The sequence below is a fragment of the Roseateles sp. genome (assembly GCF_052436255.1).
GTDB lineage: Bacteria > Pseudomonadota > Gammaproteobacteria > Burkholderiales > Burkholderiaceae_C > Pelomonas.
This window is the reverse complement of sequence record NZ_JBQVNP010000003.1, coordinates 55,471-105,643: the sequence shown is the minus strand read 5'-3', so window position 1 is coordinate 105,643 and position 50,173 is coordinate 55,471. Positions and strand designations below refer to the sequence as shown.

General features: G+C 66.9%; 42 protein-coding genes and 1 pseudogene (1 of these 43 cut by a window edge). 17 read left to right on the top strand and 26 right to left on the bottom strand.

Going from position 1 to position 50,173, the window contains the following annotated elements:
• A partial coding sequence (locus ACT6S0_RS01615) for an LLM class flavin-dependent oxidoreductase (RefSeq protein WP_444762167.1) occupies positions 1–765 on the top strand: 765 nt, incomplete at its 5' end.
• 624 nt (positions 766–1,389) lie between these two features.
• The gene (locus ACT6S0_RS01610) at positions 1,390–2,685 is read left to right on the top strand and encodes an NAD(P)/FAD-dependent oxidoreductase (RefSeq protein WP_444762166.1); all 1,296 of its coding nucleotides are present in this window, start codon (positions 1,390–1,392) and stop codon (positions 2,683–2,685) included.
• Here the strand turns inward: ACT6S0_RS01610 and ACT6S0_RS01605 are convergent, their stop codons facing one another.
• The 7 genes from ACT6S0_RS01605 to cyoA are packed head-to-tail and all read right to left on the bottom strand — an operon-like array spanning position 2,686 to position 9,400.
• Positions 2,686–3,249, bottom strand: coding sequence for a response regulator transcription factor (locus ACT6S0_RS01605; RefSeq protein WP_444762165.1), 564 nt, complete (start codon positions 3,247–3,249; stop codon positions 2,686–2,688). It lies immediately after the preceding gene.
• Positions 3,233–4,585 carry an ATP-binding protein gene (locus tag ACT6S0_RS01600; protein WP_444762164.1) on the bottom strand — a complete coding sequence of 451 codons (1,353 nt, stop codon included), beginning with the start codon at positions 4,583–4,585 and terminating at the stop codon, positions 3,233–3,235. The genes ACT6S0_RS01605 and ACT6S0_RS01600 overlap by 17 nt, the downstream gene beginning before the upstream one ends.
• The gene (locus ACT6S0_RS01595) at positions 4,582–5,280 is read right to left on the bottom strand and encodes an SURF1 family protein (RefSeq protein WP_444762163.1); all 699 of its coding nucleotides are present in this window, start codon (positions 5,278–5,280) and stop codon (positions 4,582–4,584) included. The genes ACT6S0_RS01600 and ACT6S0_RS01595 overlap by 4 nt, the downstream gene beginning before the upstream one ends.
• Positions 5,280–5,669, bottom strand: a complete 390-nt coding sequence (gene cyoD, locus ACT6S0_RS01590; RefSeq protein ID WP_444762162.1) for a cytochrome o ubiquinol oxidase subunit IV — start codon at positions 5,667–5,669, stop codon at positions 5,280–5,282. Before cyoD ends, ACT6S0_RS01595 begins: the two co-directional genes overlap by 1 nt.
• Positions 5,669–6,292 (bottom strand): cytochrome o ubiquinol oxidase subunit III, encoded by a 624-nt coding sequence (cyoC, locus tag ACT6S0_RS01585; RefSeq protein WP_444762161.1) that lies wholly within the window; start codon positions 6,290–6,292, stop codon positions 5,669–5,671. Before cyoC ends, cyoD begins: the two co-directional genes overlap by 1 nt.
• Positions 6,293–6,300: 8 nt before the next feature.
• The gene (cyoB, locus tag ACT6S0_RS01580; protein ID WP_444762160.1) at positions 6,301–8,313 is read right to left on the bottom strand and encodes a cytochrome o ubiquinol oxidase subunit I; all 2,013 of its coding nucleotides are present in this window, start codon (positions 8,311–8,313) and stop codon (positions 6,301–6,303) included.
• A 10-nt stretch (positions 8,314–8,323) separates the two neighbouring features.
• Complete coding sequence (cyoA, locus tag ACT6S0_RS01575; RefSeq protein WP_444762159.1) at positions 8,324–9,400, bottom strand: ubiquinol oxidase subunit II; 1,077 nt, start codon at positions 9,398–9,400, stop codon at positions 8,324–8,326.
• Positions 9,401–9,512: 112 nt separating this feature from the next.
• On the opposite strand from cyoA, the gene ACT6S0_RS01570 reads away from it, so the two are divergent.
• Both ACT6S0_RS01570 and ACT6S0_RS01565 read left to right on the top strand, forming a co-directional pair.
• A complete protein-coding gene (locus ACT6S0_RS01570; RefSeq protein WP_444762168.1) occupies positions 9,513–10,844 on the top strand; it encodes an MFS transporter in 1,332 nt (443 codons plus the stop codon).
• A gap of 62 nt (positions 10,845–10,906) precedes the next feature.
• Positions 10,907–11,584 carry a glutathione S-transferase family protein gene (locus ACT6S0_RS01565; protein ID WP_444762158.1) on the top strand — a complete coding sequence of 226 codons (678 nt, stop codon included), beginning with the start codon at positions 10,907–10,909 and terminating at the stop codon, positions 11,582–11,584.
• 22 nt (positions 11,585–11,606) lie between these two features.
• Here ACT6S0_RS01565 and ACT6S0_RS01560 read toward each other — a convergent pair whose 3' ends face one another.
• The 3 genes from ACT6S0_RS01560 to ACT6S0_RS01550 all read right to left on the bottom strand — a co-directional run bounded on the left by ACT6S0_RS01560 (position 11,607) and on the right by ACT6S0_RS01550 (position 19,085).
• Complete coding sequence (locus tag ACT6S0_RS01560; RefSeq protein WP_444762157.1) at positions 11,607–13,151, bottom strand: methyl-accepting chemotaxis protein; 1,545 nt, start codon at positions 13,149–13,151, stop codon at positions 11,607–11,609.
• 154 nt (positions 13,152–13,305) lie between these two features.
• A complete protein-coding gene (purL, locus tag ACT6S0_RS01555; protein WP_444762156.1) occupies positions 13,306–17,259 on the bottom strand; it encodes a phosphoribosylformylglycinamidine synthase in 3,954 nt (1,317 codons plus the stop codon).
• Positions 17,260–17,489: 230 nt separating this feature from the next.
• Positions 17,490–19,085 (bottom strand): methyl-accepting chemotaxis protein, encoded by a 1,596-nt coding sequence (locus ACT6S0_RS01550; RefSeq protein WP_444762155.1) that lies wholly within the window; start codon positions 19,083–19,085, stop codon positions 17,490–17,492.
• On the opposite strand from ACT6S0_RS01550, the gene ACT6S0_RS01545 reads away from it, so the two are divergent.
• The 5 genes from ACT6S0_RS01545 (at position 19,006) to ACT6S0_RS01525 (ending at position 24,413) form a co-directional block, all read left to right on the top strand.
• Complete coding sequence (locus ACT6S0_RS01545; protein ID WP_444762169.1) at positions 19,006–19,302, top strand: hypothetical protein; 297 nt, start codon at positions 19,006–19,008, stop codon at positions 19,300–19,302. The genes ACT6S0_RS01550 and ACT6S0_RS01545 overlap by 80 nt on opposite strands.
• A 98-nt stretch (positions 19,303–19,400) precedes the next feature.
• Positions 19,401–20,027 carry a response regulator gene (locus ACT6S0_RS01540; RefSeq protein WP_444762154.1) on the top strand — a complete coding sequence of 209 codons (627 nt, stop codon included), beginning with the start codon at positions 19,401–19,403 and terminating at the stop codon, positions 20,025–20,027.
• A 167-nt stretch (positions 20,028–20,194) separates the two neighbouring features.
• Entirely contained in the window at positions 20,195–20,725 is a 531-nt protein-coding gene (locus ACT6S0_RS01535) for a gluconokinase (RefSeq protein ID WP_444762153.1), read from the top strand.
• Entirely contained in the window at positions 20,722–22,077 is a 1,356-nt protein-coding gene (locus ACT6S0_RS01530) for an MFS transporter (protein WP_444762152.1), read from the top strand. Before ACT6S0_RS01535 ends, ACT6S0_RS01530 begins: the two co-directional genes overlap by 4 nt.
• 5 nt (positions 22,078–22,082) lie before the next feature.
• The gene (locus tag ACT6S0_RS01525) at positions 22,083–24,413 is read left to right on the top strand and encodes a GH36-type glycosyl hydrolase domain-containing protein (RefSeq protein ID WP_444762151.1); all 2,331 of its coding nucleotides are present in this window, start codon (positions 22,083–22,085) and stop codon (positions 24,411–24,413) included.
• Here the strand turns inward: ACT6S0_RS01525 and ACT6S0_RS01520 are convergent.
• Positions 24,405–25,451, bottom strand: a complete 1,047-nt coding sequence (locus tag ACT6S0_RS01520) for a LacI family DNA-binding transcriptional regulator (protein ID WP_444762150.1) — start codon at positions 25,449–25,451, stop codon at positions 24,405–24,407. The two genes, ACT6S0_RS01525 and ACT6S0_RS01520, sit on opposite strands and share 9 nt — an antisense overlap.
• A gap of 196 nt (positions 25,452–25,647) precedes the next feature.
• On the opposite strand from ACT6S0_RS01520, the gene ACT6S0_RS01515 reads away from it, so the two are divergent.
• On the top strand, positions 25,648–28,623 hold the full coding sequence (locus ACT6S0_RS01515) for a TonB-dependent receptor domain-containing protein (protein ID WP_444762149.1): 2,976 nt from the start codon (positions 25,648–25,650) through the stop codon (positions 28,621–28,623).
• 1 nt (position 28,624) lies between these two features.
• Here the strand turns inward: ACT6S0_RS01515 and ACT6S0_RS01510 are convergent, their stop codons facing one another.
• The 9 genes and pseudogenes from ACT6S0_RS01510 to ACT6S0_RS01470 form a co-directional block, all read right to left on the bottom strand.
• Positions 28,625–29,935 (bottom strand): TRZ/ATZ family hydrolase, encoded by a 1,311-nt coding sequence (locus ACT6S0_RS01510; protein ID WP_444762148.1) that lies wholly within the window; start codon positions 29,933–29,935, stop codon positions 28,625–28,627.
• 19 nt (positions 29,936–29,954) lie between these two features.
• Complete coding sequence (locus ACT6S0_RS01505) at positions 29,955–30,878, bottom strand: ribokinase (RefSeq protein WP_444762147.1); 924 nt, start codon at positions 30,876–30,878, stop codon at positions 29,955–29,957.
• Positions 30,879–30,941: 63 nt separating this feature from the next.
• Positions 30,942–32,252, bottom strand: a pseudogene (gene gltA / locus ACT6S0_RS01500) (citrate synthase).
• Between the two features lie 35 nt (positions 32,253–32,287).
• A complete protein-coding gene (locus ACT6S0_RS01495; protein WP_444762146.1) occupies positions 32,288–32,539 on the bottom strand; it encodes an FAD assembly factor SdhE in 252 nt (83 codons plus the stop codon).
• 24 nt (positions 32,540–32,563) lie between these two features.
• Entirely contained in the window at positions 32,564–33,265 is a 702-nt protein-coding gene (locus tag ACT6S0_RS01490; protein WP_056274139.1) for a succinate dehydrogenase iron-sulfur subunit, read from the bottom strand.
• A 29-nt stretch (positions 33,266–33,294) separates the two neighbouring features.
• The gene (gene sdhA / locus ACT6S0_RS01485) at positions 33,295–35,082 is read right to left on the bottom strand and encodes a succinate dehydrogenase flavoprotein subunit (protein WP_444762145.1); all 1,788 of its coding nucleotides are present in this window, start codon (positions 35,080–35,082) and stop codon (positions 33,295–33,297) included.
• Entirely contained in the window at positions 35,082–35,441 is a 360-nt protein-coding gene (gene sdhD, locus ACT6S0_RS01480; protein ID WP_444762144.1) for a succinate dehydrogenase, hydrophobic membrane anchor protein, read from the bottom strand. The genes sdhA and sdhD overlap by 1 nt, the downstream gene beginning before the upstream one ends.
• Positions 35,442–35,460: 19 nt before the next feature.
• Positions 35,461–35,889, bottom strand: a complete 429-nt coding sequence (gene sdhC, locus ACT6S0_RS01475; RefSeq protein ID WP_444762143.1) for a succinate dehydrogenase, cytochrome b556 subunit — start codon at positions 35,887–35,889, stop codon at positions 35,461–35,463.
• Between the two features lie 90 nt (positions 35,890–35,979).
• Complete coding sequence (locus ACT6S0_RS01470) at positions 35,980–36,696, bottom strand: GntR family transcriptional regulator (RefSeq protein WP_444762142.1); 717 nt, start codon at positions 36,694–36,696, stop codon at positions 35,980–35,982.
• Between the two features lie 103 nt (positions 36,697–36,799).
• Here ACT6S0_RS01470 and ACT6S0_RS01465 point away from each other — a divergent pair, with 103 nt between their 5' ends.
• Positions 36,800–37,786, top strand: a complete 987-nt coding sequence (locus tag ACT6S0_RS01465; RefSeq protein ID WP_444762141.1) for a malate dehydrogenase — start codon at positions 36,800–36,802, stop codon at positions 37,784–37,786.
• A gap of 61 nt (positions 37,787–37,847) precedes the next feature.
• Here ACT6S0_RS01465 and ACT6S0_RS01460 read toward each other — a convergent pair whose 3' ends face one another.
• Positions 37,848–39,413, bottom strand: a complete 1,566-nt coding sequence (locus ACT6S0_RS01460) for a methyl-accepting chemotaxis protein (RefSeq protein ID WP_444762140.1) — start codon at positions 39,411–39,413, stop codon at positions 37,848–37,850.
• Between the two features lie 138 nt (positions 39,414–39,551).
• Between ACT6S0_RS01460 and ACT6S0_RS01455 the strand changes: the two genes are divergently transcribed.
• The 5 genes from ACT6S0_RS01455 (at position 39,552) to acnB (ending at position 44,657) form a co-directional block, all read left to right on the top strand.
• On the top strand, positions 39,552–40,553 hold the full coding sequence (locus ACT6S0_RS01455; RefSeq protein WP_444762139.1) for an HpcH/HpaI aldolase/citrate lyase family protein: 1,002 nt from the start codon (positions 39,552–39,554) through the stop codon (positions 40,551–40,553).
• A 124-nt stretch (positions 40,554–40,677) separates the two neighbouring features.
• Positions 40,678–41,250: a hypothetical protein gene (locus ACT6S0_RS01450; protein ID WP_444762138.1), complete on the top strand. Its 573-nt coding sequence runs from the start codon at positions 40,678–40,680 to the stop codon at positions 41,248–41,250.
• Positions 41,251–41,355: 105 nt separating this feature from the next.
• Positions 41,356–41,616, top strand: coding sequence for an AbrB/MazE/SpoVT family DNA-binding domain-containing protein (locus ACT6S0_RS01445; RefSeq protein WP_444762137.1), 261 nt, complete (start codon positions 41,356–41,358; stop codon positions 41,614–41,616).
• A complete protein-coding gene (locus ACT6S0_RS01440) occupies positions 41,613–42,032 on the top strand; it encodes a type II toxin-antitoxin system VapC family toxin (protein ID WP_444762136.1) in 420 nt (139 codons plus the stop codon). The genes ACT6S0_RS01445 and ACT6S0_RS01440 overlap by 4 nt, the downstream gene beginning before the upstream one ends.
• A gap of 33 nt (positions 42,033–42,065) precedes the next feature.
• On the top strand, positions 42,066–44,657 hold the full coding sequence (gene acnB, locus ACT6S0_RS01435; RefSeq protein ID WP_444762135.1) for a bifunctional aconitate hydratase 2/2-methylisocitrate dehydratase: 2,592 nt from the start codon (positions 42,066–42,068) through the stop codon (positions 44,655–44,657).
• Between the two features lie 579 nt (positions 44,658–45,236).
• On the opposite strand, the gene ACT6S0_RS01430 is transcribed toward acnB, so the two are convergent.
• The 5 genes from ACT6S0_RS01430 to ACT6S0_RS01410 all read right to left on the bottom strand — a co-directional run bounded on the left by ACT6S0_RS01430 (position 45,237) and on the right by ACT6S0_RS01410 (position 49,922).
• On the bottom strand, positions 45,237–45,497 hold the full coding sequence (locus tag ACT6S0_RS01430; protein WP_444762134.1) for a flagellar basal body rod protein: 261 nt from the start codon (positions 45,495–45,497) through the stop codon (positions 45,237–45,239).
• Between the two features lie 127 nt (positions 45,498–45,624).
• On the bottom strand, positions 45,625–46,557 hold the full coding sequence (locus ACT6S0_RS01425) for a GGDEF domain-containing protein (RefSeq protein ID WP_444762133.1): 933 nt from the start codon (positions 46,555–46,557) through the stop codon (positions 45,625–45,627).
• Between the two features lie 106 nt (positions 46,558–46,663).
• Positions 46,664–48,097 carry an exodeoxyribonuclease I gene (gene sbcB / locus ACT6S0_RS01420; protein WP_444762132.1) on the bottom strand — a complete coding sequence of 478 codons (1,434 nt, stop codon included), beginning with the start codon at positions 48,095–48,097 and terminating at the stop codon, positions 46,664–46,666.
• 41 nt (positions 48,098–48,138) lie between these two features.
• Positions 48,139–48,648, bottom strand: coding sequence for a hypothetical protein (locus ACT6S0_RS01415; RefSeq protein ID WP_444762131.1), 510 nt, complete (start codon positions 48,646–48,648; stop codon positions 48,139–48,141).
• 140 nt (positions 48,649–48,788) lie between these two features.
• Positions 48,789–49,922, bottom strand: a complete 1,134-nt coding sequence (locus ACT6S0_RS01410) for a beta-ketoacyl-ACP synthase III (protein ID WP_444762130.1) — start codon at positions 49,920–49,922, stop codon at positions 48,789–48,791.
• A gap of 91 nt (positions 49,923–50,013) precedes the next feature.
• Between ACT6S0_RS01410 and ACT6S0_RS01405 the strand changes: the two genes are divergently transcribed.
• On the top strand, positions 50,014–50,173 hold the 5' end (the start) of the coding sequence (locus tag ACT6S0_RS01405) for a DUF3422 family protein (RefSeq protein WP_444762129.1). The gene runs 1,151 nt beyond the window's last position; only the first 160 of its 1,311 coding nucleotides appear in the window; it begins with the start codon at positions 50,014–50,016; its stop codon lies off the right edge, out of view.

Genomic DNA, 50,173 nt, shown 5'->3' with positions numbered 1-50,173 from the left:
GGGGCGGGCGGCATCATGCTGCCCAACCATGCGCCGCTGACGATCGCGGAGCAGTTCGGCACGCTGGCTGAACTCTTCCCCGGCCGCATCGACCTGGGGCTTGGCCGCGCACCCGGTACGGACCGACCGACGATGCGCGCGCTGCGGCGCAGCCTGGAAAGCAGCGGTGAAGACAGCTTCCCCAACGACGTGCTCGAGCTGCAAGGCTATCTCGCGCCGGAGGCCGACAACGCGGTCGTGCGCGCCGTGCCGGGCCAGGGCACCGAAGTGCCGATCTGGCTGCTGGGCTCCAGCCTCTACAGCGCCCAGCTCTCGGCCTATCTCGGCCTACCGTTCGCGTTCGCGTCGCACTTCGCACCCGAGATGCTGATGCAAGCGCTGCAGATCTACCGCTCCACCTACAAGCCCAGCGCCCGCCACCCCAAGCCGCATGCGATGGTGGGCCTGAATATCATCGTCGCGCCCACCGACGAGGAGGCACAGTTCCTCTTCACGTCTTCCCAGCAGCGTTTTCTCGGCATGGTGCGCGGCCGGCGCGGCAAGCTGCCGCCGCCGGTGGCGAGCATGACCGGGTTGTGGTCGCCCGCCGAGGCGACGCAGGTGGAGCGCATGCTGCGCGAGTCCATCGTCGGCTCGCCGCAGACCGTGCGAGCGGGCCTGGCCGAGACGCGTGAGCGCACGCAGGCGGACGAGTTCATCGTCGCCTGCGCGGTGCATGACCATGCGCTGAGGCGGCGGTCGTACGAGTTGCTGGCGGGGCTTTGAGCCGACAGGCACTTTCGCAGTCGAGTTGGGGACTTGGCCGCGCCTCTCCCAGCCGTTGGGTTTGACGCCGGCTGCGAGACGGCAGGCCTCCCCTGAACATCACGCACACCGCCAAGAGCGTTAGCAAAAACGAAACCGCTACGGTCAGCTGATGCCCCACCAGGTGCTTGTAAGGGGTGAAATGCCAGTACTGCAACAGGATCCAGAGAGCGGCGCTGGCGATGCCAAACGGTATTACAGCTCTTGAATTACCAACTGGCGAAATCCAAACGGCAGGTATGGAGATGACTGCTGCTGCCAGCACAGCAAATGGAACGTCCTTGGCAAAGGACACCCACAGCGGCCATATGCAGGCGTAATCGCCGCCGGGGCCAAAGCGGCCACTTTTACCTGCTGGACAGCAGGTATAGCTGATGTAGCGGCTGAACGAGTACCAAAGATATCCGGCCAGCACCCAAGAGCAGAGATAGACAAGCACAGCAAGAACCCATCTTGTGCTCTTGAATAACCAGCCATAGCGAACAGACACCAATTGCCTCCTCGCTGCCCAACTGCGCAGCCCCGACGCAAAGGTCCGTGCTTAAGCCGCTCCCACTATATTGGGCCGCCGGCCCAATTAAGCGCATGCAAACGGACACCTACTACGCCGCCACGGCGCCCCGCCTGACATTTGCACCCCTCACCGGCTCGATCTGCGACGTGGAGGTGGCCGTGCTGGGCGGTGGCTTCGCCGGCCTAGCCACGGCACGCGGGCTGCAGGAGCGCGGCATCACCAGCGTGGCGGTGCTGGAGACGCAGACCATCGGCCATGGCGCATCCGGCCGCAACGGCGGCTTCGTGTTCGGCGGCTACAGCCGCGATGCGGCGGACCTGGTGCGCGACCTGGGGCTGCCGCAGGCGCGCGAGGTCTACGCCTGCAGTCGCGACGCCGTGGCACTGATCCGCTCGCGCATCGAGCGGCATGCCATCGACTGCGAGCGGACGAAGGGCGGCGCCCTGCTTCTGAACTGGTTCCGGCACAGCGCCCGCGCCGAACGCCAGCTGCGCGACCAGGCCCGCTGGCTGCGCGAGAACTTCGGCGTGGTCTGGGACGAGATCCAACCCGCGCAGGTGCGGCAGTGGCTGGACACTGACCGTTATGGCGGCGCCCTGCTGGAGCGCGATGCCTTCCATTTCCATCCGCTCAAGTACGCGCTGGGGCTCGCGCGCGTCTTCGAGCAGGCGGGTGGCCAGGTGCACGAGCACAGCCCGGTGACGGCCATCGATCGGTCCGCCGCCGGCGGGTTCCTGCTGCGCACCGCCCAAGGCGCCTCGATCCGCGCGGCCCAGGTGGTCGTGGCGGGTGGCGCCTATCTGCAGACGCTGCTGCCGGCCCTGACCGGGGCGCGCCTGCCCATCGCCACCTATGTCATCGCCACCGAACCCTTGCCGGCAGAACTGCGTCCGATACACACGACGGCCGCGCTCTACGACAACCGTTTTGCCTTCGACTACTACCGGGCACTGGTCGACCAGCGGCTGCTCTGGGGCGGCCGCATCTCAATCCGGCAGCGCGAGCCGGCCCGCATCGCCGAGCTGTTGAAGGCGGACATGCTCAAGGTTTTTCCCCAGCTCGCGGCCGTCCGCATCGAGCATGCCTGGGGTGGCCTGATGAGCTACGCACGGCACAAGATGCCGCAGATCGGCCAGCTGTTTCCTGGGCTCTGGTTCGCGCAGGCTTTCGGCGGCCACGGCGTGGCGCCCACGACCGCCGCCGGCGAATGGCTGGCCGAGGCCATCAGCGGCCGCGCGGACCTGCCGGCTGCGTTGCAGCGTTATGGGCTGACGCCGGTGTTCGGCCGGGCGGGGCTGCTGGCGGCGCAGGCCAGCTACAGCTGGGCTGAACTGCGCGATGTGCTCAGGGAGCGGCTGCCCGGTTGATCACTTGATGCGCTGCTTTTCCAGCTTGCGCGCCAGCGTGCGGCGGTGCATGCCCAGGCGGCGTGCGGTCTCGCTGATGTTGAAGTCGGTCTCGGCCAGCACCTCGTGGATGCGCTCCCACTCCAGCGTCTTGATGGAGGCGGTATGGCGCTCCGTCACCTCGACCTCGGCGTCACCCTGCCTGCGCGCGAAGGCGGCCTCGATGTCATCGGTGTTGGCCGGCTTGGCCAAGTAGTGGCAGGCGCCGAGCTTGATGGCCTCCACGGCCGTGGCGATGCTGGCGTAGCCGGTCAGCACGACGATGAGCACCTCGGGGTCCCATCCGTGCAGGTATTGCACGCAGCTCAGGCCCGAAGCACCGCCGGCGAGCTTGAGGTCGACGACGGCGTGACCAAGTTCCTCGTCCTCGGGCAGCGCGTCCAGCAGTGCCTTCATGTCGTCCAGCGCCGTGGCGCGCACGACCCGCCAGCCACGGCGCTCGAAGGAGCGGGTCAGCGTGCGTGCAAAGCTGTCGTCGTCCTCGACGATCAACAGAAATCGGTTCGCTTCAGCGGCGGGCGGCATCGGGCGGGGATTGTCGCGGCTGCAATGAAGCCAGCGGCAGTGTCAGGGTGACGGCCGCGCCGCCCTCGGCCCGGTTGCGCGCCTCCAGGTGGCCGCCCAGCGCGCGCGCGACATTGACCGACAGGAACAGCCCCATGCCGCGGCCCGGCTGGCCCTTGCTGCTTTGATACGGGTTGCCAAAACGCTCCAGCATCTCGGCGCTGAAGCCGGGGCCGTCGTCCAGCACGCCCAGGGACAAGGTGTCGGCGTCGGGGCAGGCGGCGACGAGGGTCAGCCGCGCGCCCGGGGCGGCCTCGGCGGCGTTGTCGAGCAGGTTCGCAACGACCTGCTGCAAGGCGGTGTCCGAGATGATCTCGACCGGGGGCAGGCTGTCGCGCCGCAAAGCCAGCTCGGCCTGCGGGTGCGACGCGCGCCAGTCGGCGGCCAGGCGGTCGACGAAGGCCTGCAGGCTGGTGACCTGCGGCGCCTCGCCGCGCATCTCGCCGGCGGACATCAGGATGCCGGTCACGATGGCCTTGCAGCGCTGGATCTGGCGCTGCATCTCCTCGATCTCCTCGCGCAGCTCCGGCTCGGCGGCGAAGGGCGCCATGTGGGCCCAGTCGCCGAGGATGACGCTGAGCGTGGCCAGCGGCGTGCCAAGCTCGTGCGCCGCCCCGCTGGCCAGCAGGCCCATGCGCACGATGTGCACCTGCTCGGCGGCGCGCTGGCGCAGGGCGGCCAGCTCGGCGTCGCGCTGGCGCAGGTTGCGGTTGATGCGCACGATGAAGACGCTGAGCAGGCTGATATTGAGCAGGAAGCACAGCAACAGGCCGCCGAGATAGTGGGGCGACAGCGTCGTCGGCGTTGACGGGTCCAGCAGCAGCGGGCGGTGCCACTGCGTCAACAGCACGAAGCCGCTCAGCGCGCTCAGCACGATGACCAGCAGATAGCTCGGCCGCAGCAACACCGAGGCGACGGCGACCTGCAGCAGATAGAGGTAAATGAAGGGGTTGTCGCTGCCGCCGGCGAGATACAGCTGGCCGGTCAGCACGCCGACGTCGACCAGCAGGGCGATGCACAGCTCGACCTGCGACACCGGTTGCGCGAGCCGGTTGCGCCACTGGCTGAACAGGTTGAAGACGACGAGCACACCGAGCAGGCTGAGCATCTCGGCCAGCGGCAGCGCGATGCCCAGGCCGGCATGCACGACGAGCACGGTGGCGAGTTGCCCGGCCACGGCAAGCCAACGCAGCTCGATGAGCTGGCGCAGGTTGGCGCGGCCGGCGCGGCGCTCGGGGGCGACGGCGCCGGCTTCGACACCGTACTCGGCGATGAGCGGCTGGTGGATGGTTTTCAAGGCGCGTGGGCCCGGCGCTCCTCGCGCATCAGATAGCCGGCCGCTGCGGCGGCCATGGCCGCGAGCGCCAGCCAGGTGGCGGCGTAGACGGCGTGATTGTTGGCGAAACGGATGACCGTCAGGCCCGGCCGCGGATACCGCTGCGGCTGGGCGGCGTCGGCGGACTCGTCGACAAAGTACGGGGCTGCGCGGTCGGCCACACCCAGCTGGGACGCGATGCCGGCCACGTCGCGCGAATACCAGCGCCCTTCCGCAGGCACGTTCTTGCGCAGCGGCCCCCCGCCGGGCTCGGTCAGGCGCAGCAGGCCGGTCAGCTCCACCGTGCCGTCAGGCGCGGCATGCTGCTCGGGCGCACGCCGGTCGGGAGGCACGAAGCCGCGGTTGACGAGGATGGCCCGGCCGTCAGCCAGCCGCAGCGGGGCGAGCACCCAATAGCCGCCGCCCAGCTCGGTGTTGGCCTGCACCAGCGTCTCGCGCGGCTCGAACCGGCCGCGCACCCGCACACGGCGGTATTCGTCGGCCTGGGAGGCCACCAACGGCGGCGCCACAGGTTCAGCATTCAACCGCTGCTCGACGCGGGCAATCAGGTTCTGCTTCCAGCCCAGGCGCTGCCACTGCCACGCCGCCAGCGCGAGCAAGCCGATGCTGGACAGCGCCGTGGCAACGATCAGCGCGATGCGGGCAGCGCGGCTCATCACATGTTGCGCATCGCCGCGGGGTCGGGCATCGGCATCATGTTGGTGTTCATGTGATGCATGACCCAGACCGAGCCCGCCAGCATGATGACGACCAGCGCCGCCGTGAACAGCAGCGCCAGCATGGACCAGCCCTGCTCCACCTTGGCGTTCATGTGCAGGAAATAGACCATGTGCACGACCATCTGCACGGCCGCGAAGCCGAGGATGACGAAGCCAGTCACCTGCGGGCTGGGCAGCACCTTGGCCATGACGAGCCAGAAGGGAATGGCGGTCAGGATGACGGACAGGATGAAGCCGGTCGCGTAGCCCTTGTAGCTGACGTGGAAGTCGGCTTCGCCGTCGAGGTGGTCATCGCCGTGATGACCATGGTCGTGGTTGGCCGCCATCACAGCACTCCCATCAGGTAGACGAAGGTGAAGACGCCAATCCAGACGACGTCCAGGAAGTGCCAGAACATCGACAGGCACATCAGGCGGCGGCGGTTGGCGGCCGTGAGGCCGAGCTTGTTGACCTGCACCATCAACGTGACCAGCCAGATGCAGCCGAAGGTGACGTGCAGGCCGTGGGTGCCGACCAGCGTGAAGAAGCTGGACAGGAAGGCGCTGCGCTGCGGGCCGGCGCCCTGGGCGATGAGGTGGTGGAACTCGTACAGCTCGATGGCCAGGAAGCCCAGGCCGAGCACGCCCGTGACGGCCAGCCAGGCCAGCACCTGGCTCTTCTTGCGCGCCTGCATCGCGATCATCGCGAAGCCGTAGGTGATGGACGAGAACAGCAGCAGGGCCGTGTTGATGGCCACCAGTTGCAGGTCGAACAGGTCAGCGCCCGACGGGCCAGCCGCGTAGGAGCGGCCCAGCACGGCGTAGACGGCGAACAGCACCGCGAAGATGAGGCAGTCGCTCATCAGGTAGAGCCAGAAGCCCAGCATGGTGCTGTTGGGCGGATGGTGGGCGCCGCCGTGGTCGTAGTAGACCGGCGCGCCGTTCACGTGGGTGGCAACAGTGGCAGTCATGGTCTTGCTCAGGCGGCCGGCTGGGCCGCGGCCAGTGCACGGGTGCGGGCGTCCTCGGTGAGGGTCACGGCGTCGGCCTTGATGTGGTAGTCGCGGTCGTAGTTGAAGGTGTGGACGATGGCGGCGATGACGGTGGCCGCGAAGGTCAGGCCGGCGATCCACCACATATGCCAGATCAGCGCGAAGCCCAGCGCCGTGGCCAGCATGGAGATGACGAAGCCGGCGCCGGTGTTGCGGGGCATGTGGATGTCGACGAAGCCCCTGACCGGGCGCTCGGCGCCGCGTTGCTTCATGTCGTGCCAGGCGTCCATTTCGTGGGCGATGGGCGTGAAGGCGAAGTTGTAGTCCGGCGGTGGCGAGGACGTGGACCACTCCAGCGTGCGGCCGCCCCAGATGTCGCCGGTGGTGTCGCGCAGCTGGTGGCGGCGCAGGATGCTGACACCGATCTGCACCAGGAAGGCCGCAATACCGACCGCGATGATGCCCGCGCCCACGGCCGCAATGACGAACCAGATCTGCAGCGAAGGGTCGTCGAAGTGGCTGACGCGGCGCGTGACACCCATCAGGCCGAGCACATACAGCGGCGTGAAGGCGACCCAGAAGCCGATGAACCAGCACCAGAAGGAGACCTTGCCCCAGAAGGCGTCCAGCCGGAAGCCGAAGGCCTTGGGGAACCAGTAGTTGATGCCCGCGAAGATGCCGAATACGACGCCACCGATGATGACGTTGTGGAAGTGGGCGATCAGGAACAGGCTGTTGTGCAGCACGAAGTCGGCCGCCGGCACGGCCAGCAGCACGCCTGTCATGCCGCCCACCGTGAAGGTGACCATGAAGCCCACCGTCCACAGCATCGGCACCTCGAACTGGATGCGGCCGCGGTACATCGTGAACAGCCAGTTGAAGATCTTGGCGCCCGTCGGGATCGAGATGATCATCGTCGTGATGCCGAAGAAGCTGTTGACGCTGGCGCCCGAGCCCATCGTGAAGAAGTGGTGCAGCCAGACGAGGTAGGACAGGATGGTGATGACGACCGTGGCATAGACCATGGACGCATAACCGAACAGCTTCTTGCGGCTGAAGGTGGACACCACTTCCGAGAAGATACCGAAGATGGGCAGGATCAGGATGTAGACCTCCGGGTGGCCCCAGATCCAGATCAGGTTCACGTAGAGCATGGCGTTGCCGCCGAGGTCGTTGGTGAAGAAGTTGGTGCCGAGGTAGCGGTCGGCCGTCAGCAGGGTCAGCGTGGCGGCCAGCACCGGGAAGCTGGCGACGATGAGCACGTTGGTGCACAGCGAGGTCCACGTGAAGATGGGCATCTTCATCATGGTCATGCCGGGCGCGCGCATCTTGATGATGGTGGCGATCAGGTTGATGCCCGACAGCGTGGTGCCGATGCCGGCGATCTGCAGTGACCACAGGTAGTAGTCCACCCCGGGGTCAGGGCTGGCCAGGATGCCCGACAGCGGCGGGAAGGCCAGCCAGCCGGTCTTGGCGAACTCGCCGACGAACAGCGAGATCATGACCAGGATGGCGCCGCCGGCCGTCATCCAGAAGCTGAAGTTGTTGAGGAAGGGGAAGGCCACGTCGCGCGCGCCGATCTGCAGCGGCACGACATAGTTCATGAGGCCCGTCACGAAGGGCATCGCGACGAAGAAGATCATGATGACGCCATGCGCCGTGAAGATCTGGTCGTAGTGATGCGGCGGCAGGAAGCCGGCGTTGTCGCCGAAGGCCATGGCCTGGTGCAGGCGCATCATGATGGCGTCGGCAAAGCCGCGCAGCAGCATGACGATGCCCAGCAGCATGTACATGATGCCGATCTTCTTGTGGTCGATGCTGGTGATCCAGTCGTTCCACAGGTGGCCCCAGAGGCGGAACTTGCTGATCAGCGCGAAGACGAACAGGCCGCCAAGCACGACGGCGATGAAGGTCGCGATGAGGATGGGCTCGTGGATCGGCAGGGCATGCAGGCCCAGCCGGCCCAGGACCGGGTGGAGCTCTTCTGGGTAGACGGTCATCGGGCTTCTCTCAGTTCTTCGGTGCAACGCCGTTGACGGCGGCGATCTCGATGGGCAGGCCCTGCGGATTGGTGGGCGTGCACAGGGCCGCGACGACGATGCGCTCACGCTTGCCGCCGTCGGCGTCCTGCCACGGGCTCTTCATCGTGCTGGCCAGGCCGCCCTTGCCGGCGCCGCCAGCCGCGTCGATGGCCATCATCTGGCTGACGCACATCTTGTTGCCATCGACGCAGCGGTCGACGATGGCGCCCCAGAGCCCCGGCTCCACCTCGGCGAAGCGGCGCACCGGCTCCCTGGCCGACGGCAGCTCCAGCTGCAGGTAGTCGGCGCGCGTCAGCGTGGCGCCACCGGCCTTGCTGGTCTCGACCCAGCGCGCGAAATCTTCATTCGACAGGCCGTGGAACTTGAAGCGCATGTCCGAGAAGCCCGCGCCGCTGTAGTGCGCCGACAGGCCGTCATAGACGCCGGCCTTGTTGATGACGGCATGCAGCTGCGTCTCCATGCCGGGCATCGTGTAGATCATGCCGGCCAGCGCTGGCACGTAGAAGGTGTTCATCACGCTCGTCGACGTGAGGCGGAAGTGAATGGGGCGGTCCACCGGCGCGGCCATCTCGTTGACGGTGGCGATACCCTGCTCGGGATAGATGAAGAGCCACTTCCAGTCCATCGAGACGGCGTAGACCTGCAGCGGCCTGACGCCCGGGATCAGCGGCTTGTCCGCGGCGATGCGGTCCAGCGGGCGGAAGGGGTCAAGCTTGTGGGTGCTGATCCAGGTGATGGCGCCGAGCGCGATGATGATCAGCAGCGGTGCGCCCCAGATGACAAGTTCCAGGCGCGTGGAATGGTCCCAGTCCGGCGCATAGGTCGCCTCGGCGTTGGACTGCCGGTAGCGCCAGGCAAACAGCAGCGTCAAGGCAATCACCGGCACGATGATCAGCAGCATCAGCAGCGTCGACGTGACAATGAGCTGGGCCTGCTGCTGCGCGATGTCGCCGTGCGGCTTCATCACGATCCAATCGCAGCCGGACAAAGCGAAGCTGGCTGACAAGACCAGGGCGCTGTTGCGGAGAGACTTGTTGGGGTACATCCTGAGTGGCGCGCAAGGGTTAACTATCTTGCAGGCGCCGACAGAATGTAAGTTGATTGAGCCAAATCAACGATTGGACATTTTGTCCCAGGCACAGACGGAGACGGCCGACATGGCAAGCGCAAGCAGTACCTTCCAGACCCCTCAATCGGGACCGCTGACCACCCGCAGCGACGAGGACCTGGCCCCCGGCGACATCGCCGTCGGCGTCATCATCGGCCGGGCCTCCGAGTATTTCGACTTCTTCGTCTTCGGCATCGCCGCGGTGCTGGTCTTTCCGCAGGTCTTCTTCCCCTTCACCGACCCGCTGACCGGCACGCTCTACGCTTTCATGGTGTTCGCGCTGGCATTCGTCGTCCGGCCGATCGGCACCCTGGTCGGCATGGAGATCCAGCGCCGCTTCGGCCGCTCCGCCAAGCTGACCACCGCCCTCTTCCTGCTCGGCTGCTCGACCGTCGCGATGGGCCTGCTGCCCGGCTTTGCCGAGGCCGGCAGCACGGCCATCGTGCTGCTGGCGCTGTGCCGCGTCGGCCAGGGCCTGGCGCTGGGCGGCTCCTGGGACGGCCTGCCTTCGCTGCTGGCGTTGAACGCCCCGCCGGACCGCCGCGGCTGGTACGCCATGCTGGGCCAGCTCGGCGCGCCGCTGGGCTTCTTCGTCGCGTCCGGCGTGTTCCTGTATGTCTACGGCAGCCTCGACAGCAAGGACTTCCTGTCCTGGGGCTGGCGCTTCCCCTTCTTCACGGCGTTCGCGATCAACGTGGTGGCGCTGTTCGCCCGGCTGCGCCTGGTGGTCACGCACGAATACGAGAAGCGCATGGAAGAGCAGGAGCTCGACCCGGCCCCCCTGCGCGAGCTGTTGTCGGCGCAAGGCCAGCACATCGTCATCGGCGCCTTCGCGGCCTTGGCCAGCTATGCCCTCTTCCACCTGGTGACCGTGTTCCCGCTCTCCTGGGTGGTGTTGTTCGGCACCGAGAACGTCGAAGACTTCATGAAGATGGAGCTGCTGGGCGCCGCCTTTGCCGCCGTGGCCATGCTGGTTTCGGGCCTGATCGCCGACCGCATCGGCCGGCGCAACTTCCTGGGATCACTGGCCGTGGCCATTGGCGTGTTCGCGCTGTTTGCGCCCTGGATGCTGGACGGTGGCAAGCCGGGCCAGGCCGCCTTCATCCTGATCGGCTTCGTGCTGCTGGGCCTGTCCTATGGTCAATCGGCGGGCTCGGTCACCTCCAACTTCCTGCCCCGCTTCCGCTACACCGGCGCGGCCCTGACGGCCGACATGGCCTGGCTGTTCGGGGCGGCGTTTGCACCGGTCATTGCGCTGTACCTGTCCGCCCGCTTCGGCCTGGCCTCGGTCAGCGTCTACCTGCTGTCCGGCGTGGTCTGCACGCTGGTGGCGTTGCGGGTGAACAAGCGGCTGCGCACGGCGGCGGTGGTGCAGGACTGACGAGCCAGCCTGACCTGACACGGCGGGCTTCGGCCCGCTCTCTTTTTTCGTCCGGAGGCTCGATGTCCCTGACCCTGCACTACCACCCGCTGTCGTCCTACTGCTGGAAGCTGCTGATCGCGCTGGCGGAGAACGGTACGCCGTTCGAAACCAGGCTCGTCAACCTCGGCGACCCGGCCGAGCGCGCGGCATATGCGGCGCTGTGGCCGACCGCCAAGATCCCGCTGCTGGTGGACGGCGAGCAGGTCGTGCCCGAAACCTCCATCCAGATCGAATACCTGGACCGCCGCCACCCGGGCCGCGTGCGGCTGCTGCCCGACGACTTCGACGCGCAACTGCAGGTGCGCCTGTGGGACCGTCTGTTCGACAGCCATGTGATGGACCCGATGCAGCGCTACGTCGCCCAGTTGCTGCGCCCCGAGGCCGGGCGGGATGCGCGGGCGATGTCGGCCGCCGTCGATGCGCTGGGCATGGCCTACGACATGATCGAAGGCCGCATGGGCGAGCACGCCTGGGCGGCGGGCCAGCACTTCAGCATGGCCGATTGCGCAGCCGCGCCGGCACTGTTCTACGCCGCCACCGTCCGCCCGTTCACGACCGAGCACGCGCGCCTGAGCGCCTATTTCGGGCGCCTGCTGACCCGGCCCTCGGTCTGGCAGGCCATCGTGCAGGCGCAGCCCTGGTTCGCCTACTACCCGTTGCGCCAGGCCCTGCCCGCGCGCTTTCTCGCCGACACCTGACGCGCGGGCCGCGCCTGCGGGCTCACATGCGGAAGACGCCCACCGCCTCCACCAGCCGGCTGGCCTGGTGCTTGAGGCTCTCGGCAGCGGCCGCGCTTTCTTCCACCAGCGCGGCGTTCTGCTGGGTGACCTGGTCGAGCTGACCGACCGCCTCGCTGACCTGGCCGATGCCGGTGGTCTGCTCGACCGTGGCATTGCTGATCTCGCTGATCAGGTCGGCCACACGGCGCACCTGGTCGACGATGTCGCCCATCGATGCCCCCGCGTCGCTGACGAGCTGGCCGCCCGCCTCGACGCGCTCGACGCTTTCGCCGATGAGCGTCTTGATCTCCCGGGCCGCTTCGGCACTGCGCTGAGCCAGCAGGCGCACCTCGCCCGCCACCACCGCAAAGCCGCGGCCCTGCTCGCCAGCACGGGCGGCCTCCACGGCGGCATTCAGCGCCAGGATGTTGGTCTGGAAGGCGATGCCGTCGATGACGCCGATGATGTCGCTGATGCGGCGGCTGGATTTGCTGATCTCGTCCATGGTGTGAACCACACGGCCGACCACCTCGCCGCCACGGGTGGCCGCCTCGCGCGCTGCGCCGGCCAGGCTGTTGGCCTCGCGGGCAGTGTCGGCAGTCAGCCGCACCGTGCTGGCCAGTTCCTCCATCGAGGCGGCCGTCTGCTGCAGGTTGCTGGCCTGCTCCTCGGTGCGCTGGCTCAGGTCGGCATTGCCGGTGGCGATCTGGCTGGACCCCGTGGCGATGGAGTCGCTGCTGGCGCGCACGGTACTGACCACCGTCACCAGGCTCTGGTTCATGTCGCGCAGGGCCGCCAGCAACTGACCGGGTTCATCGGTGCTATCGACCTCGATGCGTGAGCCGAGATCGCCGGTGGCCACGGTGCGGGCCACGTCGACGGCGCGCTGGATGGGCCGGGTGATGGAGCGCGTGACCCACAGGCCCAACAGGCCAGCGGCCACCACCGCCAAGGCGCTGCCCAGCACCATCACCCAGAAGTTCATCGACCGCACCGCGGCCGCCTCGGTGGCGCGGCTCACCAGCAGGTCGCGCTCGGTCTTGTCGAATTCGGCGTGCAGGGCTCGGAATCCGTCCATCGCCGCCTTGTCGCGGCCTTCCGAGAACGCCGTGAGCAGGTCCTCCGGCGTCTTGCTGCCGGCGCTGACCTGCTGGCGCAGCGCGATCAGTTCGTTGGACACCCGCTTGAACTCCTGCTGCTGACTCTGCATGTCCTCGAGCCGGCGCTGCTGAGCCGGATTGTCGGCAGTCATGCGCCTGGCCTCGGCCCAGGACTTGTCGAACGCAGTCAGGCCGACCTGGTAGGGCGCCAGGAAGCTGTCAGAGCCGGATAACAGGAAGCCGCGCGCGCCGGTCTGAATGTTGAGCATGGCCTGCAACAAGTCGTTGCCGGACCCGATCACCTCGTAGGTGTGCACATTCAGGGCCTCGGCTTGCTGCAGCTTGCTGCCGCTGCGCAGGCCCATGGCTACGACGACGAGGAAGACGGCGATCACCGCAGCAAACGCCAAAGCCAGGCGGCGACCAATGAGGAGGTTGGCGAACATCGAGCACTCCGTTGAACTGTGTCCGGCCGCGTCGCGCCGACATGGCGCTCAGCCGCTGGACGGAACGGCGCTCAATGTAGCCTCAACGGCCGAATTTCATGCGCTTGTCCTGGACAAAAGCAGGACACCGCCAAAAAGTGCACGTCTGCTGGGTTCAGCCCAGCGCCTTCCTCGCGTTCTGGAACATTCGCAGCCACGGGCTGTGCAATGCGCGGTCACCCGACGTCCAGCTCATCTGCACGTTGCGGAACACGCGCTCCGGGTGGGGCATCAGCGCGGTGAAACGGCCATCCGGCGTCGTCACCGACGTCAACCCGCCGGGGCTGCCGTTCGGATTGAACGGATAGGCCTCGGTCGCCTGCCCGTGATGGTCGACGAAGCGCATCGCCGGGATGACGCGGGCCGCGTCGCCCTGCCGAGAGAAGTTCGCAAAACCCTCGCCATGCGCGACCGCGATGGGCAGACGGCTGCCGGCCATGCCATGGAAGAAGACGCTGGGGGACGCCAGCACCTCCACCAGCGACAGGCGTGCCTCGAACTGCTCGCTCTGGTTGCGCGTGAAGCGCGGCCAGGCGCCGGCGCCGGGAATGATGGGCGCGAGCGCGGCAAGCATCTGGCAGCCGTTGCAGACGCCCAGGGCCAGCGTGTCCTGGCGGGCGAAGAAGGCGCGGAACTGTTCGGCCAGCACCGGGCTGAACATGATGGAGCGCGCCCAGCCTTCGCCGGCGCCCAGCGTGTCGCCGTAGCTGAAGCCGCCGCAGGCCACAAACGCCGCGAAGCCGTCCAACTTGACGGCGCCGGACTGCAGGTCACTCATGTGCACGTCGAAGCTGTCGAAGCCGCCGAGCGCCATCGCGTAAGCCATCTCGACATGGGAATTGACGCCCTGCTCGCGCAGGATGGCGACCTTGGGCCTGGCGCCGGTGCTGATCAAGGGCGCCTCGGGGGTGAAGCTCAGGTGGACGTGCAGGCCGGGGTCGTCCGCCTTGCCCGCTGCCGCGTGCTCGGCATCGGCGCAGGCCGGGTTGTCGCGCAGCTGGGCGATGCGCCAGCTCACCTCGTCCCAGGTCTGCTGCAGCGCCGTCAGGTCGGCGTTGAAGACCTTTTTCGCATCACGCCAGACTTCCATCTGCCGCGCCGCGTTCGGCTTGGCGACCACGTGCGAATGCCGTGACAGGCCATGGGCGCGCAGCACCTGCATGACAGCGTCGCGGTCGGCCGCGCGCACCTGGATCAGCGCGCCCAGTTCCTCATTGAACAGCGCGCGCAGCGTCAGCTCCTCCCGGCGGGCGCTGACCTGGGCGGCCCAGTTCTTGGAGTCGCCCATGTCCGCGCGGCTGTCGCTGATGCCGTCGCCCTCGGTGACCAGCATGTCCACGTTCAGGCTCAAGCCCTGCTGGCCGGCAAAGGCCATCTCGCAGGCCGCCGCCCACAGGCCGCCGTCGCTGCGGTCGTGATAGGCCAGCAGCTTGCCGGCGGCACGCAGCTCGTTGATGGCACTGACCAGCGAGACCAGCTGTTGCGGCTCATCCAGGTCGGGGACGTCGCGGCCGAACTGGTTCAACGTCTGCGCCAGGATGGAGCCCGCCATGCGGTGCTTGCCTTGTCCCAGGTCAATGAGGATGAGCGCCGAGTCCTCGCGCTGCAGCTGCGGGGTCAAGGTGCCGCGCACGTCGGCCACGCTGGCGAAGGCCGTGACGATCAGCGACACCGGCGCGGTCACCTGCTTGTCGTCCCACTTGGTGCGCATCGACAAGGAATCCTTGCCGACCGGGATCGAGATACCCAGCGCCGGGCACAGCTCCATGCCGACGGCCTTGACCGTGTCGAACAGCGCGGCGTCCTCACCCGCTTCGCCACAGGCAGCCATCCAGTTGGCGCTGAGCTTGACGCGCGGCAGTTCGATGGGCGCGGCCAGCAGGTTGGTGATGGCCTCAGCCACCGCCATGCGCCCCGAGGCCGGTGCATTCACCGACGCCAGCGGCGTTCGCTCGCCCATGCTCATCGCCTCGCCGGCAAAGCCGTCGAAGTCGGCCAGCGTGACGGCGCAATCCGCCACCGGCACCTGCCAGGGACCGACCATCTGGTCGCGGTGATTGAGGCCGCCGACGGTGCGGTCGCCGATAGTGACCAAAAAGCGTTTGCTCGCCACGGTCGGATGGCGCAGCACGTCGAGGGCGGCCTGCTCCAGCTTCACGCCGCTCAGGTCCAGCGCGCCGCCGTCGCGGGCCACGCGCGTCACGTCGCGCTGCATCTTGGGCGGCTTGCCGAGCAACACATCCATGGGCATGTCGATGGCGTGGTCCTCACCGTCCACCAGCTTCAAATCACGGGCTTCGGTGACCACGCCGACGACGGCGAATGGGCAGCGCTCGCGCTCGCACATGGCCGCAAAGCGGGGCAGGCTGTCCGGCGCGATGGCCAGCACATAGCGCTCCTGGCTCTCGTTGCACCAGATCTCCTTGGGTGCCAGGCCCGACTCCTCCAATGGCACCTTGCGCAGGTCGAAGCGCGCGCCGCGGCCGGCGTCGTTCACCAGTTCGGGGAAGGCGTTCGAGATGCCACCCGCGCCGACGTCGTGGATGGCGAGCACCGGGTTCTCGGCGCCGAGGCCCCAGCAGTGGTTGATGACCTCCTGCGCACGCCGCTCGATCTCGGGGTTGCCGCGCTGCACGGAGTCGAAGTCCAGGTCGGCCGTGTTGGTGCCCGCCGCCATCGAGCTGGCCGCGCTGCCGCCCATGCCGATGCGCATGCCCGGGCCGCCGAGCTGGATCAGCAGCGAGCCAGCGGGGAACTCGATCTTCCTGGTCAGGTCCGAGCGGATCTGGCCCAGGCCGCCGGCAATCATGATGGGCTTGTGATAGCCGCGGCGCACGCCGTCCACCGTCTGCTCATAGACGCGGAAATAGCCCGCCAGATTGGGCCGGCCGAACTCGTTGTTGAAGGCGGCGCCACCGAGCGGGCCCTCGATCATGATCTGCAGCGCCGACGCGATGTGGGCGGGCTTGCCGACCGGGTCCCGTTCCCAGGATTCGGCCAAGCCGGGCAGATGCAGGTTGGACACCGAGAAGCCCGTCAGGCCGGCCTTGGGCTTGGAGCCGCGGCCCGTGGCACCCTCGTCGCGGATCTCGCCACCCGCGCCGGTGGAGGCGCCCGGAAACGGCGAGATGGCGGTCGGGTGGTTGTGCGTCTCCACCTTCATCAACACCTCGGCCTGCTCGGCGCGGGCCGTGTAGGCCGAGCCCGGCGCGTCGGCGGCCATCCAGCGCTGGATGGCATGGCCTTGCATGACGGCGGCGTTGTCCGAATAGGCGATGACCGTGTGCTGCGGGTTGAGCTTCTCGGTGTTGCGGATCATGCCGAACAGGGAGAGCGGCTGCGCCTGGCCGTCGACGATGAAGCTGGCGTTGAAGATCTTGTGCCGGCAGTGCTCGCTGTTGGCCTGGGCGAACATCATCAGCTCGACGTCGCTGGGGTTGCGGCCGAGCTTGCGGAAATTGGTGTCGAGATAGTCGATCTCGTCGCTTGAGAGCGCCAGGCCGAACTCGACGTTGGCTTTCTCCAGCGCCGCACGCCCCTGGCCCAGCACGTCGACATGCGCCAGCGGCTCGGCAGTGCGCTCGTCGAACAGATGGGTGGTGTCCTCGCGCCTGAAGCAGACCGACTCGGTCATGCGGTCGTGCATCAGCGCGGCGCAGGCGTTCAGTTCGTCGGGGCTGAGCGGCCTGGCAGCACCGAGCAGCCCGCTCTTGGTGGCAACGCGGTATTCGATGACGCGCTCGACGCGCTTGAGCGCCAGGCCGCAGTTGCGGGCGATGTCGGTCGCCTTGGACGCCCAGGGGCTGACGGTGCCCAGGCGCGGCGTCACGACGACGAGGTCGCCCTCGCTCGTGGCCAGGGCCGGTTCGCCATAGGTCAGCAGCGCGGCGAAGCGTTCGCGGGCCTGCGCATCCAGGGGCGAGTCCGTCCACACCCAATGCACCGCGCATGCGCTGATGCCGGTAATGCGGGCACTGACCGCTTGCAGCCGGCCCAGCAGGGCCTGGGCGCGGAAGTCGGACAGGGCGTTGCCGCCCTCGAAATGGGTCAGATGCGGGGTCAGGGCCATGGGATCCGGGGGAGGCTGGGCGCGGCGCGGGGCACGCGGTTCTCGGGAGGCGCCGTCCCCGGAGCAAGGGACGGCGTGCGGACGCCCGGGATTCTACTGAGCCCTCCGCAACGAGGAGCGGCAACGCCGCGCCTCACCGCCAACGGACCAACTTGCAGGGCTCAGTTCAATCCGAGACCGACACGAGGCTCTTGGGCGACAGCTGGCCGCCCAGACGGCAGACTGAACCCTCAGGCGTTGCTGGCCGGGCGGACGGGCGGGCTGGCGCGATCGCGCCTCGTCTCGGCCTGGCTGAGCGTGAACACGTTCACCGCCTCGACGAGCTTGGCTGCCTGTTGCTTCAGGCTATCGGCCGCCGCCGAGCTCTCCTCCACCAGCGCCGCATTCTGCTGCGTCACCTGGTCGAGCTGGGTCACGGCGTCGCCGACCTGACTGATGCCCTGCGTCTGCTCCTGGGTCGCCGAGCTGATCTCGCTGATCAGGTCGTTGACCCGCCTGACCTGCGCCACGATATCGCTCATCGTGCGCCCGGCCTCACCGACTTGCTGGCTGCCGGCCTGCACCTTCTCGACGCTGTCCGTGATCAGGCCCATGATCTCCTTGGCCGCCGACGCCGAGCGTTGCGCCAGGCTTCGCACTTCGCTGGCCACGACCGCGAAGCCGCGTCCCTGTTCGCCGGCCCGGGCTGCTTCCACCGCAGCGTTCAGGGCCAGGATGTTGGTCTGGAACGCGATGCCGTCGATCACGCCGATGATGTCGACGATCTTCTTGCTGGATGCCGTGATGGCTTCCATCGTGCCGACCACCTGGCCGACCACCACACCGCCTTGGGCGGCCACGGCACTGGCCGAACTGGCCAGCGCTGTCGCCTGACGCGCGATGTCGGCATTGTTCTTCACGGTCGACGTGAGCTGCTCCATCGATGCCGCGGTCTCTTCGAGGTTGGCGGCTTGTTCTTCGGTGCGCTGGCTCAGGTCGGCGTTGCCGGTGGCGATCTGGCTCGACCCGGCGGCAATGCTCTCGCTGCTTTGGCGCACCTGCCCGACGATCTGCGCGAGGCTGTCGCGCATGGCCTTCATGCCCGCCAGCAAGCTGGAGCGGTCACCGGCGCGCAGTTGCACGTCGACGGCCAGGTTGCCTGCGGCGATTTCGCGCGCCACTTCGGCGGCGTAGTCGGGCTCACCACCGAGCTGGCCCGTGATGGAGCGCGTCAGCCACCAGGCCACGCCAGCCCCCACCATGCCACCTGCCAGGCCAAGGATGAGCATCATCGTGTGCGCGAACTCGATGTCCGAGTGGATGCCGGCGCCATCAACCTCGACCAGCTTCTTCTGGAACGCCGACAGCGCCGTGACATGGCCCAGCAGGACGTCAAGCGCCGGCATCGTTTCAGCGAACAAGAGTTTCGTCGCCTCGTCGTGCTTGTCGCTGGCCACGAGCTTGTCGACGGCGCCGAACGACGCGGCATACACAGCACGCGTTTCCTTGACCTTGGCGAGCAGCGCTTTGCCTTCGGGCGAATAGACCAGCTTCTCAAGCACCTCGATGGAATCGGTGACTTGCTTCCTGTTCTCTTCGATGCGCTGACGGATCGTGTCGCGGTGGGCCTGGTCGCGCGCCACCACCAGCTCCAGCGTGCGACGCCCGTTGGCCAGCGTGAAGGCGTTGACGTTGGCCGCAGCGTCCGCCTTGACCCAGTCCTTCAAGATGATCTTGTCGCTGGCTTCGCCCACACTGTCCAAACGCATGATCGCCACGCTGATCATGATCGTCATCAACAGCAGCACCGTGGCAAAACCAAGGCTGAGCCGAGTGCCCAGTTTCATGCGGCTTGAGGTATTCATGATTGCCCATCCCGTTGAGTTGAAGCCGCCTCGGCTGCATCTGAAGGTCACGCCGTGGACGCTTGTCACCTTTGGCATGAATGTCATGTTAGTCACGACAAGTCGATTAGGCATTTGGCGGCACGACAACGCAAAGGAACTTCGTCACGAAGCCGCGGGATGGGCCGGGCCTTTGCCCCCTGGTCATGCGGCGAAATAGCGCAACCGCTCGCCTTTTCCCCGGGCTCGCTCGATGGGCCGGCAATCCGTCAATATGTCCTTTGGCGCTGGCGGCATTTGTGAGGCAATGGCAACATCATGTCCAACGTGACAAATATGACGCCCGTGACAAGCCAGGATCTGAGTGGCGAGCCGGCTGCGGTCGATGTGCTGACGTCGCGCGCCGCCGCGCTGCGCTGCGGAGTCAGCTTTCGCACCGTCATCCGCTGGATCGAACGCGGTACGCTGGGCGCGTACCGACTGCCCGGGCGGGGCGACTACCGCATCGCCAGGACCGAGTTGCAACGCTTCATGAAGGAGTACGGCATCCCGGACCCGGATGCGCCTGTGGACAGCCGCAAGCGGGTGCTGGTGGTCGATGACGAGCCTGCCATGGCAGCCGCGATCAAGCGGGTGCTGGCGCGGGCCGGCTACGAAACGGCCGTCGCTAGCGATGGCTTCCTGGCCGGCTCGCTGCTGCACACCTTCAAGCCGGGCTTGATGACGCTGGACCTGCAGATGCCCGGGATCGACGGCTTCGGCGTGCTGCGCTTGCTGCGCGAAACCCCGACGTTGGCTGCGCTGAAGGTGCTGGTGATTTCGGGCGAAAGCGAGGTGCGGCTGCGCCAGGCGCTGGCCGAAGGCGCGAATGAGACGCTGCCGAAGCCGTTCGCCAACGAGCATTTGCTGCAGGCGGTTCAACGGCTGGTGGGCGCACCACCCTGAGCCTCTCCTGCCGGCGTTAGCGTGATGCTTGCGCCCCGCCGTGCGGGCGCGGGCTGCGGGCTGCGGGCTGCGGGCTGCGGGGAAGTACGGATCAAAGCCCGGCGCGTTGGCACTAGGATAGCGCTATCCAATCTGGCTTGAAAAGGCTGAGTGAGCTTGCCCTCTCCATGACCCACATTGCGCCCGTCTCTCTCGTCGTCATGGGCGTCGCCGGCTGCGGCAAGTCCACGCTCGCGGCCGCTGTGGCCAAGCACCTGAACCGGGACTGGCTGGAGGGCGACCTCTTTCACAGCAACGCCAGCCGCCGCAAGATGGCCCAGGGCGAGGCGCTGACCGACGCCGACCGCGCCAGCTGGCTCGCCAGCCTCTGCGAGCAACTGCGGCGCCAGCCCGGCTTGCTGGTGACCTGCTCGGCGCTCAAGCGCGCCTACCGCAACCAGCTTCGCCACGCATCGCCCGGCGTTCGCTTCGCCTTTCTGGACATCACCAAGACCGAGGCCAGCCGGCGAGTATCGACGCGCGGCTCACACTTCTTCGCCGCCAGTCTCGTCGACAGCCAGTTCCAGACGCTGGAGTCCCCCGTGGGCGAGGAAGGCGTGATTCATCTCGACGGCCACAAGCCGCTGGTTGAACTCACCGCCGAGGTATTCGAATGGCTGGCCTCGCGCCCGCCGGCAAGCCCAACGTTGACGCCATGAAGCAACCCCCTCTGACCAAGCGCGAGATCGTCGGCTACGGCCTGGGCGACATGGGGTTCAACTTCTACTGGACCAACATCTCGACCTTCCTGCTGATCTTCTACACGGACGTGTTCGGCATTACCGCTGCCGCGGCAGCGACGATGCTGTTCGTCGTGAAGATCTTCAATGCCTTCACCGACCCCATGATCGGCGCCTTCGCCGACCGCACGCAGACGCGTTGGGGCAAGTTCCGCCCCTACCTGCTCTTCATGCCGCTGCCGCTGGCGGTCGTGGGCGTACTGACCTATTCCACGCCCGACTTCGGCCCCACCGGCAAGCTGGTCTGGGCCTATGTGACCTATCTGCTGTTGATGACGGTCTACACCAGCGTCAATCTGCCCTACAGCGCGCTGTCCGGCGTGATCACCGGCGACGCACGGGAGCGCAACGCGATCAACGCGTCGCGCTTTGTCGCCGGCTTCGCAGGCGGCACCATCGTCACATTCCTGTCGCCCAAGCTGGTGGCCTGGTTCGGCGCCGGCGACGCGGCGCTGGGCTGGACGCTGACGATGGTGTTCTGGGGCATAGCCGCCGCGCTGATCTTCGCCTTCACCTTCAGCGCGACCCGCGAGCGCGTGCAGCCGGTACAGGCCGAGCCATCCACTGTGCGCCAGGATCTGGCGGACCTGCGCGCCAACCTGCCGTGGATCCTGCTGTTCTTCCTGGCGCTGATCATCATGCTGAGCATCACGCTGCGCATGACCAGCGCGGCCTACTACTTCAAGTACGTGGTCAACCGCCCTGACCTGCTGGCCACCTTCATGCCGGCCTATCTGCTCGCAGCCGCCGCAGGCACGGCATGCACGCCGCTGCTCACGCGCTTCATCGACAAGCGCAAGCTGCTGATCGTGTTGATGCTCGTCTCCACCGTGCTGTCGGCAGCCTTCCTGTTCGTGGACGCCGACCAGATCTGGCTGATGTATGCGCTGCAGATCGCGCTGGGCCTGGCGCTGGGGCCGAAGTCGCCGCTGAACTTCTCCATGCTGGCCGACTCGGCGGACTTCAACGAATGGCGCAACGGCCGCCGCGCCACCGCCATGACCTTCGCGGCCAGCTCCTTCGCGCAGAAGCTCGGCACGGCGGTAGCCGTGGCCGTCATCGGCGCGCTGTTCTCGGTGCTGGGCTATGTGCCCAACGTGGCGCAGTCGGCCGAATCCCAGGCCGGCATCGTCTGGCTGATGTCGGTGATCCCGGCCGCTTTCACGCTCATCGCTGCCGTCCTGATGATGTTCTACACGCTGGACAACCCGACCATGGCGCGCATCCAGGCCGATCTGGCCGCGCGCAAATCCTCTACTTCACCGGCCTGACGCCCATGCTTCGTCACATCCACGGCGGCGAGCGCTGCGAGCTCACCAGCCCGACCGTCCTGCCCAAGGCCGGCGGCTTCCTCTGGAACCGCCGCATGATGATCCAGGTGACCTGCCGCGGCCATGCCACCGCGCAGTTCATGCAGCCCGAACCGGCCAAGTACGCGCACGCGCCCAACCTGGAGGCCAAGACCTTCATGCAGCCGGAGCAGGCCTACTACGCTCATCACCCCGGGCGCTTCGTCTACGTGAAGGACGAGGACACGGACGAGCTGTTCTCGGCGCCTTACGAGCCGGTGCGGGCGGCGCTCGACAGCTTCAGCTTCGTCGTCGGCAAGCATGACCTGAGCTGGACCGTCGAGCACCTCGGCCTGCGCGTGGAAATGACGTTGGGCCTGCCGACCGAGGATGTCGTCGAGCTGTGGGAGCTGTGCATAACCAACCTCTCCAGCCGGCCACGTCGGATCAGCGTCGTGCCCTATTTCCCCATCGGCTACATGTCGTGGATGAACCAGTCGGCCGAATACCGAAGCGACCTTGGCGGCATCGTGGCCAGCAGCGTCACGCCCTATCAGAAGGTGGCCGACTACTTCAAGAACCTGGCTCTCAAGGACAAGACCTATTTCCTCTGCGAGCGCCCGCCCCACGCCTGGGAGGCCAGCCAGAGCGCGTTCGAAGGCGAAGGCGGCCTGCACCGCCCCAGCGCCTTGCAAGTGGAGCAGTTGGCAGGCGGCGATGCGCGTTACGAGACACCCGCCGCCACCGTGCAGTACCGGCTGGAACTGGCGCCAAGCGAAAGCGATACATACCGATTCCTGTTCGGCCCGGCACTGGACGACGCCGAGATTGCCAGCGTGCGTGAGACCTACCTCAGCGAAACCGGCTTCGCCCGCGCCCGTACGGCCTACGCCGCCTACATCGACGGCGGCCGCGGTTGCCTGCGCATCACCACGCCCGACGCCGACTTCGACCGTTTCGTCAACCACTGGCTGCCGCGCCAGGTTTTCTATCACGGCGACGTCAACCGGCTCAGCACCGACCCGCAGACGCGCAACTTCCTGCAGGACAACCTCGGCATGGCCTATATCGCGCCGAGCGTCACGCGCGCGGCGCTGCTCCATGCCTTGGGCCAGCAAGAGGCCAATGGCTCGATGCCCGACGGCATCCTGCTGATCGAAGGCGCGGAGCTGAAGTACATCAACCAGGTGCCGCACACCGACCATTGCGTCTGGCTACCGGTGTGCCTCCAGGCCTACCTGGACGAAACCGGCGACTTCGCGTTGCTCGATGAAGCCGTCAACGACCGGACCGTCGCGCAGCGGCTGGATGCGGCGATGGCCTGGTTGCATCAGGACCGCGACGCGCGCGGCCTGAGCTTCATTGCCCAGGGCGACTGGTGCGACCCGATGAACATGGTCGGCTACAAGGGCCGCGGGGTGTCGGGCTGGCTGACTGTCGCGGCGGCCTATGCGATGAAGCTGTGGGCCGGCATCAGCGCCGATGCCGGGCGCGCCGAGGCGGCCGTCCGCTGGCGCGCTGCCGCGCAGCAGTTGAACGACGCCGCCAACCGCCACATGTGGGACGGCGACTGGTTCGCCCGCGGCATCACCGACGACGATGTCGTCTTCGGCGTCAGCAGCGACCTCGAGGGCCGCATCTATCTCAACCCGCAGTCCTGGGCCATGCTCAGCGGCGCTGCGAGCGCTGAGCAGCGCGCCAGGATGTTCGCCGCCATCGACGAACAGCTCGACACGCCGCACGGCATCGCCATGTTCGCCCCACCCTACTCCGGCATGCGCGATGACGTCGGCCGCGTCACGCAGAAGCATCCGGGCTCGGCCGAGAACGGTGCCGTCTACAACCACGCGGCCAGCTTCTACATCCATGCGCTCTACGACGCCGGGGAGGGCGACCGCGCCTGGCAGGCGCTGCGCCGCATGATCCCGGGGCCGGACGATGCCGACCTGCGGCAGCGCGGCCAGTTGCCGGTCTTCATCCCGAACTACTACCGTGGCGCGCACCGGCAGTACCCGCGCACCGCCGGGCGCTCCAGCCAGCTCTTCAACACGGGCACGGCGGCGTGGGCCTACCGCAGCGTCATCGAAGGGCTCTGCGGGCTGCGCGGGCATGCGCAAGGGCTGCTGGTGAACCCGCAATTGCCCGCTGGCTGGAACCGGCTTGACGCGCAACGAGAGTTCCGTGGCGCCCGCTTCACGCTGCAGGTACGCCGCACCGGCAGGGCTCGCGTGCTGCTGGACGGCCAGGTGCTGGCCGACGGCCTGGTGCGCCACATCGAAGCCGGCCGCGAATACCGGCTGGAAGTCGAGTTAGGCTGAAGCCCGCTTCACGACCCGGAAGCCCAAGTCCAGGTTGGGCTGGTCCACCGGCTGGCCGCGCATCAGCTTCATCAGCATCTGCGCCGCCTGCTCGCCGATCTGGCGCCGCGGCGTGGCCACGGTCGTCAGCGGCGGCACCATCTGGTCGCTGCCGGGCAGGTCGTTGAAACCCGCCACCGCGACGCGGCCCGGCACCGCAAGCCCCAGGCGCAGTGCGGCAAGCAAGGCACCCTGGGCAAGGTCATCGTTGCAGAAGAAGATGGCGTCGGTGTCCGGCGCCTCGCGCAGCACCCGCTCCAGCATGGCGCCGCCCAGGGCCATGGAAGAAGGCTCGGCGCTCACGACCTTGCGCACCTGCGTGGCCATGCCGGCCTGTGTCAGCGCGTCTTGGTAGCCCTCGCCGCGCTCCAGCGTGCGGGGGTCGAGCTGGGCGGCGACGTAGGCGATGCGCCGGCGGCCCGAATCGAGCAGATGCTGGGTGATGGCCCTGCCAGCTTGCCGTTGGGAGAAGCCCACGCTGTAGCTGCCCGGCTCGGTCGCAACTTCCATCACGTGGACGCAGGGCACACCGCTGCCGTCGATCAGCGCCGCCGCCGGCGGGCTGCGGTCGCGGCCCGTGACGATCAGCCCGGCCGGACGGTGCGCCAGGAAGCTGCGCAGCACCGCCTCCTCTTCGCCCGCGTCGTAATGGGTCACGCCGATCAGCGTCTGGTAGCCGGCTGGCACCAGGCTGTTCTGCACGGCATCCAGCAACTCAACGAACAGCGTGTTGCTCAGCTTGGGGATGAGTACGGCGACATGCGAGCTGCGGCTGGACGCCAGCGCGCGAGCAGCCGGGTCGGGCACGTAACCGAGCGCGGTGGCGGCGGCCTGCACACGTTCGCAAAGCTCCTGGGCCACCGCACGCTCGCCACGAAGGGCGCGCGAGACAGTGATGGGGCTGACGCCCGCCGCCTCCGCCACGTCTGCCAAGGTGACCCGGCCGGTGGCCCGCGTACTTCGAAGGGGCGCGGCTGAAGCAGGCTTGCGAGGGGGCATGGCTACATGTTATCCCGCATACCGAAGGGGTCATCCGACCCTTAGGATAGCGCAATCCCAATCAGGCCCGTCTCGATGCTGGACGGTTCAAGAGGGTCGACGGCGGCGCTTGCCAACGATGAAAGGGGCCAACCCCCCTTTTTTTGGACGATCAGGATAGCGCTATCCAACTGATAGAAGAAACCAGGAAACTTGCATGCGTACCCCCGGCCACCGATCCTTGATCCACCTCGCCGTGCTCGCCAGCTGCGCCAGCCTGTCGATGACGGCCCGCAGCCAGGAAGCCGCACCGGCTGGGCCGTCCGCGCAAGCTGCCCCTGCCGCAGAGGCGCCATCAGACGCTGCCGCCGCCGGCTCCAATGTGCTCAGCCCGGTCGTCGTGTCCGGCTCGCGCATCTCCGCGCGCGGCTTCACCCAGCCCACGCCGACAACGCGCATGGTGGCTGCCGACCTGGAGAAGACTGCCAAGCCCAACCTCTTCAATGCCATCGCGGAACTGCCCGCGCTGCAGGGCAGCACCGGTCGCACCACCAGCACCAACAGCACCAGCAGCGGCATCCAGGGCCTGAGCTCGCTAAGCCTGCGCGGCCTCGGGCCCATCCGCACGCTGACGCTGCTGGACGGCCAGCGTGTCGTTGGCGCCAACGTGACCGGCGTGACCGACGTGAGCCAGTTCCCGCAGCTACTGGTCAAGCGGGTGGACGTGGTGACCGGTGGCGCGTCGGCGTCCTACGGCTCGGACGCCGTCGGCGGCGTCGTCAACTTCATCACCGACACGCGCTTCACCGGCATCAAGGCCAATGTCGAGGGTGGCCAGACCAACTACGGCGATGACAGGAACGCGACGCTGCAGGCCGCCTGGGGCCGCGGCTTTCTGGATGGTCGCGCGCACCTGACGGCCAGCGCGGAGTACAGCCGCGAGAAGGGCGTGCCCTCGCCGCGCTTTGGAGGCGCCGGCGCCAATGGCCGCGACTGGTTCAAGAACCCGGCCTTCCAGGTTCGCCCCATTGCACAGACCAACGACGGCAAGCCGCAATACATCTCCATCGAGAACGCCCAGCAGTTCCAGTATGCCAAGTACGGCCTCATCACCAACGGCCCGCTGCAGGGCACCGCATTCGGCAAGGGCGGCGTGCCGTTCCAATTCAACTACGGCTCCAACGGCATGCCCACGGGCACCGGTGCCGTCACCGGTTGCATCACGCCCTTCTGCATCGGCGGCGATTTGAGCGGCACCGTCGGCGGTGGTACCACGTTGGGCATGAACATGACGCGCCAGGTGGCCTACACGCGCGGCAGCTTCGAACTCAACGACGACCACGAAGTCTTCTTCACAGCGAACTACGGCAAGGTCGATTCGCTCTTCACGCCGAACCCCGGCGCGGCCAAGAACGCCAACTTGACCATTCAGTGCAGCAACCCCTTCCTGCCGGCATCCGTTCAAGCGGGCTGCGTCGCCAACAACGTCACCAGCTTTCAGTACGGCGTGGCCAACGCGATCTTCCCCAAAGACATCGAGGTCAACCCCGTGCGCACGCAACTCCGCGGGGTGGTAGGTGCCAACGGCAGGTTCGACGCCTTCGGCAAGCCCTGGACCTATGACGCTTACGCCGCCCACGCGCAGAACACCATCGACATCCGCGTGGCCAACATGACGCTGAACGCGCGCTACAACGCCGCCATCGACGCCATCCGCGCGCCCAACGGCAGCATCACCTGCCGCAACCCGGCCGCCGTGGCGTCGGGCTGCGTGCCGCTGAACGTCATCGGCGAAGTGCCCATCGACCCCGCCGCCTGGGCCTACATCGCACCCGCCAACGGCCCGCACCAGCACTCGCGCCAACGCCAGTCCGTGGCCGCCTTCAACATCAACGGCGAGCCGTTCTCGCTGTGGGCCGGCCCCGTGGCCGTGGCCTTCGGTGCCGAAGCGCGTCGCGAGCAGTACTACGTGATCGGCGACCCCTATGGCAACGGCGTCTTCCCCGAAACGCCCAACACGCCCCAGTACCCCGCCGACCCGCTGCTCAATACTGCCATCGGCAACAACTGGTACGCCGGCAACTACCACAACGCCAAGGGCGCCTACCACGTGAAGGAAGCCTTCCTGGAGCTGAACTTGCCGCTGTTCAAGTCCGCCACGCTGGGCGAAGCCAGCTTCAACATCGCGGGCCGACAGACCGACTACAGCACCTCCGGCAACGTCGACAGCTGGAAGCTCGGCGCGACCTGGAAGACCGGCATCGACGGCCTGCGCTTGCGCGCGGTCACGTCCAAGGACGTGCGTGCGCCCAACCTCAGCGAGCTGTACGCCGCGCCGCTGGTCGTCAACAACACGGTGAACCACCAGGGCACGACGCTGACCGTCCAGCAGCGCACCGTCGGCAACACGCAGCTGCGCCCGGAGATTGGCCGCAACACCACGCTGGGCATCGTGCTGGCGCAGCCCAAGTGGGCGCCGGGTTTCAGCGCGTCGGTGGACTACTTCGACATCAAGGTCGACGACGTCATCTCCTCGCTGACCGCGCAGCAGGAGGTGGACCTGTGCAACGCCGGCAACCAGGAGATCTGCGCGGCGATGGACCTCGTCAGCGCCACCAAATACGTGACGCTGCAGGCTTTCAACCTCGCGTCGATGCGCAACAAGGGCTTCGACCTGGAAGGCCTCTACCGGTTCAACCTGGCCGGCCTGGGCCTGCCCGGCAGCGTCACGCTGCGCGGCCTGGCGACGCACACCAAGACCTTCGTGACCAACTCCGGCGTCGTCGGCACCATCCCGAGCGAGGCCGCCGGCGTCAACCTCGGCAACACGCCCAAGTGGAAGGGCCAGTTCTCGCAATCCTGGGAGAGCGACACGGCCAGCTTCACGCTCTCGCAGCGCTGGATCAGTGACGGCGTCTACAGCAACGAGTACATCGAGTGCCGGACCAATTGCCCGGTCTCGACCGTCACCCGCCCGACCATCCTGAACAACCAGATGAAGGGCGCGTTCTACTGGGACATCGGCGGCTCGTACAAGCTCAACAGGAATCTGAGCGTGTACTTCAAGGTCGACAACCTGACCGACGTGGATCCGGTCGCCGCGCCGCAGACGGGCACGGGCTATGGCATCAACCCCTTCCTGTACGACGTGCTGGGGCGGCAGTACCGCGTGGGCGCGCGGCTGCAGTTCTGAGTCAGCCGGCCTGCATGCGGCCGACCACATCGCGCACCTCGGCCAGCAGGGCGGGCACGTCGATAGTCGTTGGCTGGCGGTCGCGCAGCACCTGCCGGCCGCCGACCCAGACGTTGCTGACCTGCTCGCGGCCCGCCACATAGACGAGCTGCGCGGCCGCGTTGTAGACCGGCTGGCATTCGATGCTGTCCAGCGACACCGCCACGCAATCGGCCAGCTTGCCGACCTCCAGCGAGCCCAGGTCATCGCCCCGGCCCATCGCCTTGGCGGCACGGATGGTGGCCATCTCCAGCGCCGTGCGGGCCGAGGCAACGGTCGGGTCTCCGGTGATGCCCTTGGCCAGCAGCGCGGCCGAGCGGATCTCGCCGAACATGTCCAGGCGGTTGTTGGAGGCCGCGCCGTCGGTGCCGAGGATGGTGTTGACGCCCGCCGCTTCGAGCGCCTTGAGCGGCATGACGCCCGAGGCCAGCTTCAGATTGGAATTGGGGTTGTGGACGAGGTGCACGCCCTTCTTGGCCATCAGCTCGATCTCGGCCTCGTCGAGGTGGACCATGTGCACGGCCACCATGCGCTCGCTGAACAGGCCCAGCTTGTCCAGCCGCTCGATGGGTCGCACGCCATGCGCCTTGAGACCGTCCTCGACCTCGCCGGCCGTTTCGTGGATGTGGCAGTGCATCTGGATGTCCAGCTTCTCGGCCAGATCGCGCAGCTTGATGAAGGTCTCGTCGGACACCGTGTAGGGCGCATGCGGCGCGCTGGTCCAGTCCAGCAGCTTCTCGCCCTTGTACTGCTCGTAGGCGGCGATGCCCTTGGTGATGTAGTCGTCGGGGCCGGACGCATATCCGGTGGGGAAGTCGATGACGTTCATCGAGACCGCCGCACGCACGCCCGAGTCCACGGCGGCACGCGCCATCGCGGTCGGGAAGAAGTACATGTCGTTGATATAGGTCGTGCCGCTGCGCAAGCCTTCCGCGGCCGCGAGCTTGCTGCCCAGATACGTCCAGGTCTCGCTGACCCACTTCTTCTCCAGCGGCCAGATGTGGTTCTGCAGCCAGTCCATCAGCGGCACGTCGTCGGCCACGCCGCGCAGCAACGTCATCGCCGAGTGCGCATGGCCGTTGATGAGGCCCGGGATCAGGATCTGCTCGGGCAGCTCGACGCGCTCGGCCTGCGGGTACTGCGCCAGTAGCTCGGCTCGCGGGCCGACGGCCGCGATGCGCTCGCCATCGATCAGCAGCGCGTGGTTGTCGAGCACGGGCTCGCCCGGCTTCATCGTCAGAAGCCAACGAGGCAGCAGCAGCGTCTGGGACATGTCGTTCTCCTTGTGGGAATCAGTTGTTCTGTGCGAGCAGCAGCTCGACTTCCTCGCGGCGCGGCATCGCGTCCTGCACACCGGCGCGAGACACGGCCAGTGCCGCCGCAGCCTGGGCAAAGGCGAGCGCGTTCGCAATCGGCTGACCCTCGGCTAGCGCCGTGATGAGAGCGCCGACGAGGGTGTCACCGGCGCCCACGGTATCGACCGCCTTGACCGACCGCGCGGCAACGTGGCGCGGCCCGTCGGCGTCGACCCAGCACAGGCCGTCGGCGCCGAGGGACACGAGCACGGCAGCAGGCCCCTTGGCGCGCAGCGTCTGCGCCAGCACCACAGGTTCGGCGGCCGCGCCACCAAGGGTCGTCACCAGCGCCTGCGCTTCAAGCGAGTTGACGACCAGCAGGTCCACCAGGGGCAGCAGGCTCTCGCTGCCTGCGCGGAACGGCGCCGCGTTCAACGCGGTCTTGACGCCGGCGGCGCGGGCACGCTGGAAGGCGCGCGCAATGCTTTGCAACGGCAGCTCCTGCTGCGCGACCAGCCAGAGCAGGCCGTCGAGCCGCAGCGCCTCGACCTGTTCCAGCGGCAGCGTGCCGTTGGAGCCGGCGACGGTGACGATCTGGTTCTCGGCGTCCTCCGCACCAACGACGATCAGCGCAACACCTGGCACCTCATCGGCAGGCTGGACGATGGCGCGGGTATCAACGCCCTCGCCTGCTAGCTGCGCCACCATGGCCGCGCCGTTTTCCAGCAGGCCGACACGCGCGGCCAACGCGACCCGTGCGCCCAGACGTGCCGCGGCGACCGCCTGGTTGGCGCCCTTGCCACCCAGGCAAGACCCGAAGCGCTGGCCGCGCAGCGTCTCGCCCGGCAGCGGCAGGCGTGGCGCGTGCACGATGAGGTCGCGGTTGACGCTGCCAAGGACCAGGATCTCAGGTCGGGTCATCGGGTCTCCAGAAGCAAGAAACCCCTCGGGGACCGAGGGGTTCGCGGTGAGGCATGAGCCGGATCAGCGCTGGGCGATGGGCTTGACGTCGCGCGGGCTGGCGCCGACGAAGAGCTGGCGCGGGCGGCCGATCTTGTACTCGGGGTCGCCGATCATCTCATTGAGCTGGGCGATCCAGCCCACCGTGCGGGCCAGCGCGAAGATGGCCGTGAACAGCGGCACCGGGATGCCGATGGCGCGCTGCACGATGCCCGAGTAGAAGTCCACGTTCGGGTAGAGCTTGCGGGCGACGAAGTACTCGTCTTCCAGCGCGATCTTCTCCAGCTTCATGGCCAGTTCGAACAGCGGGTCGTTTTCCAGGCCCAGCTCGCTCAGCACCTCGTGGCAGGTCTCACGCATCAGCTTGGCGCGCGGGTCGTAGTTCTTGTAGACGCGGTGGCCAAAGCCCATCAGCTTGACGCCTTAGTTCTTGTCCTTTACGTTGCTGACGAAGACGCCGATGCGGGCCACACCTCGGTTCTTCTGGATGTCGCCGAGCATGTTCAGGCAGGCCTCGTTGGCGCCGCCGTGCGCGGGGCCCCACAGGCAGGCCACACCGGCCGCAATGGCCGCAAAGGGGTTGGTGCCGGACGAACCGCACAGGCGCACGGTCGACGTGGAAGCGTTCTGCTCGTGGTCGGCGTGCAGCGTGAAGATGCGGTCCATTGCGCGCACCAGCACCGGGTTGGGGTTGTAGTCCTCACAGGGCGTGGCGAACATCATGCGCATGAAGTTGCCGGCGTAGCTGAGGTCGTTCTTCGGGTAGATGTAGGGCTGGCCGATGGTGTACTTGTAGGCCATGGCCACGAGCGTCGGCATCTTGGCGATCAGGCGGATCGCTGCGATCTCGCGGTGCTCGGGGTTATTGATGTCGGTGCTGTCGTGATAGAAGGCCGACAGCGCGCCCACCAGGCCGGTCATGACGGCCATCGGGTGAGCGTCGCGGCGGAAGCCGCGCAGGAAGAACTGCATCTGCTCGTTGACCATGGTGTGGTGCATCACACGGTCTTCGAAGTTGGCCTTCTCGGCCTCGTTCGGCAGCTCTCCGTACAGCAGCAGATAGCAGGTCTCGAGGTAGTCACAGTTGACCGCGAGCTGCTCGATGGGGTAGCCGCGATACAGCAGCTCGCCCTTGTCACCGTCGATGTAGGTGATGGTCGAATTGCACGAGGCCGTCGACAGGAAGCCGGGGTCGTAGGTGAACTTGCCGGTCTGTGCGTAGAGCTTGCGGATGTCGATGACATCCGGGCCGATGCTGCCCTTGTACAGGGGCAGGTCCATCGAGGGGCTGCCGTCTGAGAACGACAGGGTGGCTTTCACGTCCGACGGGGTCATGGTGCGGTCCTTTGGGAGGCTTTAAGAAACGGTTGTCAGGGTCGCAGCTCAGCGAGAACGTCGCGCACCGCAGCAGTGTCGATTTCACCACTGGGCTCCTTGCGGCGCAGTAACAGGTCAAGCAAGTCGTTGTCGCCCAGGTCCATCAGTGCAGTCAGTCCGTCAGCATGGTTGATGCTGATGCCGCCAGCGTGGCGGTTGAAAAAGCGCTCGATCAGCAGATCGTTCTCGAGCAGGCCGCGACGGCAACGCCAGCGCAGCTTGGACAGCGCGCGTTCGTCGATCATCGAAGCCACTTCACTCATCGCTCGTCAGACCGCGCGGCGGACCATCAATTCCTTGATCTTGCCGATCGCCTTGGTGGGGTTCAGCCCCTTCGGGCAGACATCCACGCAATTCATGATGGTGTGGCAGCGGAACAGGCGGTAGGGATCTTCCAGGTTGTCCAGGCGCTCGGCTGTCGCTTCGTCCCGGCTGTCGGCGATGAAGCGGTAGGCCTGCAAGAGACCTGCCGGGCCGACGAACTTGTCGGGGTTCCACCAGAAGCTCGGGCAGCTCGTCGAGCAGCTCGCGCACAGGATGCACTCGTACAGGCCGTTGAGCTCGTCGCGCTCCTCGGGCGACTGCAGCCGCTCGGTTTCGGGCGGCACGTTGTCGTTGACGAGATAGGGCTTGATCGAGTTGTACTGCTTGAAGAACTGCGTCATGTCGACGATCAAGTCGCGCACGACGGGCAGGCCCGGCAGCGGCTTGAGCACGATGGTGCCCGGCAACGTGCGCATGTTCGTCAGGCAGGCCAGGCCGTTCTTGCCGTTGATGTTCATCGCGTCCGAACCACAGACGCCTTCACGGCAGGAGCGACGGAACGACAAACTGGGATCGACGGCCTTGAGCTTGTTCAAGGCGTCCAGCAGCATGCGCTCCGAGCCGTCCAATTCGACCTCGAGGGTCTGCATGTAGGGCTTGGCGTCCTTGTCCGGGTCGTAGCGATAAATCTGGAAAGTGCGCTTCATGATGTGTTGAGTCCTTGGTCGGCAGGCCGTCAGAAGGTGCGGACCTTGGGCGGCACCGATTCAACGGTCAGCGGCTTGAGATTGACCGGCTTGTAGTCCAGGCGGTTGCCCTCGGAATACCACAGCGTGTGCTTCATCCACTGCTCGTCGTTGCGGCCGTTGGGGTGGGCCGGCGTGTCGCCGTAGTCGTTGACGGTGTGGGCGCCGCGGCTCTCGGTGCGGGCGGCGGCCGAGACGATGGTGGCCTGGGCGGCCTCGATGAGGTTTTCAACTTCGAGCGCCTCGATACGCGCCGTGTTGAAGACCTTGGACTTGTCCTTGAGCGTGATGTTCCTGACCCGGTCCGCAATCGCCGCGATCTTGCTCACGCCCTCGTTGAGCATGGCCTGCGTGCGGAACACGCCGGCGTGCTGCTGCATCGCAGCGCGCAAGTCGTTGGCAACGTCCTGGGCGTATTCCCCGCTGCTGCTGCCATCCAGCCGCGCCAGGCGAGCCAGCGAACGGTCCGATGCATCGGCCGGCAGGGTCTTGTGCGACTGCTTGCCCAGGTTGGCAGCCACCAGGTGGTTGCCCGCGGCGCGGCCGAACACCAGCAGGTCCAGCAGCGAGTTGGTACCGAGGCGATTGGCGCCGTGCACGCTGACGCAGGCGCATTCGCCCACGGCGTACAGGCCGTTGATGATCTCGTTGGGGTTGCCGTTCTTGGGCGCCACCACCTGGCCATGGATGTTGGTCGGGATGCCACCCATCTGGTAGTGGATGGTCGGCACCACGGGAATCGGCTCCTTGGTGATGTCGACGTTGGCGAAGTTGTGGCCGATCTCCAGCACCGAGGGCAGGCGCTTGGCGATGGTCTCGGCGCCCAGGTGGGTCATGTCGAGATTGATGTAGTCCTTGTTGGGACCGCAACCGCGACCTTCCTTGATCTCCTGGTCCATGCAGCGGGACACGAAATCGCGCGGCGCCAGATCCTTCAGCGTAGGCGCGTAGCGCTCCATGAAACGCTCGCCATCGGCATTGCGCAGGATGGCGCCTTCCCCACGGCAGCCTTCGGTCAACAGCACGCCGGCGTTGTGCACGCCGGTGGGGTGGAACTGCCAGAACTCCATGTCTTCCAGCGGGATGCCGGCGCGCGCCGCCATGCCCAGGCCATCACCGGTGTTGATGAAGGCGTTGGTGCTGGCCGCAAAGATGCGCCCGGCGCCGCCGGTGGCCAGCAACACGGTCTTGCCTTGCAGGATGTGGACCTCGCCGGTCTCCATCTCCAGCGCGGTCACGCCGACCACGTCGCCCTCGGCATCGCGGATCAGGTCCAGCGCCATCCACTCGACGAAGAACTGCGTGCGCGCCTTGACGTTTTGCTGATACAGCGTGTGCAGCATCGCGTGGCCGGTGCGGTCGGCCGCGGCACAGGGGCGCTGCACGGGCTTCTCGCCGTAGTTGGCGGTGTGGCGGCCAAGGGGGCGCTGGTAGATGGTGCCGTCGGCATTGCGGTCGAAGGGCATGCCGAAGTGCTCAAGCTCGTAGACGACCTTGGGCGCCTCGCGGCACATGAACTCGATGGCGTCCTGGTCACCCAGCCAGTCCGAACCCTTGACGGTGTCGTAGAAGTGATAGTGCCAGTTGTCCTCGCTCATATTGCCAAGCGAGGCGCCGATGCCGCCCTGCGCGGCAACGGTGTGCGAGCGGGTCGGGAAGACCTTGGACAGCACGGCCACATTCAAGCCGGCCAGCGCCAGCTGCAGCGAGGCGCGCATGCCGGAGCCGCCGGCTCCGACGATCACCACATCAAACTTACGGGTCGCAAGCTGCGCCATCAAAGTCTCCACAGAACCTGGATCGCCCAGCTGGCGCAACCCACAAGCCACACGAGGGTGAGCACCTGCAGCGTCAATCGCACGCCGACGGGCTTCACATAGTCCATCCAGATGTCGCGCATGCCGACCCAGGCGTGATACGCGAGTGACAGGATGGTCACGAGGGTCAGCAGCTTCATCCACTGCTGGGAAAAGATCGCCGCCCAGCGGTCGTAGCCGAGCTCGCCGGGCATCAGCACCTGGGCCAGCAGCACGACGGTGAAGACCGCCATCAGCACGGCCGTGATGCGCTGCGCGAGCCAGTCGCGCAGGCCGTAATGCGCACCGACGACGATGCGCTTGGAACCGTATGTAGTCATTGTTGTTGTCCTCGGGGGCTCAATAGAGGCCGAACAGCTTGGCACCCAGCAGCAGCGTCAGCAGCGTGCTGAGGATCAGCGTGACCAGCGCGGAGCTGTGGCCCTGGGCCTTGCTGACACTGTGGGTTGCATCCATCCACAGGTGACGCACACCGGCGATGAAGTGAAAGAGATAACCCCAGATCAGCCCCAGCGTCACCAGCTTGACGAACCAGCCAGGGATCCCGGCAAAGCCAGCCACGAAGACGTTCGTGAAGGTCTCGAACGAGATCTCCGTGCTGAGGCTGGTGTCCAACATCCAGATCACGAAAGGCAGCAGCAGGAACAACAGGAAGCCGCTGATGCGATGAAGGATGGAAACGATGCCGGCCGGCGGGAGTCGATAGCTGACGATCTGCGTGACGTGAATATTTCGGTAAACCGGTCTTGCTTTCGCGCTTTCCGCCATGTCGAGCCCGTAATCAATGTGAAACCGAAAGATTCTAGGTCAGAGACAAAGACCCAGCTTCGTGCGTGCTGCACTGCGGCATTGTCAGTTTCAGTTCAACTCGTTGAGGTAATGGTCTGCTTGTGTGTGGTAGAGCCCGCGGCGCAGTTCGACCGCCCGGTCGCCGTACGTGTAGGCCACGCGCTCAACGCTGAGCAGCGGCGCGCCGTCCGGCACGCCCAACAGCTCCGCCGCCTCGGCACCGGCGGACACCGCACGCAGCTTCTCCTCCGCGCGGACCATGTGCACCTGGTAGCGCTCCTCGAAGAGCGCGTAGAGCGTGCCTGCATAGGCGTTGATGACTGCGACGCTCAAGCCCTCGAAATGGCGCTGCGGCAGCCACAGATCGTCCAGCACCACGGCCCGACCCCGGCGCAGCAGCAGCCGCCTGATCTCGATGACCGGCTCGGCGGTACGCAGTTGCAGCGCCCGCGCCGTCTCCGCCGTGGCGCGCGCGCGCCGGCAATGCAGCAGTTCGCGCGTGAAACCGGTCGCGCCGTCGTCGGCGACCAGGCGCAGGAAGCGATAGGCATCGCGCGGTGCGGTGTGCGTGGCGACGAATGTGCCGCGCCCCTGGCGGCGCTCGACGACGTGTTCAGCACTCAACTCGTCCAGCGCCCGCCTGACCGTGCCCGGACTGGCATGGAAGCGCTCGGCCAGCGCCGCTTCGCTGGGCAGGGCGTCACCGGGCCGCCATTCGCCAGCCGCAAGGCCGGCCACGATCAACTGGCGAATCTGCTCGTACAGCGGGGCTGGCGACTTGGGCATGGACGCATTGCAGCACAGGGTATGCCCGTACACTTGCCCGCCTTCAGGCGGCGCGCTTGGCGCCCCTCGACGTCAGCTTTATCAACTGTCCCCGGAGATCTCCATGAGCAAGAAACCCGTTCGCGTCGCCGTCACCGGCGCAGCAGGCCAGATCGGCTATGCCCTGCTGTTCCGCATTGCCTCCGGCGAGATGCTGGGCAAGGACCAGCCCGTCATCCTGCAACTGCTCGAGATCCCCGACGAGAAGGCTCAGAATGCGCTCAAGGGCGTGATCATGGAATTGGAGGACTGCGCCTTCCCGCTGCTGGCCGGCATTGAAGCCCACAGCGACCCGATGACCGCCTTCAAGGACACCGACTACGCGCTGCTGGTGGGCTCGCGCCCACGCGGCCCGGGGATGGAGCGCGCCGAGCTGCTGTCGATCAACGGCGCCATTTTCACGACGCAGGGCAAGGCGCTCAACGCCGTGGCCTCGCGCAACGTCAAAGTGCTGGTGGTGGGCAATCCCGCCAACACCAATGCCTACATCGCGATGAAGTCGGCCCCGGACCTGCCGGCCAAGAACTTCACGGCCATGCTGCGCCTGGACCACAACCGCGCCGCCAGCCAGCTGGCCGCCAAAACCGGCAAGGCTGTCGCTTCCATCGAGAAGCTGGCCGTGTGGGGCAACCACTCTCCCACGATGTATGCCGACTACCGCAACGCCACCATCGACGGCCAGTCGGTGAAGGAGCTGATCAACGACGAGCAGTGGAACCGCGAGGTCTTCCTGCCCACCGTCGGCAAGCGGGGCGCGGCCATCATTGCAGCCCGCGGCCTGTCGTCGGCGGCCTCGGCCGCCAATGCCGCCATCGACCACATGCGCGACTGGGCGCTGGGCACCCACGGCAAGTGGGTCACGATGGGCATCCCGTCGAACGGCGAATACGGCATCCCGAAGGAAGTCATGTTTGGCTACCCGGTCACCTGCGAAGGCGGCGAGTACAAGATCGTGCCAGGCATCGAGATCGACGCCTTCTCGCAGGAGTGCATCAACAAGACGCTGAAGGAACTGACGGACGAGCAGGACGGCGTCAAGCACCTGCTGTAAGCAAGCCAGGAGATAGCGAAGGCCTCCCTCGGGAGGCCTTTTTTTGGTGGGCGGGGCCAGCTCAGCGCGCGGCTGGAAGTCGGAAGGTCGACACCGTCTCCACCAGGTGCTGCGCCTGCACTTTCAGGCCATCCGCAGCGGCGGCCATCTCCTCCACCATCGCGGCGTTCTGCTGGGTGGCCTGGTCCATCTGCATGACCGCAGCGCCAACCTGGGACACGCCGGAACTCTGCTCGGCGCTCGATGAGCTGATCTCGCCCATGATGTCGGTCACGCGCTGGATGCTGCTGACCACCCTGTCCATCGTCGCGCCGGCCTGGTCGACCAGCGTGTTGCCACGGTCGACCCGCTCCATGCTCTGCGAGATCAGGCTCTTGATCTCACGCGCCGCTTCGGCGCTGCGGCCGGCCAGCAGCCGCACCTCGCCCGCGACGACCGCGAAGCCCCGACCCTGCTCACCCGCCCGCGCTGCCTCGACGGCAGCGTTGAGTGCCAGGATGTTGGTCTGAAAAGCGATGCCGTCGATGACCGAGATGATGTCTCCAATGCGGCGCGAGCTGTCGTTGATGCCTTTCATCGTGTCGACCACCTGCTTGACGACCTGACCGCCCTCGGCCGCCACATGGGAGGCGTTCTTCGCCAACTGGTTGGCTTGCTGCGCGTTGTCGACGTTGTTGCGCACGGTCGTGCCGAGTTCCTCCATGGACGCCGCCGTCTGCTGCAGCGCGCTGGCCTGACTTTCAGTACGGGCGCTCAGGTCTTGGTTGCCCAAGGCGATCTCGGAACTGGCATTGGCAACCGATTCAGAGCCATCGCGCACCTGCCGCACGATGCTGGCCATGCTGTCACGCATGGCGCTTACTCCCTGCATGACGCTGGCGCGGTCCCCGCTTTTCAGGTCGATGTCGACGCTCAGGTCCCCCTCGGCGAGCCGGCGCGTGATCGCGTTGACCGTGGCAGGTTCGCCGCCCAACTGTCGGGTGATGCTGCGCGTGATCGCCATCCCCAGCGTCAGCAGTACGGCGACGAGGGCCAGCACGCCCAGGCCCACCTTCCAGACGCGCTGCAGGATGGCATCGTTGACGGTGTCGACATAGACGCCCGAGCCGATGATCCAACCCCAGGGCGCAAACCCTTTCACGTAAGACTCCTTCGGCACGGGCTGGTCGCTGCCAGGCTTGGGCCACATATAGGGGATGAAGCCACCGCCCTGCGCCTTCACGATGTTGACCATCTCGACGAACAGCGCCTTGCCTGTCGGGTCCTTGCTGGCTGACAGCGGCTTGCCGTCGAGCTCCGGTTTCATCGGGTGCATGACCATGACCGGCGTGTTGTCGTTGATCCAGAAGTACTCGTTGCCGCTGTAGCGCAGGCCCTTCACGGCGGCCAGCGCCGCCTTCTTGGCGTCGTCTTCGGCGAGCTTGCCGGCAGCCACCTGGGCGTGGAAATGCGCGACGACACCATGCGCCGCCTCCACCGCCTGACGGACCGCCTGCTGGCGCTCGTTCATGATGAGAGCACGCTCCGAGAACAGCAGGAAGCTGGCCACCAGTAGCACGCCGAGCACCGCGCCGAAGGTCTGCAAGGCCAGGCGGGTGGAACAGCTGAGGGACTCAAGCTTGATCATGCGTTGTCTCCGCGTGTCGGTGAGCACTGATGCTGTCACGCATGGCCCAGATATGACAGTGCATGGGCACCCCAGACCGTGGCGAATCCGCGACCGCCATCACACTGTTGCGTCTTCTGCGCTGAGTACAGTGGCGTGATGACCGCCCTTATCCATCCCCGCGAGGCCTTGTTCGGCAGTGAAGCACCGCGTGCCGCGCTGCCGGTCGTCGACCACTACTGCGGCGTAGAGGCGCGCATGCGCAAGAGCCTGGCCCTGCAGTCCGAGCTGGGCCCCGTCTTCGACATCACGCTGGATGCAGAGGATGGCGCCCCGGTCGGCGGAGAGGCAGAACATGCCCTGCTGATCGCCGACCTCGCGACCAGCACGGCCAACCGCTTCGGTCGCGTCGGCGCACGCGTGCACCCCTTCGGCCATGGAGCGTTCGACGCGGATGTCGACACCTTGATCGCCAAGGCCGGCGCAAGCTTGGCCTATCTGATGATTCCCAAGCCCGACAGTGCCGAAGAGGTGGACCGGGCCGTGACCGCCATCGACGCCGCCTGCGAGCACCACGCCCGGCCCAAGCTGCCGCTACAGGTCCTCATCGAAACCCACGGCGCGCTGCGCGACGTCTTTCGTATCGCCGCGCACCCGCGCATCGAGTCGCTGTCCTTCGGCTTGATGGACTTCGTCTCCGCCCACGGCGGCGCCATCCCGAAGGCCGCGATGGAACTGCCCGGACAGTTCGAACATCCGCTCGTCGTGCGCGCCAAGCTGGAGATTGCCGCCGCCGCGCATGCCTTCGGCAAGACGCCGTCGCACTGCGTCGTCACCGAGTTCCGCGATGCCGCCGCCCTGGCCGGCGCCGCCCGCCGGGGCGCGCGCGAGTTCGGCTACCTGCGCATGTGGAGCATCCACCCCGACCAGATCCGCCCGATCGTCGACGCCTTCGCGCCGGCCCCCGACGAGATCGCGGAGGCGACCGAACTGCTGCTGGCGGCGCAAAGCCGGCACTGGGCGCCGATTTCCTTCCGTGACCGATTGCACGACCGCGCCAGTTATCGTTATTTCTGGACCGTGCTGGAACGCGCACAACGCACGGGGTGCACGCTGCCGGCCGAAGCCCGATCGGCGTTTTTCCCCGTATCCATCGGGTAAAGCACGGAGCGAAGGGAGCGTGCGGCACGCCGGACAATGCCAACAACTGTTCACCGCTGCGTGGCCGGATTGCGGCCACCATGCGCCGCCCCCGCCAACTTCACCTCCCCACCCGACATACCCGATGCTGTTCTCCTCGCTTCGCGGCTGCGCCGCTGCCCTGATCCTTTGCGCCGCCCTGCCCGCCCTGGCGCAGACCGCCCCTGCCAAGCCCGTCAAGCCTGCGGTCAAGGCCAAGGCGGTTGCGGCCAAGCCGCTCGCCAAAAAGGCCGCCGAAGTCTTGCCGGAGCCGGTGCTCGTCGACGCCGACGAAGCGCAACTGGCCGCGTCCGAGCGCGCACACCTGGGCGACTACGCCTGCGAGTTCAAACAGAGCATCCACATCGACAAGCACCCCAAAGTTGCCGGCTACGTCAATGTGGCCTGGCAAAAACAGCTTTTCACGATGAAGCCGGTGCTGTCATCCACCGGCGCATTGCGCCTCGAAGACGTGACCGGCCGCACGCTGATGATCCAGATTGCCAACAAGTCCATGTTGCTGGATACCAAGATCGGCCAGCGCCTGGTGGACGAGTGCATTCACCCCGAGCAAGCGAAGTTGATGGCCGCGGCCAAGGCCGCGCTGATCAACGATCCCGAGGCCCAGGCGGCCGCTGCCGCCCGCAGCAGCCTTGGCATCGCACCAGCGGCCAACTGAGGCATCCGGGTTGAAGCGACCCCCTTCGGTATGTAGAATGAATGCATACTTTCTGATGCATACCTGAGCCGGCGCCTTCGCGGCGACTCAGCCGCTGGAGGCGCCATGGAAGCCACTGTTGCCGAACGTGGGCAGATCACCCTGCCCAAGGCCGTCCGGGATGCCCTCGGGCTGACCAAGGGCACGACGCTCAAGGTCGAGCTGGACGGCGGCCGGATCATCCTGCGCAAGGACGTCGGTGATGCGCTGTCCAAGATGCGCGGCCGCATCAAGCTGCCGGCCGGCACGACGACCGACGACGTCATGCGCGAACTGCGCGGTCGCGCCCCGGGCGATCCCTACCCCCCACCGGACGAGACTGCGTGATTGCAGTCGACACCTCCATCCTCGTCGACTACATCGGCGACGGGCCCTCCGCGGATGAGGCCGAGCGGCTGCTGCGCAGCGCGCTGTCGACCGGCCCGGTCGTGGCCTGCGAGGTCGTCGTCAGCGAGGTGGTGGCCGGCCTGGGGCACAGCGACATCGTCCTGGAGACGCTGGAAGCCATCGGGATCGGCTTCTCGCCGCTGGAATTGCGCGCCGCGCTGCGCGCCGGCGAGATGCAGCGGCGCTACCGCCAGCGGCTGCCGGCCAGCGCCACCTCACACGACGTCAAGCGCACCGTCCCCGACTTCCTCATCGGCGCCCATGCCCTGCTGCAATGCCAGGGTCTGATCACCCACGACGCCGCTTTCTTTCGTGATTATTTCAAGGGCCTGCGCCTCATCGCGCCCAAGGCCTGAATCCTTTCGTTCCCCCGTTTCAGGAGTTCTCCCATGCTCACCGCCTACCGCCAACACGTTGCCGAACGCGCCGCCCTCGGCATTCCGCCCCTGCCCCTGGAAGCCAGGCAGGTGGCCGAGCTGATCGAGCTGATCAAGGCGCCGCCGGCCGGCGAAGGCGAATTTCTGCTGGACCTGCTGACCCACCGCGTGCCCCCGGGCGTTGACGATGCTGCCAAGGTCAAGGCTTCGTTCCTGGCGGCGGTCGCCCACGGCGACCTCAGCGTGGGCCTCATCTCCAAGGCCAAGGCGACCGAGCTGCTGGGCACCATGGTCGGCGGCTACAACGTGCATCCGCTGATTGAACTGCTGGACGACGCCGAAGTCGCCGGCGTCGCGGCCGAAGGCCTGAAGAAGACGCTGCTGATGTTCGACTTCTTCAACGACGTCGCCACCAAGGCCAAGGCGGGCAACGCCAAGGCTCAGGAAGTGATGCAGTCCTGGGCCAACGCCGAGTGGTTCACCTCGCGTCCGGAAGTCGACAGGAAGATCACCGTCACCGTCTTCAAGGTGCCCGGCGAGACCAACACCGACGACCTGTCGCCCGCGCCCGACGCCTGGAGCCGCCCGGACATCCCGCTGCACTACCTGGCGATGCTGAAGAACACGCGCGCCGACGCGGCTTTCAAGCCGGAGGAAGACGGCAAGCGCGGCCCGATGCAGTTCATCGAGGACCTCAAGGCCAAGGGCCATCTGGTGGCCTACGTCGGCGACGTCGTCGGCACCGGCTCCTCGCGCAAGTCGGCCACCAACTCGGTGGTCTGGGCCACGGGCCAGGACATCCCCTTCGTGCCGAACAAGCGCTTCGGCGGCGTCACGTTGGGCGGCAAGATCGCGCCGATCTTCTTCAACACGCAGGAAGACTCGGGCTCGCTGCCCATCGAAGTCGACGTCAGCAAGCTGGAGATGGGCGACGTCATCGACGTGCTGCCCTACGACGGCAAGCTGGTCAAGAACGGCGAGACCGTTGCCGAGTTCAAGCTGCGCAGCGATGTGCTGTTCGACGAAGTGCGTGCAGGCGGTCGTATCAACCTCATCATCGGCCGCTCGCTGACCGCCAAGGCACGCGAGTTCCTCGGTCTGCCCGCGTCCACGCTGTTCCGCCTGCCGTCGCTGCCGGCTGAAACCAAGGCCGGCTTCACGCTGGCGCAGAAGATGGTCGGCCGCGCCGTCGGCCTGCCGGAAGGCCAGGGCGTTCGGCCCGGCACCTATTGCGAGCCCAAGATGACGACCGTCGGCTCGCAGGACACTACCGGCCCAATGACCCGCGACGAGCTCAAGGACCTGGCCTGCCTGGGCTTCTCGGCCGACCTGGTCATGCAGTCCTTCTGCCACACCGCCGCCTATCCCAAGCCGGTGGACGTCAAGACCCACCGCGAGCTGCCCGCCTTCATCAGCAACCGCGGCGGCGTCTCGCTGCGCCCGGGTGACGGAGTCATCCACAGCTGGCTGAACCGCCTGCTGCTGCCCGACACGGTCGGCACCGGTGGCGACTCGCACACGCGCTTTCCCATCGGCATCAGCTTCCCCGCTGGCTCGGGCCTGGTGGCCTTCGGTGCTGCCACCGGCGTGATGCCGCTGGACATGCCTGAGTCCGTGCTCGTTCGCTTCAAGGGCCAGATGCAGCCGGGCGTGACGCTGCGCGACCTCGTGCATGCCATTCCGCTCTACGCCATCAAGGCCGGCCTGCTGACCGTGGCCAAGGCCGGCAAGAAGAACGTGTTCTCGGGCCGCATCCTCGAGATCGAAGGCCTGCCGGACCTGAAGGTCGAACAGGCCTTCGAGCTGTCCGACGCCTCCGCCGAGCGCTCGGCGGCCGGCTGCACGATCAAGCTCAACCCCGAGCCGATCAAGGAATACATCACCAGCAACGGCGTGCTGGTGAAGAACATGATCGCCGACGGCTATGCCGACGCGAAGACCCTGCAGCGCCGCATCGAGAAGGTCGAGGCCTGGCTCGCCAAGCCCGAGTTGCTGGAAGCCGACAAGGACGCCGAGTACGCCGCCGTCATCGAGATCGACCTGGCCGACATCCACGAACCCATCCTCTGCTGTCCCAACGATCCGGACGACGCCAAGACCCTGTCCGAAGTCGCCGGCACCAAGATCGACGAGGCCTTCATCGGTTCGTGCATGACCAACATCGGCCACTTCCGCGCCGCCGCCAAGCTGCTGGGTGGCCAGCGCGACATCCCGGTCAAGCTGTGGGTGGCACCGCCCACCAAGATGGACCAAAGCGAGCTGATCAAGGAAGGCCACTACGCTGCCTTCGGCACGGCAGGCGCACGCACCGAAATGCCGGGCTGCAGCCTGTGTATGGGCAACCAGGCCCAGGTGCGCGAGGGCGCGACGGTCGTGTCCACATCGACCCGCAACTTTCCCAACCGCCTGGGCAAGAACACCAACGTGTTCCTCGCCTCGGCCGAGCTGGCGGCCATTGCCTCGAAGCTGGGCCACATCCCGACGGTGCAGGAGTACCACGAGGCCATGGGCGTCGTGAACAAGGACGGCGCGGCCATCTACAAGTACCTGAACTTCGACCAGATCGAGGAATACGCAGACGCCGCCAAGGCCGTGGCAGCCTGAGCCTGAGGCTTGCAGAGCCAGCCCGCCGCGCGCAGCCCGGCGGGCTTTTTTGTGTGCGCCGCGGTTGGCGCAACGCGTCGATCAGGTCGCCGTGCCCTAGCGCCAGCGCGGCCTGCATCAGCACCGTTTGGCCCTGCGCACCGCGCAGATGGACCGAGGCGCCCGCCTAAAGGGTGGCGGGTCGGTCGCGGGCCGGTCTGGTCGGTCACAGCGGCGGCGCTCGCTTCAGCCTCTCTTTGCGCCCGCGGCAAGGCCGCACCGGCAACGATCACGGGCGGGGTTTGCAAGGCGCGCGCCATTGCGCCGCGGCGCGGCGCGGATGCTACGCCCGCGGCGATCAGGCTGGCCTGGCTGTCATCGCGGATGTCCAGCAGTTGCTCGGGGCGGTGGGGTGCGTCGCTTGAAAGCGGTATGCCGAATGGGCGACCACTCCGACGCGCCATGCCCCATGCCCAGCTTGCCGCTCGCCGCGCGCCCGGCCTCGCCATGCGCCGCGCCTTCACGCGCGGGGTGAAAAAAGTTGGCAGATAAAGAAAAAGCGGCCCGAGGCCGCTTGTATCGCTGGTGACGCCGCGCCGCTCAGGCCTTGATGTCCAGCAGCGCGCCGGTGGTGTTGATCTGCGTCTGCAGCACCCTCAGGTTGGCGACAAAGGCATAGGCTGCAGACTGCTGCTCCACCACCTCATTGGCCGGGTTGACCTCGCGCTGGGGGATCTTGTCGACGTTCGTCGGCTCGACACTGGGGCGGGACTGATTGCCGGCCGCCAAGTTGGCGATGTTGGACGCCGAGGCACGCAGGCGCTCGTTCGCGGCAGAGATGCCGGACAGGGCGGTGGACATGGCGACGTTCATCAGGACTCAGCTTTCAAACGCTCTAGCCGCTACATCGGCCGGGGTGAAGCGAACTTTAGAACATTCGGCGAAAACCCCCGCATTTCCGGGGAGCGCCGCCCGCCCGAACGTGAAATCAGCCCGCCAGTTCCTCGAAACCGCCGGCCGAGACGAACACCCGCACGCTGTCACCGCCCGCCGCCTTGGCCTCGGTGCAGGCCAGCGCGCCAGCGCCCAGCACGGCATCCAGCGTCGTCAGCGTTGCGTCGATCTGCACGACGCCCAGCGACGCCTTCACCCGCGTGCGGTGCAGGCCCCAGCGCAGTCGGTAGCCGGCCACGGCAGAGCGAACCTTCTCGGCAATGATCTGGGCGTAGTGCTGGTCGCAATCGGGCAGCAGGATGGCGAAATGGTCATCCTCCAGCCGCGCGACCAGGTCCGACGCCCTCACCTTGCTGCTCAGCATCTGCCCAAGGCCGTACAGGAAATGGTCGCCGACCTCGCTGCCCATGTCTTTGATGACGTCGCCGAACCTGTCCACGTCCAGCCACAGCACCGACACCGGCTCGTTACGGCGGCTGCCGACATGCTCGCCCAGGCGGCGCTCGAACTCGCGCCGGTTGGCCAACTCGGTGACGGCGTCGTGCTTGGCCGTCCAGGTGGGCTGCAGACGCTGGGAGCGCGCGGCCGTCACATCTTCGACGATCCACAGGGCCTCGCCGGCCGGCGCCTCCCAGTGCACTGGCGTGGCCTGCAGCCGGCCCCAGAAGCGGTGGCCGTCGCGCTTGACGTACTCGATCTCTTCGTCCAGCGGCCGGCCGGCCGCAAAGGCTGCGGCGGCACGCTCGCTGAACGCCGTGTGCGCCATGTCGGTCGTGTGGACCACGCGCGTGCCCTGGCCGCACAGGTCGCAGTCGTCGCCAAAGCCGAAAAGATGATTGAACTCCTCGCTGACAACCTCGAAACGCTGGCCGGCGATGAAGGCGACGGCGGTGGGCGCGCGTACCAGCAAGGCACGCAGGCGGGCGGCGGTGGGGTCCTCGTTACGTTCGGGGGCGGCGCTGCTCATGAGGGTCTCCGAGTCGATCTTCTAGGCCCGACTATCGCAGGACTGCCGGCTTTCGGCCATGACGCTGATCACGCTGGTTAAGCCCGCACCGCACTGCGATCCGGGGTCAGGGTGCGATCTGCTCGGCATAGTCATACAGCGCCGACAGGATGCCCTCGCCGCGCTCATCGGCCGCCTCGCCCAATTGGTCGATGCGCTCCATGAAGTCTGCCAGCGTCTGGGCGCCGCCCTCCCCTTGGTGCAGACGCGCGGTCAGGTGGGCCTGCCAGCGCGCCGCCTCTTCGGTGGAAAGCGTGGTCGGGAAATTGCGCGCGCGCCAGCGGAACACCAGCTCGTCCAGCCGGCCGTCCTGGAAGGCCAGCTTGCCCTGGGCGGCGCGCTCGGCCAGCTGCTCCGGCGGCGTGGCGCGCACGCGGTTGAGCGCGCGACGGTCATCGTTGCCGATGAAGCCGCCGTAAAGGTCCTCGTCCACATCGGCCGCCTCGAACGGCTCGCGCTGGAACACATCGGCCCAGAGGCCGTCCAACAGCCGGCCCTTCGCCGCCAGCAGCCGCGCGTGGACGAGCTGGGCCTCGATGTCATGGCCCCAGCGCTCGGCCATCGCAGGCTGCAGCGTCTTCAGATTGCCGATGACGATGGGGCTCTTGTTGACATGGATGGTCTTGATCGGCAGCCGAGTGACGCCCTCCGGCAGCGCCTCCTGCTTGCTGAACATGCGCTCGCGGATGGCGGTGGCGTTGAGCGACAGCAGCTCTTCCGGCGAGGTCGCGCAGTCCCAGACGATCAGCTCGTTCTTGTTGGTCGGATGGGGTGCCAAAGGCCAGACCACGGCGATGCAGCCGCGCTCGGGCGCATACATGCCCGAGATATGCAGGAAAGGTTTGCCGACGCCGATTTCGTCCCACACCGCCTGCTTGCCACGCAGCCTGACGCAGAAGTCCCACAACTTGGGCTGGGCCTGGCGCAGCTTGCGCGCCAAAGCCACGGTGGCCCGAACGTCGGACAGCGCATCGTGAGCCGCCTCGTGGGCCACGCCGTTGGCAACAGTCAGGTGTTCGAGCTTGAAGCTGGGGCGGCCGTCCTCGTGCTTGGGCCACTCGATGCCCTCGGGCCGCAGTGCATAGGCGCAGCGCACGACGTCGAGCAGGTCCCAGCGGCCGCAGCCGTTCTGCCATTCACGGCCGTAGGGGTCGATGAGGTTGCGCCAGAACAGGTGGCGCGTGACCTCGTCGTCGAAACGGATGCTGTTGTAGCCCACGCCGATGGTGCCAGGCGTGGCCAGCACCGTCTCGATGGCGGAGGCGAACTCGTGCTCCGGCACGCCGCGCTGCAGGCAGTGCTGCGGCAGGATGCCGGTCAGCAGGCAGGCCTCGGGGTCGGGCAGGTAGTCGGGCGCGGGCTGGCAATACAGCATCAGCGGCTCGCCGATCTCGTTGAGCTCTGCATCGGTGCGCAGGCCGGCGAACTGGGCCGGGCGATCACGCCGCGGGACGCGGCCGAAGGTCTCGTAGTCGTGCCAGAAGAAGCTGATATCGCTCATGGCGGCACGATAGCCGATGCCCCGGTCCGGCTCGGCCTCGGTCAGATCCTGGAGAACGCCATCCTCAGCACATACTGCATGTTGCAGGGCTTGCTGGCGCAGACGCCCGGCTTGAACGGCGTGGCCGTCAGCACTCGCGACGCGAAGCGGGCGAAGTCCGGGTTGATCGAGCCGAAGGCGTCCACATGCCGCACCTTGCCTTCGGTGTCCACATCGGCGACGAGGGTTATCTCGCCAACGGCGCCAAGCTTGTCCATACCCTCATGGAGCGCGTTGAAGATCGGCAACAGGCCCTGAGCGGGAAACGGCGGCTCGTCGGCGGCGGGCATGCCTTCGTAGTTGGCCCTCAGCTGCGCCTTCTCAGCGTCGTCCAGCTCGGCATAGCGCCGGTTCAACGGCAAACTCGAGCGCATCGCGGTGCGGCCCAGGCGGGTGCCGGTCTCCTCAACGCGGACCTCGAACTGCTTGCGCGGCAACTCCTGGGCCAACACCGCCGGCGTGAAGGCGGCCAGCAGGCAGCAAAGCACAATTCGGCCGGGACGCAACATCATGAAACGCTCCTGTGGTGACGGCGGCGAGGGTCGCCGCGGGGCCGCACGATAGCGGATGCCCTGCGGAACGCGGTGTCATGGAGTGGCGAAGATTCACCTCCCGCTCACTTTCCTTGGACGCTGGGGCTTTCGTTGCGCCGTCAACGCTTCTTGACGACGACGCTGCCGATGGAATAGCCGGCGCCAAAGGAGCAGATGACGCCGGTGTCTCCGGCACTCAGGTCGCCGCGGTGATGGTGGAAGGCAATGATGGAGCCGGCCGAGGCGGTGTTGGCATATTCGTCGAGGATCAGCGGCGCAACATTGCTGCCCGCGTCGGCGCCGACGAGCTTCTTGATGACGAGCTGGTTCATACCCTGGTTGGCCTGATGCAGCCAGTAGCGGGCCATCTGCGCCGGCTCCAGACCGAGCTTGCCGAGGTGGGCCTCGATGTGAGCGGCGGCCATGGGCACGACTTCCTTGAAGACCTTGCGGCCCTCCTGATAGAAGGTCAGGTCACGGTCGTCCGGGTCGCGGTCCTCGGCGCGGTTCATGAAGCCGAAGTTGTTGCGGATGTTGCTGCTGAACTGCGTCGCGAGCTGGGTGCCGAGGATCTCCCACTGGTCGGCACCGGTGGCGGTCTCGGCACGCTCGACGATGACGGCCGTGCAGACGTCGCCGAAAATGAAGTGGCAGTCGCGGTCGCGCCATTCCAGGTGGGCCGAGGTGATCTCGGGATTGACGACCAGCACGCACTTGCTCGCACCTGAACGCACCGCGTTGAAGGCCTGTTCCAGCGCGAAGGTGGCCGACGAGCAGGCCACGTTCATGTCGAAGCCGTAGCCGCCGGCCCCCAGCGCCTGCTGGATCTCGACGGCCATCGCCGGGTAGGCGCGCTGCATGTTGGCGCTGGAGCAGAGCACGGCATCGATGTCGGCGCCGGTCTTGCCGGCCTGCTCGAGCGCCTTGCGCGCGGCGTCGGCGGCAATCTCGGCCATCAATGAGATCTCGTCGTCCCCGCGCGGCGTGAAGCGCGGGTACATGCGCGTCGGGTCCAGCACGCCGGCCTTGTCGATGACATAGCGCTGCTTGATACCCGACGCCTTCTCGATGAATTCGACGCTGGAATGCGTCAGCGCAGCTCGCTCGCCGGCGGCTATCGCCGAGGCGTGCTCCGCGTTCTGCAGGTCGGCATAGGCATTGAACGCCTCGACCAGTTCGGCATTGGTGATGACATGGGGCGGGCGGTACAGGCCGGTGCCGCTGATGACCACAGCCGGGAATGAAGCTTGCATATTGAAGACGGAAGCCGCCGCCTGTTGAAGTACGAAGCCTGAAAGTTTATCGAGACGGCCTGCCGCCATCTCTACGCACTAGCCTGGGACCATGAACGAAGACAGCCTGCTACCTCCCGACGACAGCCTTCGCCTGGCCTTGCACAACGAAGTGCATGCCCGGCCGCCGGCGCGCATCCGGCTGCCGGCAGTCATCGTCCACGTCGCCGTGTTGAATGACGGCGTCAGCCGGGCCGACGAGCATGCCCATC

Bases quoted from the DNA above. Each gene is read 5' to 3' on its own strand.
- ACT6S0_RS01610 (WP_444762166.1), top strand. From the start codon at position 1,390: ATGCAAACGGACACCTACTACGCCGCCACGGCGCCCCGCCTGACATTT.
- ACT6S0_RS01605 (WP_444762165.1), bottom strand. From the start codon at position 3,249: ATGCCGCCCGCCGCTGAAGCGAACCGATTTCTGTTGATCGTCGAGGAC.
- ACT6S0_RS01595 (WP_444762163.1), bottom strand. From the start codon at position 5,280: ATGAGCCGCGCTGCCCGCATCGCGCTGATCGTTGCCACGGCGCTGTCC.
- cyoD (WP_444762162.1), bottom strand. From the start codon at position 5,669: ATGGCGGCCAACCACGACCATGGTCATCACGGCGATGACCACCTCGAC.
- cyoC (WP_444762161.1), bottom strand. From the start codon at position 6,292: ATGACTGCCACTGTTGCCACCCACGTGAACGGCGCGCCGGTCTACTAC.
- cyoB (WP_444762160.1), bottom strand. From the start codon at position 8,313: ATGACCGTCTACCCAGAAGAGCTCCACCCGGTCCTGGGCCGGCTGGGC.
- cyoA (WP_444762159.1), bottom strand. From the start codon at position 9,400: ATGTACCCCAACAAGTCTCTCCGCAACAGCGCCCTGGTCTTGTCAGCC.
- ACT6S0_RS01570 (WP_444762168.1), top strand. From the start codon at position 9,513: ATGGCAAGCGCAAGCAGTACCTTCCAGACCCCTCAATCGGGACCGCTG.
- ACT6S0_RS01565 (WP_444762158.1), top strand. From the start codon at position 10,907: ATGTCCCTGACCCTGCACTACCACCCGCTGTCGTCCTACTGCTGGAAG.
- ACT6S0_RS01560 (WP_444762157.1), bottom strand. From the start codon at position 13,151: ATGTTCGCCAACCTCCTCATTGGTCGCCGCCTGGCTTTGGCGTTTGCT.
- purL (WP_444762156.1), bottom strand. From the start codon at position 17,259: ATGGCCCTGACCCCGCATCTGACCCATTTCGAGGGCGGCAACGCCCTG.
- ACT6S0_RS01545 (WP_444762169.1), top strand. From the start codon at position 19,006: ATGATCGCCACGCTGATCATGATCGTCATCAACAGCAGCACCGTGGCA.
- ACT6S0_RS01550 (WP_444762155.1), bottom strand. From the start codon at position 19,085: ATGAAACTGGGCACTCGGCTCAGCCTTGGTTTTGCCACGGTGCTGCTG.
- ACT6S0_RS01540 (WP_444762154.1), top strand. From the start codon at position 19,401: ATGTCCAACGTGACAAATATGACGCCCGTGACAAGCCAGGATCTGAGT.
- ACT6S0_RS01535 (WP_444762153.1), top strand. From the start codon at position 20,195: ATGACCCACATTGCGCCCGTCTCTCTCGTCGTCATGGGCGTCGCCGGC.
- ACT6S0_RS01530 (WP_444762152.1), top strand. From the start codon at position 20,722: ATGAAGCAACCCCCTCTGACCAAGCGCGAGATCGTCGGCTACGGCCTG.
- ACT6S0_RS01525 (WP_444762151.1), top strand. From the start codon at position 22,083: ATGCTTCGTCACATCCACGGCGGCGAGCGCTGCGAGCTCACCAGCCCG.
- ACT6S0_RS01520 (WP_444762150.1), bottom strand. From the start codon at position 25,451: ATGCCCCCTCGCAAGCCTGCTTCAGCCGCGCCCCTTCGAAGTACGCGG.
- ACT6S0_RS01515 (WP_444762149.1), top strand. From the start codon at position 25,648: ATGCGTACCCCCGGCCACCGATCCTTGATCCACCTCGCCGTGCTCGCC.
- ACT6S0_RS01510 (WP_444762148.1), bottom strand. From the start codon at position 29,935: ATGTCCCAGACGCTGCTGCTGCCTCGTTGGCTTCTGACGATGAAGCCG.
- ACT6S0_RS01505 (WP_444762147.1), bottom strand. From the start codon at position 30,878: ATGACCCGACCTGAGATCCTGGTCCTTGGCAGCGTCAACCGCGACCTC.
- ACT6S0_RS01495 (WP_444762146.1), bottom strand. From the start codon at position 32,539: ATGATCGACGAACGCGCGCTGTCCAAGCTGCGCTGGCGTTGCCGTCGC.
- ACT6S0_RS01490 (WP_056274139.1), bottom strand. From the start codon at position 33,265: ATGAAGCGCACTTTCCAGATTTATCGCTACGACCCGGACAAGGACGCC.
- sdhA (WP_444762145.1), bottom strand. From the start codon at position 35,082: ATGGCGCAGCTTGCGACCCGTAAGTTTGATGTGGTGATCGTCGGAGCC.
- sdhD (WP_444762144.1), bottom strand. From the start codon at position 35,441: ATGACTACATACGGTTCCAAGCGCATCGTCGTCGGTGCGCATTACGGC.
- sdhC (WP_444762143.1), bottom strand. From the start codon at position 35,889: ATGGCGGAAAGCGCGAAAGCAAGACCGGTTTACCGAAATATTCACGTC.
- ACT6S0_RS01470 (WP_444762142.1), bottom strand. From the start codon at position 36,696: ATGCCCAAGTCGCCAGCCCCGCTGTACGAGCAGATTCGCCAGTTGATC.
- ACT6S0_RS01465 (WP_444762141.1), top strand. From the start codon at position 36,800: ATGAGCAAGAAACCCGTTCGCGTCGCCGTCACCGGCGCAGCAGGCCAG.
- ACT6S0_RS01460 (WP_444762140.1), bottom strand. From the start codon at position 39,413: ATGATCAAGCTTGAGTCCCTCAGCTGTTCCACCCGCCTGGCCTTGCAG.
- ACT6S0_RS01455 (WP_444762139.1), top strand. From the start codon at position 39,552: ATGACCGCCCTTATCCATCCCCGCGAGGCCTTGTTCGGCAGTGAAGCA.
- ACT6S0_RS01450 (WP_444762138.1), top strand. From the start codon at position 40,678: ATGCTGTTCTCCTCGCTTCGCGGCTGCGCCGCTGCCCTGATCCTTTGC.
- ACT6S0_RS01445 (WP_444762137.1), top strand. From the start codon at position 41,356: ATGGAAGCCACTGTTGCCGAACGTGGGCAGATCACCCTGCCCAAGGCC.
- acnB (WP_444762135.1), top strand. From the start codon at position 42,066: ATGCTCACCGCCTACCGCCAACACGTTGCCGAACGCGCCGCCCTCGGC.
- ACT6S0_RS01430 (WP_444762134.1), bottom strand. From the start codon at position 45,497: ATGTCCACCGCCCTGTCCGGCATCTCTGCCGCGAACGAGCGCCTGCGT.
- ACT6S0_RS01425 (WP_444762133.1), bottom strand. From the start codon at position 46,557: ATGAGCAGCGCCGCCCCCGAACGTAACGAGGACCCCACCGCCGCCCGC.
- sbcB (WP_444762132.1), bottom strand. From the start codon at position 48,097: ATGAGCGATATCAGCTTCTTCTGGCACGACTACGAGACCTTCGGCCGC.
- ACT6S0_RS01415 (WP_444762131.1), bottom strand. From the start codon at position 48,648: ATGATGTTGCGTCCCGGCCGAATTGTGCTTTGCTGCCTGCTGGCCGCC.
- ACT6S0_RS01410 (WP_444762130.1), bottom strand. From the start codon at position 49,922: ATGCAAGCTTCATTCCCGGCTGTGGTCATCAGCGGCACCGGCCTGTAC.